Source organism: Nocardia sp. NPDC003482, from assembly GCF_053588115.1.
In genome coordinates this window covers 1-47489 of sequence record NZ_JBSFPI010000036.1, presented here as the reverse complement: position 1 = coordinate 47489, position 47489 = coordinate 1, and the positions used below count along the sequence as shown (strand labels likewise).

Here is a 47489-nt window from a genome sequence, read left to right as displayed (position 1 = left end):
CCTCGGCGCCCGCGGTGCGCTGGCAGCATCCGTGGCTCGCGGCGGGGGTGCTCGTGTCCTGGGCCGGATGGGCGGGGTGGACGGTGGCTCCGGCGCATTGCCCGTTCCCGGACCCCATGGTCACGACTGTGCGCGGAAAGGAGGTGTGATGGCTGGCAGGCTTCCCAAGCCGGTCGGCACGTTCGGCAAGCCCCGCGAGCCGAAACGACAGCGAAACGGTAAGTGGCGCACCACGGTCTACTACTACGGCGCGGGCGGCCGCCGCCAGATCGAACGCTACGGCGCCAGCCCCGACGACGCCCGCAACCGGCTCGCCGAAGCCATGCGCGACCACCGCGAACAACTCGGCGCCGTCCGCATCACCGCCACCACCAAACTGATCGATCTCGCCGCCGAACTGCTCGCCGAACTCCGCGCCGACCCCGCCTACACCGAAGGCAACATCGAGGACTACCGGCGCGAAATCTATGTCTCCCGCGACTCACGCGCCGACCCGAAAACCGTCAAAATCGAGAACTCCCTCGGCAATCTTCAGGTCTGGCAGGCCACCGCCGGTGAGCTCGACCGCCACCTGCGCCGCCTGACCGCCCTGGGCCTGCGACGGAAAGCCAAGCAGCACAAGATAATCCTGCGCGCGATGATGCAGATCGCCGTGCGGCACGGCGCGATCGACACCAACCCCATCGACGGAGTCGCCCCGTTCACCCGCCGCCGCAAACCTGCCCGCGGAAAGGCCGGCGACCACCACGCGCTGCCCGCCTTCCGCGCCCAGATCCGCGCCTGAGCCCGCGGTGAAGCCATCCCCGGCACCCCCGCCTACCGATCCGGACCCCGCCGCGACTGGACCATGGTGTGGGTCGTCGACGTCATCACCGGCACCGGCATCCGCCCCCACGAGGTGTTCGCCCTGCCGATCGACGACATCCACCTCGACGCCACCGACCCCTACCTCGACATCACCGGCACCCTCGTCGAAGTCCGAGGACCCGGCCGCGGCCGCTGGATACGCCAACCGTTCCCGAAAACCGACCGCAGCTGGCGCCGGATCCTGCTCCCACCCCACACCGTCGAAGCCATCCGCGAAGCCCTCGCCGAACTCGCCGCCTCCGGCCACCCCAACCCCCACCGGCTGCTGTTCCCCTCCCGCACCGGCACTCCCCGCAACCCCAACAACTTCGGCCGCATCTGGCGCGCCGCGCGCGGCAGCGAGTTCGCCTGGGTCACCCCCCCCCCCCGCACCTTCCGCCGCGGCGCGGGCACCGCCATCGACCACGTCCACAGCGACACCGAACGCGCGGCCCGCCAACTCGGCAACACCCCCGACGTCGCCCGCATCCACTACATCGACGCCCCCGAACTCGTCCCCGACCACCGCGACATCCTCGAACGCTGGGCACGCGGCGAACCCCCACCAAAAGTATGAGATTTCGGTGAGACCACCTCGAATCCCACCCACACCCCCGAAAAGAAAAACCCCTTCCGACCTGGCCGGAAGGGGAAAATCTGGTCGGGCTGACAGGATTTGAACCTGCGACCCCTTGACCCCCAGTCAAGTGCGCTACCAAGCTGCGCCACAGCCCGTTGCCCCCGCTCAGCGGGTGCTCGATGAGCCTACCCACCACCCCCGCTCACCACCAAATCGCCTGGCCGTAACAGCTCAGAGTCGCCGGACCTGGGCGACCGCGCGGACGTCGGAGGACACCGTGAACCAGAGGGTGAGTGCGTCGGCGGAGGACGAGGATCGGAGGTGCAGGGGTTCGCCGAAGCGGATCGGCTTGTTGTACTCCAGCACGTAGCGGTGCGGGCCGGCCGTGAGATCTCTTGCGGGAGAGGCGAATTCGTGGACGCCGTGCCAGTAGGCCGTGTTCGTCATGTGCGAGAAGTGATCGATGTCCGTGCGGCGCAACGGAAACGGGACGCCGGGCGAGTCCGGGGCGGGGTCGGTCAGCCATTGCTTCCAGCGCAATCGCTGGTCCACCGCCGTCGTGGCCATCAGCTCCGAGAACCGGTCCGATACCCGGGACGGGCTCATCGTCTCCTTGTTCATGTGAATCCAGAATCCCTCGCTCTCGATCAGGCCGCCGTTGTCGGCGTCGATCCGGACCCGCATGGCGAGCCAGCGCGAGGACATGGCGCCGCACCAGCGTCGGATGCGCAATGTGGCGGGCCATTCGACGGGGCGGACGACGTCGATCACGGTGCGGCGCACGATCCAGTGCGGGTGGGTGTCCATGGCGCCGGTGTGGACGAGGTGGTCGACGCCCGCCTCCTGGAGGTGGCGGGCGATGCCGTCGATGCGCAGGTATTGATGTTCGTCCATGTCGACGGTGCCGAACCTGCGTTCGACGTCGAAGATGTGCCCGGACTCGGGGAGGGGCGTGAGGGGGTGGGTCGCCGGATCGAGCGTCGGCGGGCTCGCGAGCTGCGTCATGCACGTCCTCCGGAAGACTCGGGAAGTTCGTGGATCGCGATCGAGCCTAGTCCACCCGAGCGCGGCGCCCGCGGTGCGCGACCGCGGGCGCCGGGGAAACTAGCGCACGACCTCGAACTGGTCGCCCGGTTCGATGTAGTCGTAGAACGCCTTCGCGCCCTCGGGGACCATGCGGATGCAGCCGTGGGACTGCTCGTCGACCGGGCCGATGTGGGTGGCGATATCGCCGTTGAAGAAGATGGCCCAGCGCATTTCCGCGTTGTGCATCGTGCTCCAGTGGTACTCCTTCTTGAACGCCGCCTTGAACACGCCCGGCGGCGTCTCGTACCCGGCACGGCCGTGCGAAATGGGGGTCGGCCCGTACACGACCCGGCCGTGGTCCATGAGCCAGCCCTCGTTGGTCGACAGCTGCAGGCACGCGCGCGTCTCCGGGGAGGTGCACGGCGCCTGGATCGGGGCCGGTTGGACCAGCGCGCCGGCGCCGGGGACGTCGGGCCCGCCGGGCCACAGCGGGTCGGCCTGGGCGGGCGCGGCGACCGTCACGGCGGCCAGGCCGCCGAGCATGACATGCCCGAGCAAACGCATCGTTCTCATCGAGACCTCTCTATCCCGTAGGAAACTGCTGACGAACTGGGCGTGAATCGTGATCATTGTGTCTCGTGCCCGTCCCGGCCACCGGCATTTTCGCGACAGCGAGGCGTGACGTGCCGTATCGACTCCGCGCCCGGCAAGCGGAGCCCTCTCCTCCGTGCCAGACTGTCGTGGGTTTTCGACACGGTAGAGGTGGGCACAGTTCGATGACGGCAACGGTTTCGCAAGCGGCACAGCGTGTTTCGGCGTCCCAGGCGCGACTGAAGGCGACCGAGGCGGTGGCGATGCCGTTCATGGTGTCCGCCCCGATCCAGACGGCGTGGTGGCTGCGCGGGCCGCTGGACCGGGAGCGGCTCGCGGCATTGCGGCAGGGACTGATCGACGGACCGCTGACCCGGCGGCTGGTGGCGGCGCGGGTGCCGGGCGCCCGCCCGTACTGGTCGCGCAGCGGCCACGACTACCCGATCGCCGTCGAGTCCGCGCCGCGGCCCGCCGCCGACGCGGTGCGCTGGCTCGAGGAGCGGGCCGCGGTCGCGCTGGATCTGGCCTCGGGCCGCGGCTGGGACTTGTCGGCGACCGAACTCGACAACGGGGAATCGCTTGTGTCGCTGCTGGTTTCGCACGCCATCACCGACGGCCAGGGCCTCTTCACGGCGATCGATCTCGCCGCGCGCGGCGACGCCTCGCAGACCGCGCCCGAGGCAACCACGCCGGGACTCGCCCGCGAACTCGCCGACGCCGCGAAATACGCAGCCCTGCTGCTGCCCGGCGGGGCGCTGCTGCGGCGCACGGCCCGGCGCGCGGCCCGCAACACCGACGGCGGACCGCTGGCGGCCCGGCTGCCCGCGATCGTGGCGCTCGACGGCGCAAAGCTGCGCACGAGCGCGCAGGAGTACGGCGGCACCGCGACCGGCCTGGTCACCACCGTCGTCACCAACCTCGCGCACGCCTTGCGCGGGCGGCCTACGGGAGAGCTACGGGTGGCGTCCTGGGTGAGCAGCCGCGCGGGCGCGGAGGTCGGGACCGGCAATATGGTCGACCTGGCCGAGTTCACCCTGCCGCTCGCGGCGGGCGCCCGCTACACCGATCTCGCCGAGGTCCGTACCCGCAGCAAGGCCGCCTACACGAAGGCCGGGCCGCCGAACGTGCTCGCGGTGGGTCCGGACGCGATCGTGTCCAATATCGGCCCGATGCCCGAGGCGATGCCCGGCGCTCTCGGCCCGGCCCGCGCGTTCGCGACCCGCGCCTGGATCCCCTCGACCGCCCTGCTGCACAAGCCCTACAACCACAGCGTGCGGGTCTTCGTCCAGACCACCCCCGACACGACCTACCTCACCTTCCAGCCCCCGCTGCCCGCCACCACACCCCTCGCGCCGCTGGTCGTCGAGGAGTTCGAACAGTGGGGGCTGACACCCGAATTCGTCTGGTAGTCAAGACTTTTCGACCAGCAGCGGGGCGGGCAGCGCCGGGGTGCGGGTGACCGTCGCGCCCGCCTGGGCGGCGAGGCGGGCGAACACGACCGCGTCGTGCACCGCGGCCCCGCCCGGATCGTTGTTGAAGTAGACGAACACGTCGTGCCGGTCGTCCCATTCCGCGGCGAGCCGCTCGACCCACGTCGCCAGCACCTGTTTCCGATATCGCGGCGGATGCTGTTCGCGCCCCGAGTGCAGCCGCAGATACCCCCACTCGGCGGTCCGCCACAGCGGCGCGACCGGTTTCGCGCGCACATCGGCCCAGCACAGCGTGGCCCGCCGCCGCTCGAGCACCTCCCGCACGGCGGGCGTCCACCAGGATTCGTGCCGCGGCTCGACGGCCACCCGCACCGCGCTCGGGAAACACGCCAGGCACTCGTCGAGCAGCCCCGCGTCGACCTGCAAGGTCGGCGGCAGCTGCAACAGCACCGGCCCGAGCCGATCCCCCAGTCCCGCGGCATGATCCAGCAACCGCCGCACCGGCTCCTGCGGCTCCCGCAACCGCTTGATGTGCGTCAGGAACCGGCTCGCCTTCACCGCGACCACGAAATCCCCCGGCGTCCGCTCCCGCCACGCCGCGAACACCTCCCGACTCGGCAGCCGATAGAACGCGTTATTGCTCTCCACCGTCGCGAACCCGGCCGCGTACTGCTCGAGCCACAGCCGCTGCGGCAGCCCCGCCGGATACAGCACATCCCGCCAGTCCCGGTACTGCCACCCGGAGGTGCCCACGAACAAGGTCACCCCTCCATGGAAGCACCCCGTCGAAGAGCATGCCGGGGTACAAGGAAAGCTCGGCGCGCCGGGGTACAAGGAAAACTCGGCGCGCCGCGGTAGAGGGAAAGCTCGGCGTGCCGGGGTCAGGAAAACTCGGCGCGCCGCGGTCCCTACTCCCGCCCCTCCACCACGAACCGCATCCCCTTCGGGAAATACGTCATCCCCGCCTCCGGCGTGACCACCGCCCCCGGCGCCACCCGAATCCGCCACCGCCGCAACACCTCCGACAGCACCACGGTGATCTCCGTGACCGCGAAGGTGTCGCCGATGCATTTGCGCGGACCGGCCCCGAAGGGCAGCGCGGCCTGGCGCAGGGAGTTGCCGACCCGCTCCCAGCGATCGGGATCGAAGGCGTCCGGATCGTCGATGAGGTCAGGGTCGTGACCGGTGAGGTACGGGCTCAGCAGGACCGAGGAGCCCTCGGGGATGAGGTGCCCGCCCAGCGTGACGTCCTCGACGGCGCGGCGTGTGATCAACCAGATGGGCGGGCTGTGCCGCAGGGCCTCGTCGATGACACGGGTCGTGTACGGGAGCCGCACCAGATCCGCGGGCTCGATCGGCCGCTCCCCCAGCACCTCCCGTAGCTCACCCACCACCCGCTCCGCCACCTCGGGATGCTCGCTCAGCCGGACGAACAACCACGTCAGCCCCGTCGCGGTCGTCTCGGTCCCCGCCAGCAGAAACGTCACGATCTGATCGTGAATCACGCTGTCGGACAAGGCGTTCGAGCCCTCCCGCGCCGCCAGCATCATGCTCAACAGGTCACCCCGCCGAGTGTCGTCGCGCCGATAGTCCGCGATCACCCGATCGACCAACGGATGCAGCCGCGCGACCAGTTCCCGCCACTCCCGATTGCGCCGCAGCGGAAGGCGATTCAGCACCGGCAGCGGGCTCATCGCCCGCCGGTAGGACAGCTCCAGCATGCGCGGCAACCGCTGCTGCACCTCGGCGGCCAACTCGTCGGCGACGGGTGCGGAGGTGATGGCCCGCGCGACGACGCCGAGCGTGATGGCCGTCATCGCGATGCGCGCGTCGAGGATCTGCCCGGCGCGCCACGACCGCGTGTGCTCGGTGACCTGCTCGCGCATGATCGTCAGGTACTCCGCGAGCCGCTCCCGATGGAACGCCGGTTGCAGCAACAGCCGATGCAGCCGATGCGTTTCGCCGTCGGAGCTGAGCAGCCCCCGACCGAAGACGTCGCGGAAATGCTCCACCGCCACGCCCTTGTCGAACGACCGGTACTTGGCGACGAACAGCTCGTGCGCCACCGCGGTCGAGGTGATCACATACGCCCGCTGCGGCCCGATCCGGATCCGCACCACATCGCCCACCGCGCGCAGGGATTCGAACCAACCGATCGGATCGTCACGCAGCCGCAGCGCGTGCCCCAACAGCGGCAACCCACCGGGCGCCTCGGGTGAATCCGTTGCGGGCGCGGACATTTCACGATTGTCCCCCGAAAGCCCCGCACCCGCAGCCGTTTCGACTCCGAGCCCCGAACGTCCCGAAACCAACCGAACCCCCCACCCGAAGACAGGCGAGGGGTCCGGCCGACACGAACGAGATCAGCGCACGGTCACATTCAACGAGAACTGCTGCGCCGGAGCCGCACCCTGCTCCCACGGCCGCACCGACACCAACGTCAGCTTCGTCGTACCAGGGGAAGCGGCCGTGAAGGTCCACACCACGGTGCCGGGCGAGCCGGGCATCGGGTTGGCACCGGGACGGAACTGCGGGTCACCCTCCTGCGCCAGCACGTTCTGGTCGACCTCGCGCAGCTGCCACTGGTAGCCGGTGGACGGGTTGTCCGGCAGCGCGACCGCGAGCTCCTGCCCGACGGTCAGCGCCTGGGACTGACCGTCCCCATCGGTGCCGACGAGGATCGGCTCCGAGATCGGCGACGCGAGGGTCGGCACGGGTCCCGCCGCGGCGGCGGTCGTCGCACCGGCGGCCAGGGCGGCGCCGAAGGCGATCATCAGTAGAGGTGTACGCACCACAATCCTTTCAAGAGTTACGGGCGCCCACACCTTACCGGCGTCGCCGTGCCGCGCAGCGGGATTCACGGCTTCCGGGCCACCCCGCCGTACGCGCCGGAGGCTTCGGGCCGCTCGCCGACGTCGCCGGGATTCTCCGGGCGCCACAACGGCAACGGCACCAACCCGGGTTCGATCAGCGGCCAGTCGTGGAAGTAGGCGGCGATCTCGTCCTTGCTCCGCAACACGATCTCGGTCGAGGTGCGCCCCGACAGCTTCTGCGCCTCGAGCACCTCGGCGGGCTGCCCGTCGGAGGTGGCGTGCGTGATCGCCAGATAGCTGCCCGACACCACCCGCTCCTGCAACCGCCGCACGCCCGCGCCCGGATCCGCCTCGTCGGGAACGAAATGCAGGACGCCCAGCAACAAAACAGCGACCGGTCGGTTCAAATCCAGCAACCCCGTCACCGCGGGATCGGCCAGAATCGCCTCGGGCTCGGCCACATCCGCCTGCACCACGATCGCGTTGTCGTTTCCGTCCAGAATCGCCCGACTGTGCGCGACGGCCACCGGATCGATATCCACATACACCACTTTGGATTCCGGGTTGCGCGACTGCGCCACCTCGTGCACATTCCCGACGGTCGGTATGCCCGAACCGAGATCGAGGAACTGATCGATACCCGCGTCCACCAGGAACCGCACGCAGCGCCGCAACAGATCCCGGTTGGCGCGCATGGTCTCGGCCACATCGGGGGTGAACTGCTCGATCTGACGGGCGAGCATCCGATCGATCTCGAAATTGTGCATCCCGCCGACGAAATAGTCGTAAACCCGGGAGGCGCTGGGACGGTCCAGGTCGATGCCCTCCGGCGCCCAACTCGGTCTGGTCATGAGAACCTCTCTGCGCGATTCGCCCGCCCGGAAGGCGAAGCATCGCAATCGTATTCGAGGAACTTTCGAAATGTTTGCCGTTCACACATCCGCGATCATCGGGCTACGATGCATCGTCATGGCGTGGGATGGGTCCGAAATCGACGGCCCGCACGCCGAACTGGCCGAGCGGTGGGCGGCCGCGCTCGGCGGCGGGACACGCGATCACGTGGTTCCGCTCAGCGCGGCCGAGGTGCGACACCTGCTGACGGGGCTGGCCGCCGATCTGCTCGTGGCCGCGGCCACCGGCGGCACCGCCCGGGTGGCCGAGGTCGGCGCGGCACTCGCGGCGGCGCACTTCGTGGGCGACGAGGTGCTCGGCCGCAGCGTCACCGTGCTCAGCGACTGGTTCGCCGAAACCGGTGTGCCCCGGACACATTCGGCCGAACTGCTCGGTTCGTTCGCGGCGGGCTACCTGCGCGCGTTCCGGGCCTGGCTGCTGGCCGAACAGGAGAGCGTGCGCCGCGCCGACATCGCCGCGCGCCGCCTGGTGGAGGATCGGCTGCGCGCCAGCGAGGCCCGGCTGCGAGCGGTGTTCGCGCAGGCCGGAATCGGCACCGGCCTGTCCGATATGACCGGACGCATCATCGAGGTGAACGCCGCCTTCGCGCGCATGCTCGGCTACACCCCCGAGCAGATGTGCGCCCTCGCCGTCACCGACCTCACCCACCCCGACGACCCGCCCGACATGTGGAACCGCTACGGCGGCCTGATCGGCGGCGAGCAGGACAACGTCCAACTGGAGAAGGCGTACCTGCACCGCGACGGCCACACCGTGTGGACCAACATCAACGTCTCGCTCATCCGCGACGAACACGGCGCCCCGCAGTACACCCTCATCCTCGTCGAGGACATCTCCGAACAGCGCGCCCTGCGCGAACGCCTGAACTACCGCGCCCACCACGACCCGCTGACCGGACTGGCCAACCGCTCCCGCTTCTTCGACGCGCTGCACAGCGCCTTCGCCGACCCGCGGGCCGAATCGGCCTGTGCTACATCGACCTCGACCATTTCAAGACCGTCAACGACACCTTCGGCCACGCCCTCGGCGACGAACTGCTCGTGCGGGCCGCGAACCGGCTGCGCGACTGCGTGCGCGAACCCGACCGGCTGGTGGCCCGCATGGGCGGCGACGAATTCGTCATCCTGGTGCCCGCGACCACCGGCACCGCGGAACTGGCCGCCCTGGCCCGCACGGTGCTCGCCGCCTTCGCCGAACCGTTCGAGATCCGCGGCCACCGCCTCACCGTGACCGCGAGCATCGGCGTGATGACCGAACAACCCGGCTACGACACCACCGACACCCTGCTCCAGGCCGCCGACACGACCATGTACTGGGCCAAGACCGGCGGCCGCGGCCGCTTCGCGGTGTTCGATCCGGACCGCCGCCGCCGCGAGCACACCCGCGCCGAACTGACCGCCGCCCTGCCCGCCGCGGTCACCCGGGGCGAGTTCTTCCTCGACTACCAGCCCATCGTCAGCCTCGCCGACGAACTGCCCGTCGCGGTGGAAGCCCTGGTGCGGTGGCGACATCCGGAGCTGGGCGTGCTGACCCCTACTCGGTTCATCGATCTGGCCGAGGACGCCGGACACATCGCCGCGCTCGGCACCATGGTGCTCGAACAGGCGTGCCGCGACGGCCGCGGCTGGTACGACAAGTTCGGCGACCGGACACCGGTCGTCAGCGTCAACGTCTCCGCCGCCGAGGTCGCCGATCCCGCCTGGCTCGGCCGGGTGCAGACGATCATGTGCGACACCGGAATCGCGCCCGAGCAACTGCAACTCGAACTCACCGAGAGCGCGTTCATGCACACCAGCGGACGCCCGTTACAGGCGTTGCGGGATCTCGCCGACGCCGGGGTGCGCATCGCCATCGACGACTTCGGCACCGGCTACTCGAACCTCGCCTACCTCGGCCAGCTACCGCTGCACGTGGTGAAACTGGCCGGACAGTTCATTCACCGCATCCGCGCCTCGTCGAGCGCGGACCGCGGGGACCTGCTGGTGCTCGAGACCATCGTCGACCTCAGCCACGCCCTCGGCCTGACCGTCACCGCCGAATGCGTGGAGACCCCGCATCAGGCCGATCGCCTGCTCGGTCTCGGCTGCGACACCGCCCAGGGCTGGCACTTCCATCACCCCATGGCCGCCGATCGGCTCACCGATCTGCTCGCCGACATCGGTCCCGCGACAAATCCGGGCCGGGAGTAGGACACTTGATCACTATGCTCACGGTTTACTACGACCTGTTCCTACTCCTGCTCGAGGGGGAACGCCTGTTCGAGCGGCTGTTCGGCGCGTGAGCCGCCGCCGGGCGCACGGTCACCGGGCGCCGCTGTCGTCGGGAACGGTCACCGCGATCTCCCCGCCGAGGCCGTACCCCTCGGCCAAGCGCAGATGGTCGCCGCTCCAAAAGCTGCCCGGGTCATAGCGATTCGGGCGCTCGCTCGGCAGCAGGCCCATCGACTGATACGTCATCGCCACGATCTCCGCGCAATACGCGTTCTCCAGCCCGAGATCGCCCCGCCGCGGCCGACGCGGCACCGGCACCCGGCCCAGGAACCAGCGACCCGCCAGCGCGCTCGTCGACGGGAACGGCATCCCGTCCAGCCGCGCGACCGTCCGCAGCGCCGCGTCCTCCATCGCCCGCGTCACCGGCCGATCCAGCTGCCGCAACCACGCCTGCTGCCCGTACTCGCGCGTCCAGCGCAGCACCGCCGCCCGCAGATCGTGCAGTTGCGCGCCACGATGATTGGTGCCCGACCACATGTCCGGCAGGGTGCGCCCGAGTTCGGCGTGCCACATGAGCGCGGGCAGATCGTCGACGACGACCGCCATCCCGACGTGATTGACCGGACTGTTGGTCAGCCCGCGGATCGCGCGATCGGCGGTGGAATGTCCGCGGAACAACCACAGATCCCCCGTCCGCGTCAGCTCCACCGCTTCGTCCAGACCGATACTCGAGGGCGCTTCCCGTGGCACCCGTCTAGCCTAGGGGCATGCGCTGGTGGAAGATATTGGGCCTGGCCGGGGCGGCAGGCGTCGCGGCGACCGGGGTCGTCATCGTGTGGGACCAACGCAAACGCCAGGCGTACACCCCCGAACAGGTCCGCGAACGGTTACGCGCCCGGCTCGACGAACCGAGCGAACCGTCCGCCTGAGATGTTCGAGGACTTCGCCACCGAACGGGTGCGCCTCGCCGAATCCGACATCTTCGTCCGCCACGGCGGCGACGGCCCCGCGATCCTGCTGCTGCACGGCCACCCGCGCACCTCGGCCACCTGGCACCGCGTTGCGCCGCAACTGGTTTCGCGCGGATACACCGTGGTCTGCCCCGACCTGCGCGGCTACGGGCAGTCCCGCGGGCCCGCGTTCACCGCCGACCACGCCGGATATACGAAACGGGCGATGGCCGCGGACATGGCGGCGGTCATGCACACCCTCGGACACACCCGCTTCGCGCTCGCCGGACACGACCGCGGCAGTTACGTCGCCCTGCGGCTCGCGCTCGACCACCCCGATCTCGTCTCCCGCGTCGCGCTCATGGACTGCCTGCCCATCAGCGAACATCTCGCCCGCATCAGCACCGATTTCGCCACCCGCTGGTGGCACTGGTTCTTCTTCGCCCAGCCCGAGACTCCGGAACGGGTAATCACCGCCGATCCGGACGCCTGGTATCGCGGCGACCCCGACACCATGGGCGCCGAGAACTACGCCGAATTCCGCGCCGCCACAAGGAATCCCGACGTGGTCCGCGCCATGCTCGAGGACTACCGCGCTGGAATTTTCCTCGACGCCGACCACGAACGCGCCGACCATCGCACCGGACGCCGATTGCGGTGTCCCACTTTGATTCTCTGGTCGCTGCGTGACGATCTGGAACAGCTCTACGGCGACCCGCTGCGCATCTGGCGGGGCTGGGCCGACGACGTGCGCGGGCACGGCATCGACTCCGGACATCACATGGCCGAGGAGGCGCCCGAGGCGCTCGCGGACGCGCTGCTCACGTTCCTGCGCTGACCGGCGTACCGGTCAAGACGGCTGGATCACCTTCCCGCCGCCCTACCGGCGTCGATACCCTTATCGCACCCGCATCGCCCACCGAGCTCCGGGAGGAACCATGGCATTCGTCGGGTCGTCGCCTTCCGCCCGGAACGGCGCCGCGGCGCCGTGAGCCGCCGACCCGTTCGACTCCCCTTGCCGGACGCCACGGCCCTCCGGTTGCTCGCCAGCACCGGACTGGGCCGAATCGTGTTCTCCCGCTACGCCTTACCCGCCATCAGCCCCGCCGACCACATCGTCGACGGCGACCGTCTCATCGTCCGCGGCGGCGACGGCGCCCTGCCCACCCGGGACACCCAGGTCCTCACCTACGAGGCCGACCTCATCGATCCCGGCACCGGCCTCGGCTGGTACGTGACCGTCACCGGCACCGCCGACGCGGTCACCTCCCCGCACGACACCGCCCGCTACCGAAACCTGTTCCCGCCCGGCATCTCCGGACCCGACGACCGCGTCTTCCGCATCCGCCCGCAGATCATCACCGGCATCGAATACCGCGCCCCGGACGATCCGCGCACGGACTGAGGCCCCTTCCCTCTCTGCTTTTCTTTGGGGCGACGTTCTCGCTTATGACACGTCGGCTTCCAATGTTTGGATGCGCATATGAAAGTAGGGCACTGAAAAATAGCACGAGAGCGACGCCCCCCGACTCGAATCACACTGTGCGCCAAGGATGTTCGAGCACGGCCCGCCAGACCTCCGCCCACGGGAACAAATGCCGATGCCCGCCGACACGCGGCTCGGGCTGCGGATACACCTCCTCCCCCAGCACCGTCACACCCCACTCCCCCAGATTCCGCACGGCCGCCCGCAGCGGCGGAAATCCGATCTGCGCCCGGTTGGACGCGGGCACCGCCACGATCGGCACCCGCATCCCCACCCCCTCCACGAGCAACCCCAACGGCAACGTGTCCGAGATCCCGACGGCCCACTTGGCCAACGAATTACACGTCAGCGGCGCCGCCGCCATGGCATCCGGCGGCGGCAGCACATCCGGCGTCCCCGGCATCTTGTACTCGCTGCGCACCGGATGCCCGGTCCGCGCCTCGAGTGCGGCCACATCGATGAACCGCCGCCCGTACGGCGACGCCACCACGCACACGTCCCACCCGTCGCCCCGCGCGAGATCGACCAGCGTCCCCACATCCCCGGCGATCGGCGATCCGGTGACAATGGCGTACAGCACCGGCGCTCCGTGCTCGTTCATCCGCCCATGATCGCAGACCGCCGGGGCCGTCGGCCTACTTCCGTTCGCGTTTCTCCCTGACCCGCACCGAGATTCGGATGGGCGAACCCTCGAATCCGAACTCCTCGCGCAACCGGCGTTCCAGGAATCGCCGATACCCGGCCTCCAGGAAGCCCGTGGTGAACAGCACGAATGTCGGTGGCCGGGTCGCCGCCTGGGTGGCGAACAGGACCCGGGGCAGCCGACCGCCGCGCATGGGCGGCGGGGTGGCGGCCACCACTTCCTTGAGCCAGGTGTTCAATCGGCCGGTGGGGATGCGCTTGTCCCACGAGTCGAGCGCGGTTTCCATTGCGGGAACGAGCTTTTGGACCGCGCGGCCGGTGTGCGCGGAGATGTTGACGCGCTGCGCCCAGCGGACCTGGACCAGTTCGCGGTCGATCTCGCGCTCGAGTTGTTCGCGGCGGTCCTCGTCGACCAGATCCCATTTGTTGAAGGCCAGGACCAGGGCGCGGCCGGTGTCGGCGACCATGCTGATGACGCGCAGGTCCTGCTCGGTGATGGGCTGGGACGCGTCGATGAGCATGACCGCGACCTCGGCGGCCTCGATGGCGGATTTGGTGCGCAGCGAGGCGTAGAACTCGGTGCCGCTGGCATTGGCGACCTTGCGGCGCAATCCGGCGGTGTCGACGAAACGCCATGTGCGCCCGCCCAATTCGACCAGCGAGTCGACCGGGTCGACGGTGGTGCCCGCGACGTCGTGCACCACCGAGCGCTCGTCGCCGGACAGCTTGTTGAGCAGGCTCGACTTGCCGACGTTCGGCTTGCCGACCAGCGCGACCCGGCGCGGACCGCCGCCCACGCCGCCGCCCTCGCGCGGGGTCTCGGGCAGCACCTGGAGCACGTCGTCGAGCAGATCGCCGGTGCCGCGGCCGTGCGCGGCGCTGACCAGGCGCGGCTCGCCCAGCCCCAGCGACCACAGCGTGGCCGCCTCCGCCTCGAGCTTCTCGCCGTCGACCTTGTTGGCGACCAGGATGACCGGGGTCTTGGAGCGGCGCAACGTCTTCGCGGCCGCCTCGTCGGTGGCGGTCGCGCCGACCGTGACGTCCACGACCAGCAGGATCGCGTCCGCGGTCCGCATGGCCAGCTCGGCCTGCCGGGCGACGGCCTGTTGCAGTCCCTTGGCGTCGGGTTCCCAGCCGCCGGTGTCCTGCACCAGGAACCGCCGCCCGGCCCAGCTCGCCTCGTAGGAGACGCGGTCGCGGGTGACGCCGGGAATGTCCTCGACCACGGCCTCCCGGCGGCCCAGGATCCGGTTCACCAGCGTGGATTTGCCGACGTTCGGGCGGCCGACGACGGCCAGGGTCGGCATGGCGACGTGGTCGTCGGCGTCCGCGTCGTCGGCGAGATCGGCGATCTCCCAATCGGTTTCGTCGCTCCAGATGCCGTCCCCGGCGAAGGTGTCCTGGGTCATCGGCCGCCTCCCGTCGAAATCGCTTCGCGCACAACGCGATACAGCTCGTCGATGACCTCGTCCATGGTCAGTTCGCTGGTGTCGACCAGCACGGCGTCCGCGGCGGGCCGCAGCGGGGACACCACGCGGGTGGAGTCCAGCGTGTCGCGGCGCTGCACATCGGCCAGCACGGCCGCGTAGTCGTCGCCGCGGCCCTCGGCGATGTTCTGCTGATTGCGCCGATGCGCGCGGGCCTCGGCCGAGGCCGTCAGATAGATCTTGGCGTCGGCGTCGGGCAGCACGACCGTGCCGATGTCGCGGCCCTCGACCACGATCCGGCCCGCGCCCGCGGTGATCTCGCGCTGCGTCGCGACGAGCTGCTCGCGCACCTCGGGGACCGCAGACACCGCCGACACCGCCTTGGTGACGGCATTGCCGCGGATCTCGGCGGAGACGTCCTCGCCGTCGAGCTCGATCAGCTCGCGGCTGGGATCGGTGCCGATGGTCAGCGGCAGATCCTTGACCGCTACCGCGATCGCGGCCGGATCGGTCAGATCCGCGCCGACCCGCAGCACGCGCAGCGTCGCCACCCGGTACATCGCGCCGGTGTCGAGGTAGCGGGCCGCGAGCCGGGTCGCCAGGCGACGCGAGACGCTCGACTTGCCGGTACCCGACGGGCCGTCCATGGCGACGACCAGCGGCGTCGACCCGGACATCTGCGCAGCGTCCACGCCGCCTCCTCGAACGTTCCGTACCGGCATCCCCACACCGTTCACCGCGCCACCGCCTCGTCGAAGTCTCCGATAACCCTGTCCAGCCGCTCTGTCACAACGACACCGCCTCGTAAAGCTTCCCGATCTCGTCCCGGCCCAGCACCCGCATGCTGCCCGGTCGCTGATCGCCGAGCGCCACCGGGCCGATATTGGTGCGCACCAGCCCGATCACCGGGTGGCCGACCGCGGCCAGCAACCGGCGCACGATGTGCTTGCGGCCCTCGTGCAGCACGAGTTTCACCAGGGAGCGGCCCTCGCCGAGGTCGAGCACCTGGAACCGGTCGACCTTCGCGGGGCCGTCGTCGAGTTCCACGCCGTCGCGCAGCCGCTTGCCGATCTCGCGCTTGACCTCGCCGTGCACGGTCGCCAGATAGGTCTTGGACACCTCGAAGGAGGGGTGCATGAGCCGGTGGGCCAGATCGCCGTCGTTGGTGATGAGCAGCAGGCCCTCGGTCTCGGCGTCGAGGCGGCCGACGTGGAACAGCCGCTGCCCGGCCATCACTCGTTCGGCCACGATGTCGCCGACGCACGGGCGGCCGAGTTCGTCGGACATGGTCGACTGGTAGCCCTTGGGCTTGTTCAGCGCCAGGTAGACCTGTTCGTCGCGGACCACCACGCGCACGCCGTCCACGCGCACGACCGCGGTGTTCGGGTCGATGCGCAGGCCCTGTTCGCGCACGACGACGCCGTCGACCTCCACGCGGCCCTGGTCGATGAGTTCCTCGGCGGCGCGGCGCGAGGCGACCCCGGCCTTGGCGAGCACCTTCTGCAAGCGCTCGCCCTCGCCCCAGGGCAGCTTCTTCGGGCCGGTCTCCTCGGGTTCGACGTTCTGGTGCCGCGCCGGTTTCGCGAAGCTGAGCACGGTCTGTTCGCGCCGCTGCCGCTGCGGTTTGCGGCTCGACGCGGGCTTCGAGGTCGGCGGCCGTCCACCGCCGCTCGACCGGCCGTCCCCACGCCCGCCCATACGGTCCGGCGCGGAACCCCCACGCGCCGAACCGAATCCGCGCTCCTGCCCCGCCCGGCCGCCACCCGACCGCTCGAAACCCCCACGGCCACGGTCGAATCCGCCCCGATCGTCCCGATCGAACCCACCGCGCCCACGCTCGGCGCCACCCCGGCCGTAGCCCGTCCGCTCGTCGCGGTCGAACCCGCTCCGGCCGTAACCCGTCCGCTCGTCGCGGTCGAATCCGCCGCGGCCGGAGTTGGCCCGGTCGTCGCGGTCGAATCGGCCCCGGCCGCCGCGCGTGTCGCGGTCGAATCCGCCGCGTCCTCGCTCGTCACGGCCGTAGCCCCCGCGCCCGGCGCCGCCGCGCTCCGGTCGATCGAAACCGCCTCGGTTCCCGCGCGCGTCGCGGCCGTATCCGCCGCGCTCCTCGCGCTCGAAACCGCCTCGGCCGCCGCGGGATCCGCGGTCGGAACCCCCGTAACCCCCTCGATCCCCCCGGCCGCGGTCTCCGCCGCGCCCACTGGCCGATCCGCCCTGCGGCGAATCGGTCCGACGTTTTCTACGATCCGGTGTGCCATCTCGGCGAGCGGGTGTATTCACGTGGTCCTGTCAATCCTCGGCGCCGAGGTCGATATCCGACTCGGCGGGTTTTTTCAGCCTGGTGTACCGGGGATCGGTGTCCAGGCTCTCGTTGATCTCGTCGATCAGGTCGACGCCCGGGAGTAGGGGCGCCAGCGGCGGGAGGTCCGCCAGTGACGCGAGCCCGATGCGTTCCAGGAACAGCTCGGTGGTGACGTACTGGGTGCCGTTGGTCTCCGGATCGGTTCCGGACTCGGCGATGAGGCCGCGGGCCACCAGGGTCCGGATGACGCCGTCGACGTTCACCCCGCGCACGGCACTCACCCGTGCTCGCGTAACCGGTTGACGATAGGCGATCACCGCCAGAGTCTCCAAAGCGGCCCGGGTCAGTTTGGACCGCGAACCGTCCAGCAGCATGCGCTCGACATACGGCGCGTACGCGGTCCGGGTATAGAAACGCCACCCGTCGCCCACGAATCTGAGATCTACACCACTGTCGCGCGCGGACAGCTCCGCCGACATCTCGCGCAACGTCCGTTCCACCCGTTCCACGCTGTCGTCGAGCGCCGCCGCCAGCTGCCCCGCGGGCGCGGGCGCGTCGACCACGAGCAGCATCGCCTCGAGCGCCGACCGCAACCGCGCGTCGTCGAGCCGCTCGGCGACCTCGGCCGCCTCGTCCGCGCCCTCCACTCCGGTCCCCACCGTCATCAGCCGTAGTCCTCTTCGATAGTGATTGTGGGCGTTGGGTTTTCACCCGCCGCGTCGCCGAGCCAGCTGACCGCCAGCGGCCCGAGCGGGTCGGGCTGGTCGAACTCGATCGTCTTACCCCGATACAGCTCCAGCAACGCCAGGAAGCGGGCCACGATCTCGATCGGCACCGCGCAGTCGACGCAGATCTCGCGGAAGGTGGTCCAGCCGCCCGCGCCGCGGCTCTTGAGCATCTCCAGCACGAGCGCGGCCTGCTCGGCCACCGAGATGGCGTGTGAGTGCAGGTGGTCCAACCCCACCTTCGGCGCCGGGCGGGGCCGGAACGCCGCCGCGGCCACCTCGGCGAACCCGGCGGCGTCGACCCCCAGGGTAACCTCCGGCAGCAGGTCCAGGTAGCGCTCCTCCAGCGACACCGCCCGCGGATAGCGCCGCAGGGCGGCCTGCTCGAGTTCCCCCAGCAACTCGGCCACCTGCTTGAACGCCCGATATTGCAGCAGCCGCGCGAACAGCAGGTCGCGCGCCTCGAGCAGCGCCAGATCCTCTTCGTCGGTGACCTCACCCGCGGGCAGCAACCGCGCGGCCTTGAGATCGAGCAGGGTGGCGGCGACCACGAGGAATTCGGTGGTCTGATCCAGGATCTTGTCCGCGCGCAGCCCGGCGTCGTGGTCCAGGCTCGCGGTCAGCGCCTTGGTGTAGGCGATGAATTCGTCGGTGACCTGATGCAGGGCCACCTCGGTGACGTCCAGGCGGCGCTGGCTGATCAGTTGGAGCAGCAGATCGAACGGGCCCTCGAAATTGGCCAGTCGCAGATGAAAGGTGTTCGAAGCCGGTGAATCCGCGTCCGCTGAGGTGGTTCTGTCGCTCACCGGCCCGACCGGTGAATGACTTCCCGTGCCATCGCGCGATAGGCTTCGGCGCCACTGGATTTCGGCGCCCAGGTGGTGATCGGCTCACCCGCGACGCTGGCGTCGGGGAACCGGACCGTGCGGGCGATCACGGTGTCGTAGACCAGGTCTCCGAACACCTCGACCACCCGTGCCATCACCTGCCGCGAGTGCAGTAAACGCGCATCGAACATGGTGCCCACGATGCCGTACAGGGTCAGGCGCTGGTTCAGCCGGTCCCGCACCTTGTCCACGGTGTCGGTGAGCAGGGCCAGTCCGCGCAGCGAGAAGTACTCGCACTCCATCGGAATGATGACGCCGTCGGCGCAGGCCAGCGCGTTGACGGTGAGCAGGCCCAGCGACGGCTGGCAGTCGATGAGGACGTAGTCGTACTGCCCGAGCAGCGGGCGCAGGGCGCGGCCCAGGGTCTGCTCGCGCCCGACCTCGTTGACGAGCTGGATCTCCGCGGCGGACAGATCGATATTGCTGGGCAGCAGATCGAGACCCTCGACCTTGGTGTGCAGCAGCACGTCCGCCGCGGTGGCGCGATTGCCGATGAGCAGGCTGTGCACGGTCAGTTCGAGATCGTGGTGCGCGACGCCGAGCCCGGCCGACAGCGCGCCCTGCGGATCGAGATCGACCAGCAGCACGCGCCGCCCGTATTCGGCGAGGGCGGCGCCGAGGTTGATGGTGGAGGTGGTCTTGCCCACGCCGCCCTTCTGATTGCACATGGCGATGACGACGGCGTCGCCGGTGTGCGAGACGGGCGGGGGCTCGGGGATGACACGCAGAGGCCGACCGGTCGGTCCGATCTCGGTGCCGTCGGCCACGATGTCCTTCGCCTCCCATAGTGTCTGGGCCGCCTGCTCGATGCGGGGGGCCGACCTTCCCGAAAGCGGTTCTGTCGCAGCGCTTCTCGGCTCCTCGGCCGCACCGGCTGTCGTCATATCCGCTGCTCCTTCAGTGTTCTGCGCCCAATTGCCCCGCCGAGCGCAGCGAGGCAGCTCCCAACCAGATGACACCGTACGGTGCCACCTGGACCCCCATAGACGCTACCGCTTCCGAGCGCAAGACCTCGGCTCGGACACGCAATGTGAGCGTGGCATCAGTGCGCCGCAGCGGTGAGCGGAACGCAAAACCTCGGCCAGCATACCGGCGAACATCGAGAAATAGCGAAACCGCACCGCGTCGGCGCGTCGTGTCCTAGCGGGCCCGCGGATGCGCCGTGGCCCAGACCTCGTGCAGGGTAGTGACGGTGACGAGGGTGTAGATCTGGGTCGTGGTGACCGACGCGTGGCCCAGCAGCTCCTGCACGACACGGACATCCGCGCCGCCGTCGAGCAAATGTGTGGCGAAGGAGTGTCGCAGCGTGTGCGGCGAGACCGCGGCCCCGATGCCCGCGCGCTCGGCGGCGTCCTGGAGCACCTGCCACGCGCTCTGCCGGGAGAGCCTGCCGCCGCGATGATTGAGGAACAGCGCCGCGTTTCCCCGCCCGCGCGTGGCCAATTCGGGCCGCCCGCGCACGAGGTAGGCGTCCACGGCGGCGAGCGCGGGCCGTCCGATGGGGACCATGCGCTGCTTACCGCCCTTGCCGTGCAACACGACCGAGCGGGCATCGGTGTCGATGTCGTCGACGTCGAGGCCGACGACCTCGGAGATGCGCGCCCCCGTCGAATAGAGCAGTTCCAGCAGCGCGCGGTCGCGCAGGCCGCGCGGCCCGCCGTCGGCCCCGCCCGCGGCGTCGAGCAGCCGCGAGATCTGGTCGTAGGGCAGCGCTTTGGGCAGCCGCCGCGCCGGGGTGGGCGGTTTCACCGGATGCGCGACATCGCCCGCGGTGTACCCCTCGGCGGTGGCGAACCGGTGCAGGCCGCGCACCGCGACCAGTCCCCGCGCCGCCGAACTCGCCGCCAGCGGCGGATAGCCGTCGCCGCCCGCCCGCAGCGCGATCACGAAATCGGCGATATCGCTCTCGCTCACCCCCGCCAGCGCGTCGATTCCGCGCCGCGCCAGGAACTCTCGATACCGGCCGAGGTCGCGCCGGTAGGCGCTGAGCGTATTGCGCGCCGCACCCCGTTCCACCGTGAGGTGATCGAGGTAGGCGGCGATCTCCCGCTCCAGCATGACGCTCGCGGAATCCCGGTGCGATCCTGCGGCATCCACGGTCACATCATGTCAGTTGGGCGCGACACGACTGCTGCCGAAACGCGGGATTTCGGACACAACGGATGTCGTGGCGTCCCGGCACAATTCGTCGATCAGCTCCGGGCGCACATGCGACACGGTGACGATATGGGCGCGGTCGCCGACCGTGGCGAGATGGTACTTGCGGCAGACCCAGGCGGCGGGCCGGTCGAAGGTGACGGTGAGCGACCACGGCTCGCGGGCGGCCCGCAGCCCGGCGGCGGCGAGCCGACGTTCGGCGTACTCGGCCGTGGCGAGGGCGGCGCGGGCGCGGCGTTCCAGACCGGCGCGGCCCTGGGCCGCCAGGGCGTGCCAGGCCAGCGCGATCGCGGCCCCGGCGCGGCAGCCGGTGAGGGTGGCGTCCGCCGCGCCGACGTATTCCCCGGTCACCTCGGGCCGCACCAGGTCCGCGCGGCACAGCGCGACAGCGGCGGGCATCGGCAGGCCGAGGGCCTTGTGCAGGCACACGGTGAGACTGCCGATCTCGGGCCGGACGAATCCCCACGCGTCGCGCAGCGGCGTGAACGGCAGCACGAGACCGCTCAGCGCGGCGTCGAGATGTACGTACACCCGGCCCGCCGCCGAGGCCGCGCCGACGATCGCCGTCACGTCGTCGATCGCGCCGGTCATGGTGGTCCCGATGTTCGCCACCACGACCGCCCCGCGTCCGGCGTCGGCCGCGCAGGCGCGCCCCAGCGCCTCGGTGTCGACGCGGCCCGCCGCGTCGCAGTCCACGACGACCAGTTCCCGGCGCATGAGCCGGGCGCTCTTGCGGACCGAATAATGGGTCGCCGCACCGCAATACACCCGGGCCTGCGGCAGCAGCGCACAGCCGCGGTCGAGCCCGAACAGATTGGCCTCGGTCCCGCCGCCGGTGACGTATCCGTAGCTACCGCCCGGATCGGCATTGGCCAGCCGCGCCACGAACTCGACCACCGCCAGCTCCAGATCCTTCACCCCCACCCCGGACTTGTCCGTGCTGTCGGGGTCGCCGACGTCGGTGGCGAACACGTCGAGCAGCCCCGCGAACCGGCTGTAGGAGAAGTCGAGATTCCCCGGGAAACCCGCGATATACGGTGTCTCCCCGCGCATTTCACCGAGGAACTCGTCCAGCACCTCCGCCGTGGGCCGAGGCTCCACCCCGATCCGATACGGCGCACCCCGAGAGAAGTCCATAGCGCCCACCCAACCCCACCCGCCCGCCCGGACGTGGGAGCCGCGCGCGGACCCCGCGTACCTTCGGGCGGCCTCCCGGTCCAGGAACGCGCTCGGCTCACCGGCCACGGGGCATCGGAGCCGCGCGAATCCCTACCTACCCCTGGGCGGCCTTCCGGTCCAAAAACGCGGTCGGCTTACCCGGCCACGGAGCGTCGGCCGGGCGCAGCGGGACGGCGCGGGCGCGGGCGGTGGACAGGGCCAGCACGCCCGCGACGGCGGTCGCGTTGACGATCTCGCCGGAGAGGGCGGCCTCGACGGCGGCGTCGAGCGGCATGCGCACGAGTTCGATGTCGGCCTCCTCCAATTCGGGCTCGGGCCGGTCGGTTTCGTGCAGGCCGGTGGCGAGATAGATGCGCAGCGCCTCGTCGGTGAACCCGGGCGACAGCGCGACGTCGACCAGGACCGACCACTCGCGGGCGGCCAGCCCGGTCTCCTCGGCGAGTTCGCGGCGGGCGGCGTCGAGCGGATCCTCGCCCTGCTGGTCGAGCAGGCCCGCGGGCAGTTCGAGCAGGCGGCGGCCGATCGGGTGGCGGTACTGGTTGATCAGCACGATATTGCCGTCGTCGTCGAGCGCGGCCACCGCGACCGCGCCGTGGTGTTCGATCACCTCGCGTTCGACGACCCGCCCGCCGGGCATCCGCACCTGGTCCAGCCGCAGCGCGAGGATCGCGCCCGAGTACACGGTGCGGCTGGCGACGGTCTCGAAATCGTGTGTGCCCGGGGCGTTCTCGGGGGCGCTCACCGCGCGACCCGCTCCGCCTCGTCGAGTTCGACCTCGGGGATCTCCACCGGAAGCCGTTCGGCCGCCTTGTAGTTCAGGGCGGCGGTGATGAGCCCGGCGAACAGCGGGTGCGGGCGGGTGGGTCGGCTCTTGAGCTCCGGATGTGCCTGCGTGGCAACGAAATACGGATGCTTGTCCGCGGGCAGTTCCACGAATTCGACCAGATGCCCGTCCGGGGAGGTGCCGCTGAACCGCAGCCCGCTCGCGGCGATCCGGTCGCGGTAGGCGTTGTTGACCTCGTACCGGTGCCGGTGCCGCTCGGAGACCTCGGTGACGCCGTACGCGGTGGCGACCACCGAACCCGGCTCCAGCACCGCCGGATACGCGCCGAGCCGCATGGTGCCGCCCAGATCGGCCTCCCCGGCCACGACCTGTTCCTGATCGGCCATGGTGGAGATCACCGGATGCGTTGTGTCCGGCTCGAATTCGGCGGAGTTGGCGTCGGTGAGCCCGACCGAGCGCGCGGCCTCGATGACCATGCACTGTAAGCCCAGACACAGCCCCAGCAACGGGATGCCGCGGGTGCGGGCGTAGCGGATCGCGCCGACCTTGCCCTCGATGCCGCGGATGCCGAAGCCGCCCGGGATCAGCACGGCGTCCACATCGCGCAGGTGATGCTGTGCGCCCGCGGGGGTCTCGCACTCGTCGGACTGCACCCACCGGATGTGCACCTTGGCGCGCGCGGCGAATCCGCCCGCGCGCAGCGCCTCGGTGACCGACAGGTAGGCGTCGGGCAGGTCGACGTACTTGCCGACCAGCGCGACGGTCACGTGCTCGCGCGGATTGTGCACCCGGTCCAGCAGATCGCCCCACACCGTCCAGTCGACGTCGCGGAAGGGCAGGCCCAGCTTGCGGACCACGTAGGCGTCGAGGCCCTCGCGGTGCAGCACCCGGGGGATGTCGTAGATCGAGGGCGCGTCGGGGGTGGAGATGCAGGCGTCGACGTCGACGTCGCACATGAGCGCGATCTTGTTCTTCAGCGGCTGCGGCACCTCGCGGTCGCAGCGCAGGATGAGCGCGTCGGGCTGGATGCCGATATTGCGCAGCGCGGCCACCGAATGCTGGGTGGGCTTGGTCTTGAGCTCACCGGAGGGCGCGAGATAGGGCACGAGCGTGACGTGCAGGAAGAAGACGTTCTCCCGGCCGACCTCGTGCCGGATCTGGCGGGCCGCCTCGAGGAACGGCTGGGATTCGATATCGCCCACGGTGCCGCCGATCTCGGTGATCACCACGTCCGGCGTCTGCCCGTCGGCGTCGGGGTTGGCCATCGCGAGCACTCTGCTCTTGATCTCGTCGGTGATGTGCGGGATCACCTGGACGGTGTCGCCGAGGTACTCCCCGCGCCGCTCCTTGGCGATCACCGACGAATACACCTGTCCGGTGGTCACATTCGCGTCCCGCGTCAGGTCGCGATCGAGGAAGCGCTCGTAGTGGCCGACGTCGAGATCGGTCTCGGCGCCGTCGTCGGTCACGAACACCTCACCGTGCTGGAACGGATTCATGGTGCCGGGATCGACATTGAGGTACGGATCGAGCTTCTGCATCGTCACGCGCAGTCCGCGCGCGGTGAGCAGTTGGCCGAGGCTGGAGGCGGTAAGTCCCTTGCCGAGGGACGAGGCGACGCCGCCGGAGACGAAGATGTGTTTGGTGGCCGTGCGCGCCGGAATCCGTGATTGACCCACGGGACTCCACGCTAACACGAGAAACGCCACCCGAACGAACGCCACGCGGACCGCCCGACGCTGGCCGGAGACGATTTCGTCACACGCGCCCCACCGGGCCATTGCCACCTCACCCGTCGCCGGTTACCGCACAGCAGCCATCAGGCACACCGACGGAGCCTCGCGCGGTACGGGTGCCCCGGGCCTGGGCGAACCGGCCCTGGCGCCCAGGGAGGCCGGGCGCGATCGACGTGGCTAGCGCGGCAAGGCGATCACGCTGAGCGAACTGGCGTCGGGCCCGGTACCGTACCGCCCGGATCCCCCGTTCAATTGCTCGCTCAACCCGAGAGCCGTTGTCACCCGCCCGATTTCGCGATCCACATTGTCGACCGTGGTGACCGCGTTCGCCGCGGGCCCGTCCGCGCGGACCGCAGCGATGGCCCCCGCCCCCGTGGCCGACCCCGCGCGCCCGGCCAGCACCACGCCCGCACCGCGCCCGCGCAACGCGCCGGCGAACCGGGCAACGATGGACCCCTGATCGCCGCCGCCCGCCCCGTCGCCGGTCACCACGACCGCGAGCTGCGCGGGCTGCACGTCCCCCGCGGTCACGAAGCCGCCCGCGCGCAACGTGTCGAGGATGAGCGCGCGTTCCTCCGGCGTGGACCGCTGCTGCCCGCTGCCCGGATCGACGAGGAAGGCCAGGCCCAGCAGATCACCGGCGAGTCCGCCCTGATCGATGGTGTCACCGCGCAGCTGCCCGCCCGCGGGGATCAGATTGGTGGCCGCGGTCCGCAGCCGGTCGCCCTGTCCCGAGTCCACGAAAGCGCCGGTGAGCCCGACCGTTCCGCCGATCGACGCGCCCGCGGTGGTCAGCGCCTTCGCGACCGCGTCGACATCGCCGCGGTCGGCGTCGGGGGTGGTGAACAGCAACACACCGCGACCGGACAACGTGCCCCCCAGAATGCGCCCGCTCGATCCGGCGATGAACGCGTCCGCGGCGTTCGCCTCGGCGGTCAACCGGTCGACGCGCGCGGCGAGCGCCTCGGCCCGGTTCCGCTCGCCCCACCCCGACCAGGGCGCGGGCCCGTCGAGCCAGTGCGAGCCCAGGACCAGCCCGGCCGCGAGCGCGAGGATCACCGCCGCGATCGAGAAGACGTTGCGCCGCAAGAACATTCGAACCCCCTAGCGCGAGCCGTGCAACAGGTCGTGCACCGAGATCCGCGCGTGCTGCCAGGTGACGGTCGCCCAGTCCAGCACCCCGGCGCCCAGATGCGAGGCGAGCACGGCCACGATCAGCGCGGCCAAGGCGGCCAGCACGATCAGCGCGGCCGCCCAGCCGGAGGTGCGATGCTGATACAGCGTCGCCACGGCCTTGGCGTCCATGAGTTTCGCGCCGGTCTTGAGCCGGGTCAGGAACGTCGCCGGGGTCGACTCGCGCCGCCCGCGATCGAAGAAGTCGTCCAGCGACGCCGCCGCGCCGCAGGTCACGATGAGCGCGGCCCCGTGATGATCGGCCAGCAGCAACGCCAGATCGGCGGCCGAACCCGAGGACGGGAACGTGGTCGCGCCGATGCCGAGATCCTGGATGCGCTCGAGGCCCCGGGCGTGCCCGTCGGTGTCGGCGGGCAGGATGACCTCCGCGCCGCATTTCAGCGTCGAGGCGGTGATCTCGTCCGGATCGCCGACGATCAGATCGGGCCGATATCCCATGCGCCGCAACGTGTCCGCGCCGCGGCCCACCCCGATCAGGATCGGCGCGTACTCCTTGACGAACGGTTTGAGCGATTTCAGATCGCCGTCGTGGCCGGGCCCGTCGGCCACCACCACGACGTGCCGCCCGCGCATCGCCAGTTCCAGCTGCGGCACGCCCAGACCGTCGATGAGCAGGGCGCTCTCGGTGCGGAAGAATTCGATGGTGTTGCCCGCGAACGCCTCGAGGTGATCGGCCAGCCCGGTGCGGGCCTCGATCATGCGCTCGGCGATGGTGGCCTCGGTCAGCTCGATCGCCTCGACCAGCGCCTCCGGATCCTTCTTGGTGAGCCGGTCGGCGTAGATCACCCCGTTGTCGACGCGAATCCGGCTGCCGTCCTTGATCTTTCCGAACACATCTGCCGTGACCGCGTCCAGCAACTGGATTCCATTGGCCACCAGCACTTCCGGGCCCAGATTGGGGTAGCGGCCCGACATCGACGGCGAGGCGTTGACCACCGCCGCCACCCCGGCCTCGACGAGCCGGTCGGCGGTCAGCCGGTCCAGGTCCATCTCGTCGAGCACCACGATGTCCCCGGGGCCGACGCGTTGCAGCAACCTTCTGGTGTTGCGGTCCGCGCGGGCGATCCCCACCAAACCGGGCAGCGTCGCGGTATTTCTCGACAACAGCGCCAGCACCTTCATGACTTCAGATAATGATCCGCAACCCTCGACCCGTGGTGGAGGCGCGCCGACCGCGCGACACACCGGATAAGCTCCGGCACACAGATTCGAAGGAGATTCGCATGGCCAGTACGACCGTCGACGCCGTCATTCCCGCACCTCGCGAGCGGGTCTACCGGATGTTCACCGAGCGCGACAGCCTCAACCCGCATCTGCCGATCACCATCAGCCTGAAACAGCCCGGCTCCCCCGACCCCAGCGGCGTGGGCGCGCGCTACCTGGTCGGCGCGGCGGGCATCGGGATCACCGAGGAGACCATCGAACTGGTCCCCAACGAGCTCATGCGCTACAAGGTCATCGCCGGTGTCCCGGTCAAGAGCCACATCGGCACGGTCACCTTCGCCGACACCCCCGACGGCGGCACCAAGGTCTCCTACACCATGGAGTCCTACCCCAAGATCCCGCTGCCCGCCCGCGTCACCGAACTGGTGCTCAAGGGGCTGATCTCCCCGTTCCTGAGCGCGGCGCGCAAGGCCGCGGCGCAGTAGGTCAGCTCGCGGCCGCGCGCGCGGCGTCCTTCTCCGCGCGGGCGGTGTCGAGCAGTTCCTCCGCGTGCGCGCGGCCGGTCTCGGTGTCGTCGAGACCGGCCAGCATGCGGGCCAGTTCCTTGACGCGTTCGTCGTTGGTGAGCGCGTGCACGCCGCTGTTGACGCCCTTGCCGTCGTCGACCTTGTCGACCACGAGGTGGGTGTCGGCAAACGCGGCGACCTGCGGCAGGTGCGTCACGACGATGACCTGATGGGTGCGGGCCAGCCGCGCGAGGCGGCGGCCGATCTCGACCGCGGCCCGGCCGCCGACCCCGGCGTCGACCTCGTCGAAGACCATGGTGGTGCCGTGCTCGGAGCTGGCGAGCACGACCTCGAGCGCCAGCATCACCCGCGACAGCTCACCGCCGGAGGCGCTCTTGCTCAGTGGCAGCGACTGCGCGCCGGAGTGCGCGGCCAGCCGGAACTCCACCTCGTCGACGCCGGTCGATCCGGCGTGAAAGTCCTTGCCGCCCATGGTGATCGGCGCGGAGTCCTGCGCGCTCGCGGGAACCGGACGGACGTCGACCTCCAATTTGGCGCGGCCCATGGCCAATCCGGCCAGCTCCGCGCTGACCGCAGCGGCCAGTTTCTTCGCGGCCTTGGTGCGGGCGGCGGTCAGCTTCCTCGCGGTCTCGCGCACCTGCTCGGCGGCGGCGTCCACCTCCCGGGCGAGCCCGGCGAGGGCCTCCTCGGACACGTCGAGCGAATCCAGCCGTCGCCGTGCGTCGTCCGCCCACGCGAGGACGCCGTCGATGTCGGGGGCGTACTTGCGGGTCAGCGTCTTCAGCTCGGCCTGCCGGTTGAGCAGCGAGTCCAGCGCGCCCGGATCCGACGGCAGATCCGACAGGTACGCGCTCAGCTCGGTGGTCAGATCCACCACGACCGAGATCGCGTCGCCCAGCCGCGGGGCGAGGTCGCGCAGCGCGGTGTCCTCGGCCGCGTCGAGCCGGGCCCGCGCGGTGCCGAGCAGGTCCAGCGCGCCCGCGCCCTCGCCGGGCGCGTCGGCCGGACCGGCCAGCGCGTCGTGCGCGGCGGTGGCGGCCGCGCGCAGCGAGTCCAGATCCGACAGCCGCCGCACCTCGGCGACGATGCGTTCGTCCTCGCCGGGTTCCGGTGCGAGCGCGTCGATCTCGTCGAGCGAGTACTTCAGCCGGTCGGCCTCGAGCGCCAATTCCCGGCTGCGCGCGGTGCGTTCGAGCAGTTCCTCGCGCGCCTGCAACCAGGTGCGCCGGGCCAGTTGGTATTTGCGCAGCAGGGTGGCGATGGATTCGCCCGCGAACTGGTCGAGCGCGCGCAACTGCTGATCGGGCCGTTGCAGGCGCAGCTGATCGTTCTGGCCGTGCACGGTCAGCAGCGGCGCGGTGAAATCGCCCAGCACCGCGGCGGGCACGCTGCGCCCGCCCAGATGCGCGCGCGAGCGCCCGTCGCCGGACACCGTGCGCAGCGCGATCACGCTGCCGTCGTCGTCGCGTTGCGCCCCAGCCGATTCCAGGACCTTGTCGACCTCGTCGCGGGCGCCCGCGTGCACCTCGTCGAGGGTGAACCGTCCCTCCACCACCGCGCGCGCCGCCCCGCGCCGCACCCGCCCCGCGTCGGCGCGGGCCCCGCTCAGCAGGTGCAGGCTCGTCACCACCATCGTCTTGCCCGCGCCGGTCTCACCGGTCAGGCACGTCAGCCCCGCGTGGAATTGCGCTGTGGCGGTGGATATGACGCCAAGACCGTCAATCCTGATCTCTGTCAGCACTCGTGCTCTCCATTCGGCCCGCTCCCGGCCGCCCGGGCCGCCGGCCCCGCCAGCCTGTCACGGGCAACTGGAACTTGCGCACCATCCGGTCGGCGAACGGCGCGGAGTCCAGCCGCACCCACCGCACCGGTTCGGACCCCCGGACCGCCTCGAACCGGCCGCCCTTCGGCAGGGCGAGGGTCCGGCGGCCGTCCAGGAAGACTATCGCGTCGTGGCCCGTCGCCACGGTCTCCACCGCGATCAGCGACTCGGGGCTGGTCACCAGGGGCCGCGCGAACAGGGCGTGGGCGTTGCTCGGAATCACCAGCAGCGCCTCGAGTTCGGGCCACACCACCGGGCCGCCCGCCGAGAACGCGTAGGCGGTGGATCCGGTGGGCGTGGCGATCAGCACACCGTCGCAACCGAATTGCGACACCGGCCGGCCGTCGACCTCGAGCACCACCTCGAGCACGCCCATGCGCGCGGCGTTCTCGATGCTGGCCTCGTTGAGCGCCCATCCGCGTTCCACGACCACATCATCGACCCGGACACTGACATCGATCGTCATCCGCTGTTCGATGCGGTAGTCCCCGCGCACCACCTGCGCCAGCGCCTCGTCGAGGTGCTCGGCCTCCGCCTCGGTCAGAAACCCGATGCGCCCCAAATTGATTCCGAGAACGGGCACTCGCGCGGGCCGGGCCATCTCGGCCGCGCGCAGGAAGGTGCCGTCCCCGCCGAGGGCCAGCACCATCTCGCACCCCGACGCGGCGTGCGGCCCGTGGTCGACCTTCTCCACCGGATGCCCGTCGGGCACGACGGTGGCGGCACAGTCGAGCCGCGTGCTGTACGCCTCGTCCTCGAGCACCCGCAGGCAGATCCCCGCGTCGGCGAAGATCTTGGCGACCCGCTGCGCGGTCTCGGTCAACTCGGCCCGCCCGGGATGGGCCACCAGCAGAATCTCGCGTCTCATCGCGGCCCCTCCTCCACCGCGCGCCGCACCATCTCCTCGACATCAGAGTCTGGCGCGGGGGACGTGCGCAACCAGAGGAAGTATTCGACATTGCCCGAGGGACCGGGCAGCGGACTGGCCACCACCCCGTGCGTGCTCAGGCCGTGTTCGGCCGCCGCGGCCGCCACATCCCGCACGGCCTCGGCACGCAGAGCCGGATCCCGCACCACACCGCCGGAGCCTACTCGGTCCTTGCCGACCTCGAATTGCGGTTTCACCATCGGCAACAGGTCGGCGTCGGGCCCGCAACACGCGGCCAGCGCGGGGAGCACCAGCCCGAGGGAGATGAACGACAGATCGGCGACCACGAATTCGACCGGGCCGCCGATGTTTTCGGCGGTCAGCGTGCGGACGTTGGTGCGGTCGTGCACCCGCACCCGCTCGTCGGTGCGCAACCGCCACACCAGCTGCCCGTAGCCCACGTCCACGGCGACCACCTCGCGCGCGTCCCGCGACAGCAGCACATCGGTGAATCCGCCCGTCGACGCGCCCGCGTCCAGGCAGCGCTTGCCCGCGACGCGCAGCCCCCGCGGCTCGAACGCCTCGAGCGCGCCCAGCAGTTTGTGCGCCCCCCGCGAGGCCCAGCGGACCTCGTCGGCCTCCTCGCGCACGACCAGCGGCGTCCCCGCCTCCACGGCCGTCGCCGGTTTCGCCGCGACCGTCCCGTTGATCAGCACCCGTCCCGCCCCGATCAATTCGACCGCGTGCTCCCGCGAGCGCGCCAGTCCGCGGCGAACCAGTTCGGCGTCCACCCGAGCCCGCCTGGCCACCTCAGATCTTGTCCACCGTCGCCAGCGCCTGGACCAGCACCTCGTGCGCCTGTTCCAGGATGCGGGCCCGCCGCGTGATGTCCACGCCCGCCTGCTCGGGATCCGAATCCCGCGCCCCCGCAGCCAGTTCCGCGAGCAGGGTGTCGACCTCGGCGCGCACCGCGACGGGATCGGCGAACTCGGCGGGATTGGCCCCGGCCAGATGCTGTCCGGGCAGCGGAACACCGGGCGTCTGCCCGGGCGTGTGCGGACGAGGATGCGGCGTAGTCATGGTGCCGACAACGCTACCGGAGTTCGCATTCGAACACACGTTCCTCCGGCGTGGTTTCGCGGCGGGTCACCGATTGCCAAGGGCCGGTAGGGGTTCGGTGGACCCGTCGCGCAGCCGGGCGGCCGAGCGGCGGGCGAGCAGGATGACCGCGTGATCGCGCCGGATGAACAGCTGGGCCGCGCGGCGATCGGCCCGGGTCAGCAGGTCGGGATCGGCCACCCCGCCGGGCTCGCTGAGCAGTTCGTCCAGTTCCATCCCCGCCACCGCCTGATCGCGCGTGACGAGCCGGTCGGGCAGCCAGCTCAGCCGCCAGGAGTGCAGCGCGACCCGATCCACCCGCACGGCCCATTCGGGGGTGACGTCGCTGGTGATCGACCACTCCGTGCGATAGAGGCTCATCGCCGCTCCCCCTTCGCGCCGCAGTCGCCGAACGGATAGCAGGCCGGGTGAATCCCCGCGGGAGCGGGTATCTCGTATTTCCCGCCCGGATACCCGGCCACGACCGCGACCATCACGAGGACGGCGCAGAGCAGCAACACCGCGAATGCGACCACCCCACGCGAAATCACTGCGAAAAACATACCGAGCCCACCCTTTTCATATTCGAAGATTGCATTTCTCACCTCGCACATCTCCCGTGCGTGAGAAATTCTGGATACCGAAAGAATGGCGCGCGAAACGCCCGGACGGGAGTCCGGACCATTCGATTCGCCGCCCGTGGCACCGTTGTGCACGCGCCGCGTGCAGAACCGGCCGCGACATCGACATCGCGTCGAATCCGGCGATAGACTGAATTCCCGGTTTCACCCGACGGGGTCGCTCCCCGGGAGCACGAGTGGTTCGCATGACGGACGTCCCACACAGCATCAGGTGCGCGCGCCGAGTCGCGCGCGAGGTCAAAACCGCCAAGGGTTCCGACTACGAGGCGGCCCGCGCCGTGCACCGGCACTGTGGGGTCTCCCTGCTGCGCGCACACCGGATCGCCCGGGGCTACACCCTGGTCGAGGCGGTCGAGGCGTTGAAGGAGGCGCTCGCCGCCCGCGGCACCCCCGCCACGGGACTGAGCCATCAGCGCATGTCGCAGTGGGAGCAGGGGCAGGACATCCCCTCACCCCGCTACCTCGACGGCCTGTGCCTGCTGTACCGCACCCGCCCGGACCGCCTCGGCTTCGGGCACGACTACTCCGACACCGCCTCCGATCCGCGAAACGAGTTGCAGGACAACATGGATCGTCGTCACTTCGTGAGCCTGGCCGCCGCCGGGGCGGTGTTCATGTCCGCGCCGTTCGGCCCGGGCCCGCACGGGGAGGACCTCGACCCGCCCGGCGGCCCGCGCGCCACCGCCGCCTACGTCACCCTGCTCGAGGACCTCACCGAGCAGAGCGGATATCGGCTCTATTCCTCACCCGCCGAGTACATTCCGGCGCGCATGATCGACCTGGCCCGCACCCAGGCGTGCCTGCTGACCACCACGGCCACCGACATCCGCCGCCGCCTGCACCGGATCTACGCCAAGAACGCGGGTTTCATCGCCATCCGGCTCAACGACGTCGCGGGCGCGAGCGACACCTTCGAATGGTTCGGCATCGCGCGCCGCGCGGCCCGCCAGGCCGAGGATCCGGCCGTGCTCGCGTGGCTGGCCGGGCGGGTCGGCGACGCCTTCGCCTGCCACGGGCGGCTCGACAACAGCCTGGCCGCGGCGCGTTCCGCGCAGACGCTCGGCGGGTCCCGCGCCAATCCCGCCGCGGTGCTCGGCCATCTCATCGAGGCCGGGGCGCAGGCCCGATCCGGTTGCCGCCGAGGGACTCTGCACGCGGTCCGCGAGGCCGACCGGCTGTACGCCCGGCTCCCGGCGGAACAGAACGTGCCCGACGGCTTCCACGTCAGCGAGTATCTGCTGCGCTGGCATCAGTCCAACGCCCTGGCCCTGGTCGGCGCGCACGCCGAGGCGGCGCCGCTGCGGGCGCGGGTGCTGGAACTGCCGCTGGCCCGCCACGACCAGGTCGGCACCGCGCTGCTGCACCTCGACGCGGCGGCCGCGCAGGCGGACGGCGGCGACGTGGAGGCGGCCTGCGACACCATCACCGCCGCCTGGCTGGAGCTGCCGGAGGAGTTGCGCGTGGGGCAGATTCCGCAGCGCGCCCACGAGATCCTGCGCTCGCTCGACACCCGCCGCGCCACCCACCGCCGGGCGGCCGAGGTGCGCGAGCTCCTCGAATCCGCCACCCGGCGAGACAGTTCCGCATGACCGATGCCGCACTCACCGGGCCAGGGGTCGGCCGCGACGCAGATCGAGTGTGACACAATGGAATCCGCCGCCCATCGCGCGTGCGTGCCGCAGCGTGTGCGGTACCACGTCGATGCCGCGGCGCTCCAGTGCCGCGATCAGCTCCCGCTGCGCGGCGTCCACGATGGCCAGATCCGGCCGCACCATCAGCAGATTCATCCCGATCCAGCGCGACGACAACGGGTACGGTGTCGCACACGGCGTCTCGACCATGGGCGGGCACCACAGGTGATCCCACGCGCGCAGCGGTTCGGGCAACAGGTCGAGGTCGCGAATCCGCTCCGGATTCAACAGAACCAGGCCCTCGCGCAGCAGGCTGATCGTCGAATCGATGTGGGTGTAGGGGTAGACGCCGCGAATGGGATGGACCCGGTAGTCGCCCAGCGCGGCGAGGGTGGTGCGCAGCCAGCGGTGGCCGAGTTCGTTGCCGCTGGCCGAGACCAGGTAGAACAGGTCGGGCCCGCAGCGCAGCACGTTCGCGGCGTCGAAGGCCGGTTCGGCCTCCCCCAGCGCGACCCGGCCCGTGCCGTCGTCGGGGAACAGGTCCTCCCGCAGCTGCGGCGGCGGCGCGGCGATCCACGCCGAACCGCCGATCATGCAGCGCTGGAACAACTCTCGCAACCCCGCGAGTTCGTGCGCCCGCGCCCGCATGGGGCTGGGCGCGGCGATGACGGTCCGCCCCACCACCAGCGCGAGATCGCGCGGGCAGTAGGAGTAGAAGCCGCTGCTGCGCCAGTGCGGCGTGGCGAATTCGACGTCGTGGGCGATCGGGGCGGGCCGGTGCACCCGCACCCCGAGCTCGCTCAGCACGCGCGCCAGGCCGTCGAGATCCTCGGCGGCCTCCTCGAGCACGCGTCGCGGAAAGGCTCCCACCGCGACCCTGGCCAGGGTCGCGGCGTCGAGGTCGGGATAGAGGTTCAGCCAGGCCGACCGGTCCAGCGGCGGAATCCTGGCCCCGGCCGCGGTGCCGACGACGACGTCGAGCAGCGGGCTGAACTCGTCGTGCGAATCCGCCCGCAGGGCAACCGGATCCGTGGGTTCGACCGCGAATGCGGTGGTGAGCGTCTCGGTCATGACACGCCGCCTTCCGGATCAGCCGAGCGCCCGGACGGCGCCGCGGCGGCGGTGGGCCCGGATCGAGGAACAGGTCATCGCGCGCAGCAGCCAGCGGTCGCTGCCGTCGTAGCGCGCACGAAAGACGCTGCGGCCGTGCACGGTTCGCCGGTTGTCGGCGATGAGCAGGTCGCCCGGCAGCAGCTCGACGCCGAGGGCGGCCCGGTCCAGCGCCGCGGTCAACGCCCGCAGCGCCGCCGCGGCCTCGTGGTCGTCCGGATCGGCGGGGCGCGCGTCCGCCTCGCCGAAGCAGATCTCGGGATCGGTCGCGGGTCCGCTCAACACCGCCACCCGCTCCGCGTCGACCGCGCCGGACAGCTCGTGCGCGGTGTCGGGTTCGATCACGAACCGCGGTTCGCGCAGCACCGCGACGACCTCCGCGGCGAGATCCAACCGCCGGACCGGGGCCAGATAGGTGACCGCCCCCGGATGCCCGCGCAGGCACAGCAGGCCGAAGTAGTCGCAGCGGTCGGCGCTGAACCCGTCCTCGACGTGCCACTGCAACGGAACCGCGCTGCTCGCACCGGTTTGCGTCTCCTCGCGTCCGGGCACCGGGGTCACGTGCTGCACGAGGCGGCCCTCGTGCAGCGTCCGGAAGGTGAACGGCTCCCCCAGCGGCAGCGACGCGGCCAGCAACAGCAGCGCCGCCGCCTCCACGACGGGCATCGACCAGTCCGGGGTGACGGTGGCCGGGGTGGCGGGCAGATCCGTCAGATCCCCGCAGACCCCGCGCAGCAGCAGCGCGTTGTGTTGCGAACCGACGGCCCGGAATCGATGCAGCGCCACGATCATTCGCGGCGGCAGACTCGCGATGAGACCCGCGGCGATCTCCACCGGATCCTCGCCCGCGCACAGTTCGCAGGCCGCCCGCAGCGCCTCCGCCCACGCCACCGCGGTCTCCCGCCGGGTCAGCGTGACCACCTCGCCGGGTCCGAGCCGATCGAACGACGCGCCGCGCGCTTCGCCGCCGGCGCGCCCCGCCCTCCCGGCCGGGAAATTCCGGTGAAAGGTGTGACGGCCGAAATTGTCGTTCATGGGGCTGTCCTTTCCGTCCGACCGCGACATCCGTCGCTGGGGACAGCTCACCGCGACCCGTGCGGCGTCCGACATCCCACCGGACAAAACGGGGGAATCGCGCCGTCTTTTCCGACTGTCCGCCGGACACCCGGACGGCGGTGCCGCACAATTGTCGTCACCCGGCGACAGGATTGCCGACGAGCGGGGAGGCACCCGACGACCATGATTCCGAACCGAGCGGTCAGTCGCGAATATCTCGCGAAGCTGACGACCCCGGCCGAATTCGGCGGCGCGCTGCGCCGAGCCCGCGAGGCCGTCGGACTTTCCATTCGCCGACTGGAGCGAAAGGCGACCGATCACGACAAGGGCGGCCCACGCCGTTTCGTCGAACTGACGAAAAACCTCATCGAGGACATGGAGAAGGGAAAACGCCTCGAGGGCAATCGCGGCGTGGCCGGGAGCGACAATCGGCTCGAGATCTACCTGTGGTGCTGCGGCGTCCCCCGCGACGATCTCCCGGCGTGGCTCGAGACCCGCCGCCGCCTGCTCGCGGCGCCCGTCCCGCCCGCGGTCGAACGCGACACCGCGCCCGACGAGGCGGCGCCGCTGCGGCCCGCGGTCAAGACCGCGCTGCGCCGCGACGTGCACACCTTCATCGGCCGCGACACCGAACTGCGCCGCCTGCTCGCCGCGGCCGACCCGGAGAACGGCACGCTGATCTACACCATCGACGGGATGCCCGGAATCGGCAAGACCGCCTTGGCGACCCGCGCCGCGCACCTGCTCGCCGACCGCTTCCCCGACGGCCGCTACTTCATCGAACTGCACGCCCACACCCCCGGCCGCACCGCCGCCGACCCCTCGGACGTGTTGGCGGGCATGCTGATCGGACTCGGCGTGGACATGCGCTACATCCCCGACACCCTCGAGGGCCGCCGCGACCTGTGGCGCGACCGGCTCACCGGCAAACGCGTCCTGCTCGTCCTCGACGACGCCCGCGACGTCGCCCAGATCGAACCCCTGCTGCCCGCGGCGCCGGAATGCCTCACCCTGGTCACCAGCCGCAGCCGCCTCATCACCCTCGACAACGCCATGCCGCTGGCCCTCGACATCCTCCAACCCGGGCCCGCCACAACGCTTTTCACCACCCTGGCCCGCCGCGCCGCCAGCGCCGACGCCGACCGCGCCGCCGCGGCCCGCATCGTGCGCCTGTGCGGCTACCTGCCGTTGGCGATCACCCTGCTGGCCGGTCGCCTGGCCCATCACCCGTCCTGGACCATCGCCGAACTCGCCGACGAGTTCGGCGCGGCGTCGGATCTGCTCGGCGAACTCGACGCCGGGTCCCGCGCCGTGCGCGCGGCGTTCGATCTGTCCTATCGGGACCTGCCGCCGCGACGGAAGCTGTTCTTCCGGCGGCTGGGCCTGCACCCCGGCGCGGATCTCGACGCACACGCCGCGGCGGCGCTGGCCGACACCGATGTGGCCACGGCCCGTTGGGAATTGGAGTCGCTCTACACCGATCACCTGCTCGACGAACCGGCCCGCGGCCGGTACCGGCTGCACGATCTGCTGCGCGAGTACAGCCGGGCGCTGGCCGCCGAGGAGGCGCCCGCCGATCGCGCCGGGGCCCAGCGGCGGCTGCTGGACTACTACCAGCACACCGCGACCGCGGCCGATCGCTGGCTGGCGCGCTGGACCCATCCCACCGCCGATCCGTACGGCGACCCGCCCGACCGAATCCCGTTGCGCGCGTTCGCGAACGAGATCGAGGCGCTGGAGTGGATGCGACTGGAACGGGAGAACCTGCTCGCCTGCCTGGACGAGACCGCCGCCCGCGATCCGGCCCGGATGATCTGTCTCACCGGCCTGCTGGCGAGTCTGCTCGACAGCGACGGCCCGTGGCCGCTGGCCCGTCAGCTGCATCGCCGCGCGGTCGAGGCCGCCCGCCGCGTCGGCGACCGGCTCGGGGAGGCCGACGCGCTCAACAACCTCGGCGCCGCGCATTGGCGGGCCGGGGACTACAACCCGGCCATCGAACGGTTCGAGGTCGCCCTCGGGCTCTACCGCGGCCTCGACAACCCGCTCGGGGAGGCCAACGCGCTCAACAACCTCGGCAATGTCCACGAGGACACCGGCGACTACTCCGGGGCGGCCCAACTGCACCAACAGGCACTGACCCTGTACCACCGGCTGGGCAACCGGCTCGGCGAGGCCAACGCGCTCAACAACCTCGGCAACGTGCGCGAGGAGACCGGCGACTATCACGAGGCCGCCGACCTGCACCGGCAGGCGCTGACCCTGTACCACCAGCTGGGTCACCGGCTCGGAAAGGCCAACGCGCTCAACAATCTCGGCATCGTCCGCACCCGCACCGGACTGCACGCCGAGGCCGTGGATCTGCATCGGCAGGCGCTGGCGCTGTATCAACGGCTCGGCAACCGCCTGGGCGCGGCGAACGCGCTCACCAATCTGGGGATCGTGCGCACCCACACCGGCCTGCACGCCGAGGCCGTCGACCTGTACCGCCAGGCGCTGGCGCTGTATCACCAGCTCGGCAACCGCCTCGGCGAGGCGAGCGTGCTCAACAATCTCGGCATCGTCCGCACCCGCACCGGACTGCACGACGAGGCGATCGAGTTGCACCGCAAGGCGTTGACGATCTATCACCAGCTCGGCAACCGGCTGGGCGAGGCGTACGCGCTCAACAACCTCGGAACCGTCTACACGCGAAGCGGTTCGCGGCTGGAGGCCATCGTCTTCCTGCGCCGCGCGCTGCTGATGTTCCGCCGGCTCGGCAATCGCCGCGGCGCCGCGGAGGTGTGCGTGGACATCGGCAAACTCCTGCTCGCCACCGGCGCGCCCGATCAGGCGCTACGCATGTTCACCGAGGCGGTGGACACCGCCCGCGAGATCGAGAGCCAGCTCGAACAGGCCCGCGCCCTCGAGGGCATCGCCCGCTCGCACGCCGCCCTGGGCGACCGCACCCACACGCGCGAGTTGCGCGAGGCGATCGAGATCTACCAGCGCCTCGGCGCGCCCGAAGCCACCTCGGCCGCAAGCTATCTCAGGTCGCTGGAATCGGATCCGCCGTCGGGGTGATCCGGCCCGACGATCTCGTCGAACAGATACCGATCCACGGCCACCCGGATCGCGCGCGCCTTGCTCAACCGCACCGCGCGACAGAACTCGTCGAGCCGTTCCCGCGTCGAGGAGTCGATGTAGACGTCCTCGACCTGCACGCACCGCGGTCGGCTCCGCCGAAATCCCTTGTCCGGCACCGTGATATCCGCGTCCCCGCGCGGCGCCCGCGCATCCCCCACGCCGTCGAAGGCGTCGAGCATCGTGATCACCGCGACCCGGATCAACTCCCCCGCCCCGACCGCGCGTTCCGCCGCCAACACCTCGATCAACGCACCGATCGCGGGCGCGAAACCCACGGTGAGCCGCGTTTCGACATCATTGTGTTTCATGGACCGCGTACCTCCCGGCGTGGGACGCAGAAGCCCCCAGGGGAGCACGGCGAATGCCTCCGAAAATCGTAGCACGCACGCCCGCGTCAGGCGGAGTGCACGGGCGTGGGCCGTCCGAGATGGGCCTCCATATCCAGGGTCGGCCGGCGAATGGCCAACCCGTCCGCCACGAACGCGGGAACGATCGTGAATCCGCAACCCCCGAGTCCCCCCAGATGCAGCACCCCGATATCCCCCGTCCTGCTGCGCGGCATCCATTCGGCTATCGTTCGCTCCGCGGCGGGCCGCAGCCCGTACCAATAGCGGTATTCCCCCTCGGCCAGCGCCGCCCCGAACATCGGAAACCGTTCGAGCACACGCTCTTTGATCTCCTCCACGGTATCGGTCACATAGCGCGGCGCCCGCGCCGGATCGGCCAATTCCGCGTACACCTCCGGTTCGGTCACCAACCGCCCCGACGCCCCGCCCAGACAGATGTGCCCGCACGCCCGATGCGGAATGCTGTAGGTGAGTTCGTGTTCCCGATCCTCGTCCATCAGCACGATCCGATCGAACGGCTCGGGCACCTTCGCCGGATCCACCAACAGCAACACCCCCAGATCCCCCTCGATCCGCTTGTCCTCCAACAGGAACTGCGCCCGATCCCCCGCCGCCACACACGCCACCTCGGCCCCGAACGCGGCGGTGATCCGCAACAGATCGTCCACATCCTCGACGTGCCGAACCTCCGGAACCACCCCGTCCAACCCACTCACCGCGCGATACAACAACGGCATCAACGCGCACGTGGAAATAATGGACCCGTCATCCACCCGCATCCCCCGCCGAGCAACTCGAAATCCACCGGATCCACCGCCACCGCCGCCCCCGGATGCCCCTCCGGCAACCGCTGATCCGCCGCCCGAGTCAAAAACACACTTTCGGTCCGTATGAGAAATTCGTCCAACCCCAGCTCGGACAACATCCGCCACCGCCGAAACGACCTACGAGCCCAGTCGGCAACCCTCGGGTCACCGTTGAGGAACGGCATGTGCCAGCCACAGGAGCCGAAGCTGGCGATGCGGGTGTCGTGGTGGTCGGCTATCCAGAGAATACGGACCGGTTTGGATAACTCGCGCGCGGCCGAGAACAATCGGTAAACGACCTGATGTCCGCTGATGCCGTGACCGACCACGACCGCTCTGCCCGTCCGCAGTGCCGTTTCGGTGAAGGTCTCCGGCTCGAAAGCTTCGAGTTTGCTGGAGTTGAGGTCGTTCACGGAAGCACCCTCTTCCAGATCAGGGGCCTTCGTGGTACAGGCCCTGACAACCCGAGAGTGCCGCCGCCGCGCCGCTCTGTCAAGTATCGCTCGACAAGTCTTTCCCGAGTGGTAAGCTGCGCTTGATTTCCAAACGGATCGAATTCACTTGATCATGGTCCGCCTCGTGCGGCGACCCGGAAAGGGACAGGCATGCGCGAGGTCAAGCTCCCCGCCGTGCTGAAGCGCCTCATCGACGAAGGTGAGCACAAGGGTAACCGTCGGCAGGTCTGCAACGAGCTCGGAATTACTACCGCCGCCCTGTCTCAGTACATCAACGGCCAGACGACACCGAGTTTAGAGAAGCTCATCGCCATGTCCGATCTCTTCAAGGTCTCCTTGGATTCTTTGATCTTCGGCGAGGACATCATCGCCGGGTCGAGCGGCATGCTGGAGTATGGCCCGCTGGTTCGCTACGTGGAAGCAGGACTCGCCTCCGCGCGGGCGAACATCGCCGAGGAGTCGGCCCTGGTCGCCAAGATCGGAAGCATCCTCGCGGACCAGATCGCCGCGGCCGCCCAAGCAGCGGCCAAGCGCTCCACCACGCTCTACGGGATGCTCGACAAGGCTCAGGCCCTCGAGCTCGAGCGCTACAGCCTCGCCAGCACCAACGTCACGATGGATATGGACGACATCGTCGAGGTCCGCAGCGATGTCGAGGAGGGCGTGACCGGCAGCAACTTCCTCGAGGTCGTCGCCGAGAACCTGTCGAAGAACCGGACGTATCATTTCGTTCTCTCGCCGGATATGCCCGATCAGCAAACGCTCATCGACCAATATCGAACCCTGTTGCTGCGCAAGGGTCTGAGCCGAGAGGATTTGCAACGCTGCCGCTTCAGCGTCGCTTCCGACACCTTCTATGTCGGATTCAATATTTTTGAGTTGGATGTCGAAAGTTTACGGTCACAAAGCCCTATTTTGTACCAATACATAAGGACGTTTATCGGCTCCGACAACCTGCTGGGATATATCGAAGCGCCCTCGTCGGCACTCGAGGCGAGACTGCTGATGGACACGGACCGAAGACGATTGGCAAGCAAGATCCTGGAAGGTATGCTTCCGGCGACCGAGTAGCGGCGCGAATACCATTTCGCGTCGCGGCTCATTCATGCCGACATCCATCCGACCAAAGGATTCTTACCCAATGAGCCCATTCCGCTGGACGACATGTGACGTTTCGTCCATGTTACCGCACGACTGGGAAGACCAGATTGTGCAGGTCGTCCGAAAGGACACCATCTCGCGGACCCTCGTCAGCGCTCACTCGACCTCGAGAGAGGCCACCTTACACGAGGAAATTCTTTGCGGCGGTGTCGGCGGCGAGGCCCTCTGCTCTCGATTGCCGTGGCTGCGCAAACTTTACGAGGGCCCGTTCCTGGAAATCGCACAGTCGATGACGTCGGAGCGTGTCTCCGTCATGGCGGACGAACGTTTCGCCGTGGTACTGAATGTTCAGCACAGCGGCGAACGCTACGAATGCCATGTCGATACCAACCCCATCGAAGGGCTGCTGTATTGCACGAGCCACTATCCCGGTGAAGGTGGCGAACTCGTGGTCTCCAATCGGGGCGATGTGCGTTCCATCGAGGAGATCGAGAAGGACTGCGCGGTGATCGAACCTCGCGCGGGCCAACTGGTTCTGTTCGATGCTCGCAAGCACAGCCATTACGTCCGTCCCCTCCTGAAGCCGGGAGCCATCAGAATCGTCGCGGCGATGAATTACTACACCGAGTCCGCGCCGGAGGTCGTGCGCCCGCCGGATCTGAACCGGCACCTCACCGGCCAGGATTGAACTCCGCCGACGTGACCGCCCCGGCCTCGAGGCCGGGGCCCCACCCTCGGGGAGCCACCTCACCACTCGAGGAGCGCACATCCCGCCCGATCCATTCTCACTTGGCAGAATTGCGGCCGTGCAGGCTCAACGAAGCAGTGTGATGCCTCGACGCCCCGTTGCCGCGTTGGGTGTCGGGATGGTTGCCGTGGTGGTGACCGCGGAGTTGCTGCATTGGCGGGCATCGCGGCGGTTGTTGGGGCCGGGGGTTGGTCCGGCCCGGAGCGAGGTCGTCGTCGTCCTCGGATATCCCGTCCGGCGCAACGGCCGTATGCACCCGCTCCAACGCTGGCGGTGTCGAATAGCGGTGCGGTCGTTGGATTCTCGAGTCGACGGGACACTGGTGTTCACCGGAGGGGCGGTGCGGCGGGAGCCCGCGGAGGCCGAGGTCATGGCTCGGTACGCGCGCGAGGTGCTCGGGGTGCCGGAGGGGCGGGTCGTGATCGAGACCAAGGCCGAGAGCACTTGGCAGAACATCGAGTTCACCGTGCCGATGATGGAGGGGGTGGATCGGGTGAAGATCGCGTCCGATCCGATGCACGCGGCGCGGGCACGGCGTTATCTGCGGATGCAGCGGCCGGATCTGGCGGAGCGAGTGGTGGGCGCCGCCGACTATCGGTTGCTCGAGCGGTGGTGGTTGAAGGTCCCTACCGCTGGGCACGAGGTGGCGGCGATCGTTCGGCGGCAGCTGGGGCGGTTGGTGCGGTAGTCACTCGGCCGAGGCCGAGGGTGGTTCCTCGGTGGGCGGTTGTTCGGTTCCCAGGCGGGTGGCGATGTGCTGGCGGAGGCGGTCGACCTCGCGGCGCAGCAGGCGGTTCTCGCGGGAGAGGGAGGCGATGACCGCTCCGGTGGGGTCGTTCTCGTCGGGAGCGTCGGTCTCCGCGCCCGGCCGGGCGGCGATCCGGTTGCGCAGATCCTCGATCTCCGCGCCGCAGCCGAGCAGTACCTGGGCCGCGATTCCCTCGTTCTCGTGCAGGAGTCCGAGCAGTATGTGTTCCGTACCGATGTAGTTGTGGCCCAACTGAAGTGCCTCGCGCAGCGACAGTTCGAGCACCTTCTTGGCCCGCGGGGTGAACGGGATGTGCGAGGCCGACTCCCTGGCCGCCCCGCGCCCGATGATCGCGATGATATCGCTCCGCAACCGCGGCAGCGTCACCCCGATATCCTGCAAGACCTGCGCCCCGATCCCGTCCCTCTCGTGGATCAGCCCGAGCAGCAGATGCTCGGTCCCGATGTAGTCGTGTTGCAGCGTCCGGGCCTCCTCCTGCGCCAGGACGACCACTCGACGGGCACGGTCGGTGAATCTTTCGAACATTTCGCCATTCTCCTCGCGGAGCGGGCGGTGCGGGCGAGATCGCCGGGGCCGCAACGAGTCCGGGACACAATCGCGCCGAACGCGCGAACGCGCGACGGATCAGGCTCCGATCGGGATGGCCCGCCCGGGGTGACGGCGCAGGAGATCACTCAGCCGGTCGGCGAGATCGTCGTCGTCGGCCGAGAGCGGATCCACTTGCGCGACAGGGTGATTCAGCGCGTCGAGCTGATCCGAGACGTAGGTGGGCAAGCGGTCGGCGGGCTGTTTGCGGAGATCGGCCAGCGTGCTGACGCCGGTGAGAACCAGCAGGGACGGGAGGCCGACGCGGTGGGCGCCGTCGATGTCGGTGTCCAACCGATCACCCACGACCAGCGCGTCCCGGGTGCCGGCGCGGGTGAGCGCGTCCTCGAGCAGCGGAGCGTACGGCTTACCCGCCACGATCGGCTCGAGGTCGGTGGCGGTGCGCAGCGCGGCGACCATCGAACCGTTACCGGGGGCCAGCCCGCGCTCGTTCGGCAACGTCGCATCGGTATTCGCCGCGACCCATAGCGCTCCCGCACGCAAGGCGTACGCCGCCTCGGCCAGATCCGGCCACGCCGTCGTCGGCGAATGCCCCTGAACGACCGCGTCCGGCCCTGCCCCCTCGAACCGCCGAGTGACCCGCAACCCCACCCGCTCCACCTCGGCCGCCAAATCATCGGTCCCCACAACCAACACCGAAGCCCCCGGCGCGAGCCGATCGGCCAACACATGAGCCGCCGCCTGCGCACTGGTCACCACCTCCTCGGCAGTGGCCCAATACCCGAGATCGGCAAGATGATCGGCCACCGCCCCCGCCGACCGACTGGCGTTGTTGGTGACATACATCAGCGCCTGCCCACCCGCCCCCACCGAAAGCGCTTCCGGCGCACCGGAAATCACCTCATGCCCCCGATAAAGCGTCCCATCCAGATCCAACAGCAGCGCCCCGAACCGCTCCCGCAACCGTCCCACTCAGCCCACCCGCTTCCGCTCACTACTCATCGCCAGTAGCTGAAGGCTACTTCCCCCGCAGGCCACCATCATCGCCCGCGTACCCAACACCCTCCCGCCCGACCCTCCGCCCCTACGGGATCCCCTAGGTGGACCGCCTTCGCCTCCGCGTGATCCGTGCCCGCTCACCGCGCTCCGAACTTCGGAGCCCGCCGACCCGGTCAACGGACACCAGCGCCACTCGTCACCGCCTCGCTCGGCCGCGAGTTCCTCTTCGTCGCCCGTGACCCGGCTGACTGCCACCCGCGCTACTCGTTATCCGCCAACTCGATCGACGGGCACAGGCACTACTCGTCGCCCCTTGCTCGGCCGCGAGTTCCTCTTCGTCGCCCGTGACCCGATTGGCGGCCACCGGCGCTACTCGTTGTCCGCGGCGCGGCCGAGCGCGGCGCGGGCCGCCGCGACGCCACAACTCGATCGGCGGGCACAGGCGCTACTCGTCACCGCCTTACTCGGCCGCGACTTCGTCTCTTCGTCGCCCGCCAACCTGATTGACGGCCACCGCGCTATTCGTCGTCCGCCTGCTCTGCCGCCAGCTCCTCGGCGCGTTCCTCGGCGTCGGTGTCGCCGTCGAGGTCGGCGGCCGCGGCGTTGAGGAACCATTCGAGGGCTTCGGGGTGCCGGTCGGCGGCGAGGAGGGCCTCGGCGTAGGCGTAGAACAGGCGGGCCGCGGCCGGGCCGGAGCGGGAGGGGTCGAGTTCCGGGGTTTGGAGGGTCACCACGGCCTGGTCGTACTGGCCGAGGTCCATTCGGGCGCCTGCCACCACGATCCGGAGTTCGGTGGCCTCGTCGCCGGTGAGGGCGCGGGCCTCGTCGCTGCGGCCGAGCTCGATCGCGCGTTCCGGGCGGCCGAGGCCGCGCTCGCAATCGGCCATCACGGCCAGCAGACCCGAGCCGCCCGACATGCGGCGGGCCGTCCGCAGTTCCGACAGGGCCTCGGCCCATTCGCCCGCGTGATACGCCGTCACACCGGCGGTTTCGCGAACCACGGCGATCCGGCCCGCCCGCTGTCGCGCCGCGCGGGCGTGCTCGAGCGCCGCTTCCGGATCCTCGTCGAGGAGACGGGCCGCCATCACCAGGTGACGGGCGACGGTCTCACCGTTCTTCTTGTCCAGGCTCAGCAGATCACGGCGGACGGCCGAATCGAGTTCGCTCGCCTCCACATCATCCAGGATCGGCGGCTCGTCACGTCGGTCACGGCCGGAGCGGCGATCCGCGCCGCGCTGATGGTCCTGGGCGTCGGCTGCTCCCGCGTCATCGAATCGCGTTGGGCGATCGGCGTTTTTGAGGTATTCCTGATCCTCACGGTCGGCGGAAGCGGTCGATTCGTCGTCGCGGCGCTGGCGCCGGAAACCGCGGGGCTCCGCTTCGCCCGCCGGGCCGTAGAGCTCGTTCATGTCCGCTTCCGAATCCACGGTGTCGTCGGCCGTAGTCGCCTCCGGGGCCTTCGCGTCATCCCGGTCGTCGGAACGAGCGGGCGCGTCGAACTCCAAGTCGTCGTCGAAGTCATCGGTCTCCCGCTCGTCACGGCGCTCGTCGTTACGCCGGAACCCGTCCCGCTCATCGCGCCGACGGAAGCCGCCCCGATTCGAGTCGCGGTCGAAACCGCCTCGGCCGGAACCGGATTCACCACGGTTCTGCCGGTTGTACCCACCCCTGCTGTCCTCGCCACGGAAGCCACCACGGTCGTCGTCCCGCCGGAAACCACCGCGCCCCGAACCACCACGCTCATCATCCCGACGGAACCCACCACGCCCGGAACCACCGCGGTCATCATCGCGACGGAACCCACCCCGACCCGAGCCACCTCGATCGTCATCACGTCGGAACCCGCCACGACCGGAACCACCACGCTCGTCATCACGACGGAAGCCACCACGCCCCGAGCCACCGCGGTCATCATCCCGACGGAATCCCCCACGCCCGGACCCACCGGCGTCGTCACGGCGGAATCCGGAACCACCCCGGTTCTCGTCGCGCTGGAAGCCCCCGCGGCCCGAGCCGCCACGCTCATCATCGCGCCGGAAACCGCCCCGGCCGCCACGCTCATCATCGCGGCGGAAGCCACCCCGGGATTCGTCGCGGCCATTGCTGCGCCGGAAGCCGAAGTTCTCGTTGTCGTCATTGCGCCGGAAATCGCCGCGCGGGGATCGGCGATCGTCGCCGCCGCGGAAGTTGCCACGATCATCGTCGCGCCGGAAGCCACCACGACCCTGGCCTTCATCGCGGCGATAGTCGCCGCGGCCGGAGTTCGGACGGTCGGCATCGCGGCGGTAGCCGCCACGGTCGTCGTCACGACGGAAGCCACCACGGCCGGAACCGCCGCGTTCGTCATCGCGCCGGAAACCGCCTCGGGAGGAGCCGCCGTTGTCGTCGCGGCGGAACGTGCCGCGGCGGGAGTCGTCACGGTCGGAGTCGCGGCGGGGGGATCCGGACGAGGGGCGGTTGGGGCCGCCGGAATTCTGGCCGGATCCGCTGCGGCGGAACGGCTTTCGATCGTCGTTCTGCTCCGACACGGTGATCCCTTTCTCTGCTTCTCCTCGATGCCCGGCCGCTGGGCTGCTCGCCCGCGTAGGCCGGGCCGGGGGCCCGCCTACTGAAATTCAATCACGCGGGCGGGAGCGTTCTGCTCGCCGCACCCGCAACCGGGTACAACAGGGCCCGGAACGTGGAAAAGGGGGCCCGGTGACGGGCCCCCTTCTCGGGAATATTGTTCCGGCGGTGTCCTACTCTCCCACACCCTGTCGAGTGCAGTACCATCGGCGCTGGCAGGCTTAGCTTCCGGGTTC

Annotated in this window: 46 protein-coding genes, 1 tRNA gene, 1 rRNA gene and 2 pseudogenes; 14 read left to right on the top strand and 36 right to left on the bottom strand. The window is 70.0% G+C overall.

Annotated features, from left to right (window positions below; translation table 11 throughout):
• Positions 1–148 precede the first annotated feature (148 nt).
• Positions 149–784, top strand: coding sequence for a hypothetical protein (locus ACWDSJ_RS35265; protein WP_450037120.1), 636 nt, complete (start codon positions 149–151; stop codon positions 782–784).
• Positions 785–847: 63 nt separating this feature from the next.
• On the top strand, positions 848–1423 hold the full coding sequence (locus tag ACWDSJ_RS35260) for a hypothetical protein (RefSeq protein WP_450037119.1): 576 nt from the start codon (positions 848–850) through the stop codon (positions 1421–1423).
• Between the two features lie 81 nt (positions 1424–1504).
• On the opposite strand, the gene ACWDSJ_RS35255 is transcribed toward ACWDSJ_RS35260, so the two are convergent.
• From ACWDSJ_RS35255 to ACWDSJ_RS35245, 3 genes are all read right to left on the bottom strand, one after another.
• Positions 1505–1581 (bottom strand) — tRNA-Pro (locus ACWDSJ_RS35255).
• A 76-nt stretch (positions 1582–1657) separates the two neighbouring features.
• Entirely contained in the window at positions 1658–2431 is a 774-nt protein-coding gene (locus ACWDSJ_RS35250; protein WP_450037118.1) for an acyl-[acyl-carrier-protein] thioesterase, read from the bottom strand.
• A gap of 99 nt (positions 2432–2530) precedes the next feature.
• The gene (locus tag ACWDSJ_RS35245) at positions 2531–3025 is read right to left on the bottom strand and encodes a L,D-transpeptidase (RefSeq protein WP_450037116.1); all 495 of its coding nucleotides are present in this window, start codon (positions 3023–3025) and stop codon (positions 2531–2533) included.
• 203 nt (positions 3026–3228) lie between these two features.
• Here ACWDSJ_RS35245 and ACWDSJ_RS35240 point away from each other — a divergent pair, with 203 nt between their 5' ends.
• On the top strand, positions 3229–4452 hold the full coding sequence (locus ACWDSJ_RS35240; protein ID WP_450037115.1) for a hypothetical protein: 1224 nt from the start codon (positions 3229–3231) through the stop codon (positions 4450–4452).
• On the opposite strand, the gene ACWDSJ_RS35235 is transcribed toward ACWDSJ_RS35240, so the two are convergent.
• The 4 genes from ACWDSJ_RS35235 to ACWDSJ_RS35220 all read right to left on the bottom strand — a co-directional run bounded on the left by ACWDSJ_RS35235 (position 4453) and on the right by ACWDSJ_RS35220 (position 8137).
• The gene (locus tag ACWDSJ_RS35235) at positions 4453–5238 is read right to left on the bottom strand and encodes a DUF72 domain-containing protein (RefSeq protein WP_450037113.1); all 786 of its coding nucleotides are present in this window, start codon (positions 5236–5238) and stop codon (positions 4453–4455) included. It abuts the gene before it with no gap.
• A 143-nt stretch (positions 5239–5381) separates the two neighbouring features.
• Positions 5382–6713 (bottom strand): cytochrome P450, encoded by a 1332-nt coding sequence (locus tag ACWDSJ_RS35230; protein WP_450037112.1) that lies wholly within the window; start codon positions 6711–6713, stop codon positions 5382–5384.
• Positions 6714–6836: 123 nt separating this feature from the next.
• Complete coding sequence (locus tag ACWDSJ_RS35225) at positions 6837–7247, bottom strand: protease inhibitor I42 family protein (protein WP_450037110.1); 411 nt, start codon at positions 7245–7247, stop codon at positions 6837–6839.
• 83 nt (positions 7248–7330) lie between these two features.
• On the bottom strand, positions 7331–8137 hold the full coding sequence (locus tag ACWDSJ_RS35220; RefSeq protein ID WP_450037108.1) for an SAM-dependent methyltransferase: 807 nt from the start codon (positions 8135–8137) through the stop codon (positions 7331–7333).
• On the opposite strand from ACWDSJ_RS35220, the pseudogene ACWDSJ_RS35215 reads away from it, so the two are divergent.
• Both ACWDSJ_RS35215 and ACWDSJ_RS35210 read left to right on the top strand, forming a co-directional pair.
• A pseudogene (locus ACWDSJ_RS35215) lies at positions 8106–9002 on the top strand (PAS domain S-box protein); the annotation flags it as partial. The gene ACWDSJ_RS35220 and the pseudogene ACWDSJ_RS35215 sit on opposite strands and share 32 nt — an antisense overlap.
• Complete coding sequence (locus ACWDSJ_RS35210; RefSeq protein ID WP_450037107.1) at positions 8954–10387, top strand: putative bifunctional diguanylate cyclase/phosphodiesterase; 1434 nt, start codon at positions 8954–8956, stop codon at positions 10385–10387. The pseudogene ACWDSJ_RS35215 and the gene ACWDSJ_RS35210, both read left to right, overlap by 49 nt.
• Positions 10388–10498: 111 nt before the next feature.
• Here the strand turns inward: ACWDSJ_RS35210 and ACWDSJ_RS35205 are convergent, their stop codons facing one another.
• Positions 10499–11158 carry a hypothetical protein gene (locus tag ACWDSJ_RS35205; protein ID WP_450037105.1) on the bottom strand — a complete coding sequence of 220 codons (660 nt, stop codon included), beginning with the start codon at positions 11156–11158 and terminating at the stop codon, positions 10499–10501.
• A 17-nt stretch (positions 11159–11175) separates the two neighbouring features.
• On the opposite strand from ACWDSJ_RS35205, the gene ACWDSJ_RS35200 reads away from it, so the two are divergent.
• From ACWDSJ_RS35200 to ACWDSJ_RS35190, 3 genes are all read left to right on the top strand, one after another.
• Positions 11176–11337 carry a hypothetical protein gene (locus tag ACWDSJ_RS35200; RefSeq protein ID WP_387365303.1) on the top strand — a complete coding sequence of 54 codons (162 nt, stop codon included), beginning with the start codon at positions 11176–11178 and terminating at the stop codon, positions 11335–11337.
• 1 nt (position 11338) lies between these two features.
• Positions 11339–12196 carry an alpha/beta fold hydrolase gene (locus ACWDSJ_RS35195; RefSeq protein WP_450037103.1) on the top strand — a complete coding sequence of 286 codons (858 nt, stop codon included), beginning with the start codon at positions 11339–11341 and terminating at the stop codon, positions 12194–12196.
• Between the two features lie 177 nt (positions 12197–12373).
• A complete protein-coding gene (locus ACWDSJ_RS35190; protein ID WP_450037102.1) occupies positions 12374–12763 on the top strand; it encodes a pyridoxamine 5'-phosphate oxidase family protein in 390 nt (129 codons plus the stop codon).
• A 130-nt stretch (positions 12764–12893) separates the two neighbouring features.
• Here the strand turns inward: ACWDSJ_RS35190 and ACWDSJ_RS35185 are convergent, their stop codons facing one another.
• The 13 genes from ACWDSJ_RS35185 to steA all read right to left on the bottom strand — a co-directional run bounded on the left by ACWDSJ_RS35185 (position 12894) and on the right by steA (position 26999).
• A complete protein-coding gene (locus tag ACWDSJ_RS35185; protein ID WP_450037101.1) occupies positions 12894–13445 on the bottom strand; it encodes a flavoprotein in 552 nt (183 codons plus the stop codon).
• A gap of 34 nt (positions 13446–13479) precedes the next feature.
• Positions 13480–14895, bottom strand: a complete 1416-nt coding sequence (gene der, locus ACWDSJ_RS35180) for a ribosome biogenesis GTPase Der (protein WP_450037100.1) — start codon at positions 14893–14895, stop codon at positions 13480–13482.
• Positions 14892–15590 (bottom strand): (d)CMP kinase, encoded by a 699-nt coding sequence (gene cmk, locus ACWDSJ_RS35175; RefSeq protein WP_387365431.1) that lies wholly within the window; start codon positions 15588–15590, stop codon positions 14892–14894. The genes der and cmk overlap by 4 nt, the downstream gene beginning before the upstream one ends.
• Positions 15591–15699: 109 nt before the next feature.
• The gene (locus ACWDSJ_RS35170) at positions 15700–17193 is read right to left on the bottom strand and encodes a pseudouridine synthase (protein ID WP_450037099.1); all 1494 of its coding nucleotides are present in this window, start codon (positions 17191–17193) and stop codon (positions 15700–15702) included.
• 9 nt (positions 17194–17202) lie between these two features.
• Positions 17203–17880, bottom strand: coding sequence for an SMC-Scp complex subunit ScpB (scpB, locus tag ACWDSJ_RS35165; RefSeq protein WP_387365320.1), 678 nt, complete (start codon positions 17878–17880; stop codon positions 17203–17205).
• Positions 17880–18746 (bottom strand): segregation and condensation protein A, encoded by an 867-nt coding sequence (locus tag ACWDSJ_RS35160; RefSeq protein WP_450037098.1) that lies wholly within the window; start codon positions 18744–18746, stop codon positions 17880–17882. Before ACWDSJ_RS35160 ends, scpB begins: the two co-directional genes overlap by 1 nt.
• Positions 18743–19711, bottom strand: coding sequence for a ParA family protein (locus ACWDSJ_RS35155; RefSeq protein ID WP_387365324.1), 969 nt, complete (start codon positions 19709–19711; stop codon positions 18743–18745). The genes ACWDSJ_RS35160 and ACWDSJ_RS35155 overlap by 4 nt, the downstream gene beginning before the upstream one ends.
• 256 nt (positions 19712–19967) lie before the next feature.
• Positions 19968–20885 (bottom strand): site-specific tyrosine recombinase XerD, encoded by a 918-nt coding sequence (xerD, locus tag ACWDSJ_RS35150; protein WP_387365434.1) that lies wholly within the window; start codon positions 20883–20885, stop codon positions 19968–19970.
• A gap of 51 nt (positions 20886–20936) precedes the next feature.
• Complete coding sequence (locus tag ACWDSJ_RS35145) at positions 20937–22121, bottom strand: aminotransferase class I/II-fold pyridoxal phosphate-dependent enzyme (protein ID WP_450037097.1); 1185 nt, start codon at positions 22119–22121, stop codon at positions 20937–20939.
• A gap of 136 nt (positions 22122–22257) precedes the next feature.
• On the bottom strand, positions 22258–22905 hold the full coding sequence (locus ACWDSJ_RS35140) for an NUDIX domain-containing protein (RefSeq protein ID WP_450037095.1): 648 nt from the start codon (positions 22903–22905) through the stop codon (positions 22258–22260).
• A complete protein-coding gene (locus tag ACWDSJ_RS35135; protein WP_387365333.1) occupies positions 22902–24626 on the bottom strand; it encodes a CTP synthase in 1725 nt (574 codons plus the stop codon). The genes ACWDSJ_RS35140 and ACWDSJ_RS35135 overlap by 4 nt, the downstream gene beginning before the upstream one ends.
• A gap of 234 nt (positions 24627–24860) precedes the next feature.
• Entirely contained in the window at positions 24861–25778 is a 918-nt protein-coding gene (locus ACWDSJ_RS35130; protein WP_450037093.1) for a copper transporter, read from the bottom strand.
• A 9-nt stretch (positions 25779–25787) separates the two neighbouring features.
• Complete coding sequence (steA, locus tag ACWDSJ_RS35125) at positions 25788–26999, bottom strand: putative cytokinetic ring protein SteA (protein ID WP_450037092.1); 1212 nt, start codon at positions 26997–26999, stop codon at positions 25788–25790.
• 101 nt (positions 27000–27100) lie between these two features.
• On the opposite strand from steA, the gene ACWDSJ_RS35120 reads away from it, so the two are divergent.
• Positions 27101–27526, top strand: coding sequence for an SRPBCC family protein (locus ACWDSJ_RS35120; RefSeq protein ID WP_450037090.1), 426 nt, complete (start codon positions 27101–27103; stop codon positions 27524–27526).
• A gap of 1 nt (position 27527) precedes the next feature.
• Here the strand turns inward: ACWDSJ_RS35120 and recN are convergent, their stop codons facing one another.
• From recN to ACWDSJ_RS35090, 6 genes are all read right to left on the bottom strand, one after another.
• Positions 27528–29309 (bottom strand): DNA repair protein RecN, encoded by a 1782-nt coding sequence (gene recN, locus ACWDSJ_RS35115; protein ID WP_450037089.1) that lies wholly within the window; start codon positions 29307–29309, stop codon positions 27528–27530.
• Positions 29287–30258, bottom strand: coding sequence for an NAD kinase (locus ACWDSJ_RS35110; protein WP_450037088.1), 972 nt, complete (start codon positions 30256–30258; stop codon positions 29287–29289). Before ACWDSJ_RS35110 ends, recN begins: the two co-directional genes overlap by 23 nt.
• Complete coding sequence (locus ACWDSJ_RS35105; protein WP_450037087.1) at positions 30255–31067, bottom strand: TlyA family RNA methyltransferase; 813 nt, start codon at positions 31065–31067, stop codon at positions 30255–30257. The genes ACWDSJ_RS35110 and ACWDSJ_RS35105 overlap by 4 nt, the downstream gene beginning before the upstream one ends.
• A gap of 1 nt (position 31068) precedes the next feature.
• Positions 31069–31338, bottom strand: a complete 270-nt coding sequence (locus ACWDSJ_RS35100) for a hypothetical protein (protein WP_450037086.1) — start codon at positions 31336–31338, stop codon at positions 31069–31071.
• A 66-nt stretch (positions 31339–31404) separates the two neighbouring features.
• Positions 31405–31737, bottom strand: a complete 333-nt coding sequence (locus tag ACWDSJ_RS35095) for a hypothetical protein (protein ID WP_387365356.1) — start codon at positions 31735–31737, stop codon at positions 31405–31407.
• Positions 31734–31907, bottom strand: coding sequence for a hypothetical protein (locus ACWDSJ_RS35090; protein ID WP_450037085.1), 174 nt, complete (start codon positions 31905–31907; stop codon positions 31734–31736). Before ACWDSJ_RS35090 ends, ACWDSJ_RS35095 begins: the two co-directional genes overlap by 4 nt.
• A gap of 275 nt (positions 31908–32182) precedes the next feature.
• On the opposite strand from ACWDSJ_RS35090, the gene ACWDSJ_RS35085 reads away from it, so the two are divergent.
• Entirely contained in the window at positions 32183–33586 is a 1404-nt protein-coding gene (locus ACWDSJ_RS35085) for a helix-turn-helix domain-containing protein (protein ID WP_450037084.1), read from the top strand.
• Between the two features lie 12 nt (positions 33587–33598).
• Here the strand turns inward: ACWDSJ_RS35085 and ACWDSJ_RS35080 are convergent, their stop codons facing one another.
• Positions 33599–34699, bottom strand: coding sequence for a scyllo-inosamine-4-phosphate amidinotransferase (locus ACWDSJ_RS35080; protein WP_450037082.1), 1101 nt, complete (start codon positions 34697–34699; stop codon positions 33599–33601).
• 18 nt (positions 34700–34717) lie between these two features.
• Entirely contained in the window at positions 34718–35773 is a 1056-nt protein-coding gene (locus ACWDSJ_RS35075) for a TauD/TfdA family dioxygenase (protein ID WP_450037081.1), read from the bottom strand.
• A gap of 204 nt (positions 35774–35977) precedes the next feature.
• On the opposite strand from ACWDSJ_RS35075, the gene ACWDSJ_RS35070 reads away from it, so the two are divergent.
• On the top strand, positions 35978–38854 hold the full coding sequence (locus ACWDSJ_RS35070) for an ATP-binding protein (RefSeq protein WP_450037080.1): 2877 nt from the start codon (positions 35978–35980) through the stop codon (positions 38852–38854).
• Here ACWDSJ_RS35070 and ACWDSJ_RS35065 read toward each other — a convergent pair.
• From ACWDSJ_RS35065 to ACWDSJ_RS35055, 3 genes are all read right to left on the bottom strand, one after another.
• Positions 38815–39225 (bottom strand): hypothetical protein, encoded by a 411-nt coding sequence (locus ACWDSJ_RS35065; protein WP_387365374.1) that lies wholly within the window; start codon positions 39223–39225, stop codon positions 38815–38817. The genes ACWDSJ_RS35070 and ACWDSJ_RS35065 overlap by 40 nt on opposite strands.
• 86 nt (positions 39226–39311) lie before the next feature.
• Positions 39312–40001, bottom strand: a complete 690-nt coding sequence (locus tag ACWDSJ_RS35060) for an FAD-dependent oxidoreductase (RefSeq protein ID WP_450037079.1) — start codon at positions 39999–40001, stop codon at positions 39312–39314.
• Positions 40001–40483: a hypothetical protein gene (locus tag ACWDSJ_RS35055; protein WP_450037078.1), complete on the bottom strand. Its 483-nt coding sequence runs from the start codon at positions 40481–40483 to the stop codon at positions 40001–40003. The genes ACWDSJ_RS35060 and ACWDSJ_RS35055 overlap by 1 nt, the downstream gene beginning before the upstream one ends.
• Before the next feature lie 192 nt (positions 40484–40675).
• On the opposite strand from ACWDSJ_RS35055, the gene ACWDSJ_RS35050 reads away from it, so the two are divergent.
• The 3 genes from ACWDSJ_RS35050 to ACWDSJ_RS35040 all read left to right on the top strand — a co-directional run bounded on the left by ACWDSJ_RS35050 (position 40676) and on the right by ACWDSJ_RS35040 (position 43062).
• Complete coding sequence (locus ACWDSJ_RS35050) at positions 40676–41596, top strand: helix-turn-helix domain-containing protein (protein ID WP_450037077.1); 921 nt, start codon at positions 40676–40678, stop codon at positions 41594–41596.
• Positions 41597–41666: 70 nt separating this feature from the next.
• The gene (locus ACWDSJ_RS35045) at positions 41667–42314 is read left to right on the top strand and encodes a 2OG-Fe(II) oxygenase (RefSeq protein WP_450037076.1); all 648 of its coding nucleotides are present in this window, start codon (positions 41667–41669) and stop codon (positions 42312–42314) included.
• Between the two features lie 142 nt (positions 42315–42456).
• A complete protein-coding gene (locus ACWDSJ_RS35040) occupies positions 42457–43062 on the top strand; it encodes a YdcF family protein (protein ID WP_450037122.1) in 606 nt (201 codons plus the stop codon).
• A gap of 189 nt (positions 43063–43251) precedes the next feature.
• On the opposite strand, the pseudogene ACWDSJ_RS35035 reads toward ACWDSJ_RS35040, so the two are convergent.
• The 4 genes and pseudogenes from ACWDSJ_RS35035 to rrf form a co-directional block, all read right to left on the bottom strand.
• A pseudogene (locus tag ACWDSJ_RS35035) lies at positions 43252–43668 on the bottom strand (Clp protease N-terminal domain-containing protein); the annotation flags it as partial.
• Positions 43669–43767: 99 nt separating this feature from the next.
• Positions 43768–44661, bottom strand: coding sequence for an HAD-IIA family hydrolase (locus ACWDSJ_RS35030; RefSeq protein WP_450037075.1), 894 nt, complete (start codon positions 44659–44661; stop codon positions 43768–43770).
• A gap of 545 nt (positions 44662–45206) precedes the next feature.
• A complete protein-coding gene (locus ACWDSJ_RS35025; RefSeq protein ID WP_450037074.1) occupies positions 45207–46097 on the bottom strand; it encodes a hypothetical protein in 891 nt (296 codons plus the stop codon).
• Positions 46098–47413: 1316 nt separating this feature from the next.
• Positions 47414–47489: ribosomal RNA gene (gene rrf / locus ACWDSJ_RS35020) — 5S ribosomal RNA — on the bottom strand; the annotation flags it as partial.

Bases quoted from the DNA above. Each gene is read 5' to 3' on its own strand.
- ACWDSJ_RS35265 (WP_450037120.1), top strand. From the start codon at position 149: ATGGCTGGCAGGCTTCCCAAGCCGGTCGGCACGTTCGGCAAGCCCCGC.
- ACWDSJ_RS35260 (WP_450037119.1), top strand. From the start codon at position 848: ATGGTGTGGGTCGTCGACGTCATCACCGGCACCGGCATCCGCCCCCAC.
- ACWDSJ_RS35250 (WP_450037118.1), bottom strand. From the start codon at position 2,431: ATGACGCAGCTCGCGAGCCCGCCGACGCTCGATCCGGCGACCCACCCC.
- ACWDSJ_RS35245 (WP_450037116.1), bottom strand. From the start codon at position 3,025: ATGAGAACGATGCGTTTGCTCGGGCATGTCATGCTCGGCGGCCTGGCC.
- ACWDSJ_RS35240 (WP_450037115.1), top strand. From the start codon at position 3,229: ATGACGGCAACGGTTTCGCAAGCGGCACAGCGTGTTTCGGCGTCCCAG.
- ACWDSJ_RS35230 (WP_450037112.1), bottom strand. From the start codon at position 6,713: ATGTCCGCGCCCGCAACGGATTCACCCGAGGCGCCCGGTGGGTTGCCG.
- ACWDSJ_RS35225 (WP_450037110.1), bottom strand. From the start codon at position 7,247: ATGATCGCCTTCGGCGCCGCCCTGGCCGCCGGTGCGACGACCGCCGCC.
- ACWDSJ_RS35220 (WP_450037108.1), bottom strand. From the start codon at position 8,137: ATGACCAGACCGAGTTGGGCGCCGGAGGGCATCGACCTGGACCGTCCC.
- ACWDSJ_RS35200 (WP_387365303.1), top strand. From the start codon at position 11,176: ATGCGCTGGTGGAAGATATTGGGCCTGGCCGGGGCGGCAGGCGTCGCG.
- ACWDSJ_RS35195 (WP_450037103.1), top strand. From the start codon at position 11,339: ATGTTCGAGGACTTCGCCACCGAACGGGTGCGCCTCGCCGAATCCGAC.
- ACWDSJ_RS35185 (WP_450037101.1), bottom strand. From the start codon at position 13,445: ATGAACGAGCACGGAGCGCCGGTGCTGTACGCCATTGTCACCGGATCG.
- der (WP_450037100.1), bottom strand. From the start codon at position 14,895: ATGACCCAGGACACCTTCGCCGGGGACGGCATCTGGAGCGACGAAACC.
- cmk (WP_387365431.1), bottom strand. From the start codon at position 15,590: ATGTCCGGGTCGACGCCGCTGGTCGTCGCCATGGACGGCCCGTCGGGT.
- scpB (WP_387365320.1), bottom strand. From the start codon at position 17,880: ATGACGGTGGGGACCGGAGTGGAGGGCGCGGACGAGGCGGCCGAGGTC.
- ACWDSJ_RS35155 (WP_387365324.1), bottom strand. From the start codon at position 19,711: ATGACGACAGCCGGTGCGGCCGAGGAGCCGAGAAGCGCTGCGACAGAA.
- xerD (WP_387365434.1), bottom strand. From the start codon at position 20,885: ATGCTGGAGCGGGAGATCGCCGCCTACCTCGATCACCTCACGGTGGAA.
- ACWDSJ_RS35145 (WP_450037097.1), bottom strand. From the start codon at position 22,121: ATGGACTTCTCTCGGGGTGCGCCGTATCGGATCGGGGTGGAGCCTCGG.
- ACWDSJ_RS35130 (WP_450037093.1), bottom strand. From the start codon at position 25,778: ATGTTCTTGCGGCGCAACGTCTTCTCGATCGCGGCGGTGATCCTCGCG.
- steA (WP_450037092.1), bottom strand. From the start codon at position 26,999: ATGAAGGTGCTGGCGCTGTTGTCGAGAAATACCGCGACGCTGCCCGGT.
- ACWDSJ_RS35120 (WP_450037090.1), top strand. From the start codon at position 27,101: ATGGCCAGTACGACCGTCGACGCCGTCATTCCCGCACCTCGCGAGCGG.
- ACWDSJ_RS35110 (WP_450037088.1), bottom strand. From the start codon at position 30,258: ATGAGACGCGAGATTCTGCTGGTGGCCCATCCCGGGCGGGCCGAGTTG.
- ACWDSJ_RS35100 (WP_450037086.1), bottom strand. From the start codon at position 31,338: ATGACTACGCCGCATCCTCGTCCGCACACGCCCGGGCAGACGCCCGGT.
- ACWDSJ_RS35095 (WP_387365356.1), bottom strand. From the start codon at position 31,737: ATGAGCCTCTATCGCACGGAGTGGTCGATCACCAGCGACGTCACCCCC.
- ACWDSJ_RS35085 (WP_450037084.1), top strand. From the start codon at position 32,183: ATGACGGACGTCCCACACAGCATCAGGTGCGCGCGCCGAGTCGCGCGC.
- ACWDSJ_RS35080 (WP_450037082.1), bottom strand. From the start codon at position 34,699: ATGACCGAGACGCTCACCACCGCATTCGCGGTCGAACCCACGGATCCG.
- ACWDSJ_RS35075 (WP_450037081.1), bottom strand. From the start codon at position 35,773: ATGAACGACAATTTCGGCCGTCACACCTTTCACCGGAATTTCCCGGCC.
- ACWDSJ_RS35070 (WP_450037080.1), top strand. From the start codon at position 35,978: ATGATTCCGAACCGAGCGGTCAGTCGCGAATATCTCGCGAAGCTGACG.
- ACWDSJ_RS35065 (WP_387365374.1), bottom strand. From the start codon at position 39,225: ATGAAACACAATGATGTCGAAACGCGGCTCACCGTGGGTTTCGCGCCC.
- ACWDSJ_RS35060 (WP_450037079.1), bottom strand. From the start codon at position 40,001: ATGCCGTTGTTGTATCGCGCGGTGAGTGGGTTGGACGGGGTGGTTCCG.
- ACWDSJ_RS35050 (WP_450037077.1), top strand. From the start codon at position 40,676: ATGCGCGAGGTCAAGCTCCCCGCCGTGCTGAAGCGCCTCATCGACGAA.
- ACWDSJ_RS35045 (WP_450037076.1), top strand. From the start codon at position 41,667: ATGAGCCCATTCCGCTGGACGACATGTGACGTTTCGTCCATGTTACCG.
- ACWDSJ_RS35040 (WP_450037122.1), top strand. From the start codon at position 42,457: ATGCCTCGACGCCCCGTTGCCGCGTTGGGTGTCGGGATGGTTGCCGTG.
- ACWDSJ_RS35025 (WP_450037074.1), bottom strand. From the start codon at position 46,097: ATGAACGAGCTCTACGGCCCGGCGGGCGAAGCGGAGCCCCGCGGTTTC.